The sequence below is a fragment of the Paraburkholderia sp. BR10872 genome (genome assembly GCF_040965835.1).
GTDB lineage: Bacteria > Pseudomonadota > Gammaproteobacteria > Burkholderiales > Burkholderiaceae > Paraburkholderia > Paraburkholderia nodosa_A.
Map to the genome: position 1 here is coordinate 1 of NZ_JBFRCN010000028.1, position 57,671 is coordinate 57,671.

The 57,671-nt window shown below is 65.9% G+C and carries 46 protein-coding genes and 1 pseudogene (1 of these 47 running past the window's edge); 29 read left to right on the plus strand and 18 right to left on the minus strand.

Translation table 11 applies throughout. The annotated features are described in order from the left end of the window. On the minus strand, positions 1 to 842 hold an 842-nt coding region (gene ilvA, locus AB4Y43_RS21540; protein WP_368728733.1), incomplete at its 3' end, for a threonine ammonia-lyase, biosynthetic. 549 nt (positions 843 to 1,391) lie between these two features. On the opposite strand from ilvA, the gene AB4Y43_RS21545 reads away from it, so the two are divergent. From AB4Y43_RS21545 to AB4Y43_RS21630, 18 genes and pseudogenes are all read left to right on the plus strand, one after another. Next, positions 1,392 to 5,438 (plus strand): FAD/FMN-binding oxidoreductase, encoded by a 4,047-nt coding sequence (locus AB4Y43_RS21545; RefSeq protein WP_342948404.1) that lies wholly within the window; start codon positions 1,392 to 1,394, stop codon positions 5,436 to 5,438. Between the two features lie 41 nt (positions 5,439 to 5,479). Continuing rightward, entirely contained in the window at positions 5,480 to 5,905 is a 426-nt protein-coding gene (locus tag AB4Y43_RS21550) for an HIT family protein (RefSeq protein ID WP_342948405.1), read from the plus strand. 78 nt (positions 5,906 to 5,983) lie between these two features. Continuing rightward, positions 5,984 to 6,397: a gamma-butyrobetaine hydroxylase-like domain-containing protein gene (locus AB4Y43_RS21555; RefSeq protein WP_368728734.1), complete on the plus strand. Its 414-nt coding sequence runs from the start codon at positions 5,984 to 5,986 to the stop codon at positions 6,395 to 6,397. Positions 6,398 to 6,487: 90 nt separating this feature from the next. After that, positions 6,488 to 7,219 carry a bifunctional demethylmenaquinone methyltransferase/2-methoxy-6-polyprenyl-1,4-benzoquinol methylase UbiE gene (gene ubiE / locus AB4Y43_RS21560; protein ID WP_158758634.1) on the plus strand — a complete coding sequence of 244 codons (732 nt, stop codon included), beginning with the start codon at positions 6,488 to 6,490 and terminating at the stop codon, positions 7,217 to 7,219. Positions 7,220 to 7,255: 36 nt separating this feature from the next. Next, the gene (locus AB4Y43_RS21565; protein WP_069262910.1) at positions 7,256 to 8,272 is read left to right on the plus strand and encodes a Tim44 domain-containing protein; all 1,017 of its coding nucleotides are present in this window, start codon (positions 7,256 to 7,258) and stop codon (positions 8,270 to 8,272) included. Positions 8,273 to 8,443: 171 nt separating this feature from the next. Next, complete coding sequence (locus AB4Y43_RS21570) at positions 8,444 to 9,079, plus strand: SCP2 domain-containing protein (RefSeq protein WP_069262909.1); 636 nt, start codon at positions 8,444 to 8,446, stop codon at positions 9,077 to 9,079. Positions 9,080 to 9,097: 18 nt separating this feature from the next. Continuing rightward, entirely contained in the window at positions 9,098 to 10,675 is a 1,578-nt protein-coding gene (ubiB, locus tag AB4Y43_RS21575; RefSeq protein WP_368728735.1) for a ubiquinone biosynthesis regulatory protein kinase UbiB, read from the plus strand. A 27-nt stretch (positions 10,676 to 10,702) separates the two neighbouring features. Continuing rightward, on the plus strand, positions 10,703 to 11,353 hold the full coding sequence (locus AB4Y43_RS21580) for a methyltransferase domain-containing protein (RefSeq protein WP_368728736.1): 651 nt from the start codon (positions 10,703 to 10,705) through the stop codon (positions 11,351 to 11,353). Between the two features lie 229 nt (positions 11,354 to 11,582). Continuing rightward, a complete protein-coding gene (locus tag AB4Y43_RS21585; protein ID WP_368605548.1) occupies positions 11,583 to 11,942 on the plus strand; it encodes an FmdB family zinc ribbon protein in 360 nt (119 codons plus the stop codon). Between the two features lie 97 nt (positions 11,943 to 12,039). After that, positions 12,040 to 12,681 (plus strand): DUF502 domain-containing protein, encoded by a 642-nt coding sequence (locus AB4Y43_RS21590; RefSeq protein WP_042266455.1) that lies wholly within the window; start codon positions 12,040 to 12,042, stop codon positions 12,679 to 12,681. Positions 12,682 to 12,744: 63 nt separating this feature from the next. After that, positions 12,745 to 14,550 carry an aspartate--tRNA ligase gene (gene aspS / locus AB4Y43_RS21595; protein ID WP_069262905.1) on the plus strand — a complete coding sequence of 602 codons (1,806 nt, stop codon included), beginning with the start codon at positions 12,745 to 12,747 and terminating at the stop codon, positions 14,548 to 14,550. A 147-nt stretch (positions 14,551 to 14,697) separates the two neighbouring features. Continuing rightward, complete coding sequence (gene nudB, locus AB4Y43_RS21600; protein ID WP_368728737.1) at positions 14,698 to 15,174, plus strand: dihydroneopterin triphosphate diphosphatase; 477 nt, start codon at positions 14,698 to 14,700, stop codon at positions 15,172 to 15,174. 103 nt (positions 15,175 to 15,277) lie between these two features. Then, positions 15,278 to 16,570, plus strand: a pseudogene (locus AB4Y43_RS21605) (phosphatidylserine/phosphatidylglycerophosphate/cardiolipin synthase family protein); the annotation flags it as partial. Between the two features lie 242 nt (positions 16,571 to 16,812). Then, positions 16,813 to 17,412, plus strand: a complete 600-nt coding sequence (locus AB4Y43_RS21610; protein WP_028206015.1) for a TetR/AcrR family transcriptional regulator — start codon at positions 16,813 to 16,815, stop codon at positions 17,410 to 17,412. A 69-nt stretch (positions 17,413 to 17,481) separates the two neighbouring features. After that, positions 17,482 to 19,269: an acyl-CoA dehydrogenase C-terminal domain-containing protein gene (locus AB4Y43_RS21615; protein ID WP_342948411.1), complete on the plus strand. Its 1,788-nt coding sequence runs from the start codon at positions 17,482 to 17,484 to the stop codon at positions 19,267 to 19,269. Positions 19,270 to 19,398: 129 nt separating this feature from the next. Next, entirely contained in the window at positions 19,399 to 21,840 is a 2,442-nt protein-coding gene (locus AB4Y43_RS21620) for a 3-hydroxyacyl-CoA dehydrogenase/enoyl-CoA hydratase family protein (RefSeq protein WP_368728738.1), read from the plus strand. A 34-nt stretch (positions 21,841 to 21,874) separates the two neighbouring features. Continuing rightward, a complete protein-coding gene (locus AB4Y43_RS21625; protein WP_069262901.1) occupies positions 21,875 to 23,074 on the plus strand; it encodes an acetyl-CoA C-acyltransferase in 1,200 nt (399 codons plus the stop codon). A gap of 103 nt (positions 23,075 to 23,177) precedes the next feature. Beyond that, positions 23,178 to 23,948, plus strand: coding sequence for an enoyl-CoA hydratase (locus tag AB4Y43_RS21630; RefSeq protein WP_368728739.1), 771 nt, complete (start codon positions 23,178 to 23,180; stop codon positions 23,946 to 23,948). 14 nt (positions 23,949 to 23,962) lie between these two features. On the opposite strand, the gene fdhD is transcribed toward AB4Y43_RS21630, so the two are convergent. Then, a complete protein-coding gene (gene fdhD, locus AB4Y43_RS21635; RefSeq protein ID WP_368728740.1) occupies positions 23,963 to 24,820 on the minus strand; it encodes a formate dehydrogenase accessory sulfurtransferase FdhD in 858 nt (285 codons plus the stop codon). Positions 24,821 to 24,995: 175 nt separating this feature from the next. On the opposite strand from fdhD, the gene AB4Y43_RS21640 reads away from it, so the two are divergent. Further along, a complete protein-coding gene (locus tag AB4Y43_RS21640) occupies positions 24,996 to 25,478 on the plus strand; it encodes a nitrate reductase associated protein (protein ID WP_342948415.1) in 483 nt (160 codons plus the stop codon). A gap of 248 nt (positions 25,479 to 25,726) precedes the next feature. After that, positions 25,727 to 29,242, plus strand: coding sequence for an EAL domain-containing protein (locus AB4Y43_RS21645; protein ID WP_368728741.1), 3,516 nt, complete (start codon positions 25,727 to 25,729; stop codon positions 29,240 to 29,242). Between the two features lie 46 nt (positions 29,243 to 29,288). Here AB4Y43_RS21645 and AB4Y43_RS21650 read toward each other — a convergent pair whose 3' ends face one another. Next, on the minus strand, positions 29,289 to 29,684 hold the full coding sequence (locus tag AB4Y43_RS21650; RefSeq protein ID WP_028206008.1) for an acyl-CoA thioesterase: 396 nt from the start codon (positions 29,682 to 29,684) through the stop codon (positions 29,289 to 29,291). 280 nt (positions 29,685 to 29,964) lie between these two features. On the opposite strand from AB4Y43_RS21650, the gene AB4Y43_RS21655 reads away from it, so the two are divergent. After that, complete coding sequence (locus AB4Y43_RS21655) at positions 29,965 to 31,893, plus strand: ABC transporter ATP-binding protein/permease (RefSeq protein ID WP_368728742.1); 1,929 nt, start codon at positions 29,965 to 29,967, stop codon at positions 31,891 to 31,893. 47 nt (positions 31,894 to 31,940) lie between these two features. Here AB4Y43_RS21655 and murU read toward each other — a convergent pair whose 3' ends face one another. Beyond that, positions 31,941 to 32,651 (minus strand): N-acetylmuramate alpha-1-phosphate uridylyltransferase MurU, encoded by a 711-nt coding sequence (murU, locus tag AB4Y43_RS21660; protein WP_069262972.1) that lies wholly within the window; start codon positions 32,649 to 32,651, stop codon positions 31,941 to 31,943. 62 nt (positions 32,652 to 32,713) lie between these two features. Next, positions 32,714 to 33,787 carry an aminoglycoside phosphotransferase family protein gene (locus AB4Y43_RS21665; protein ID WP_368728743.1) on the minus strand — a complete coding sequence of 358 codons (1,074 nt, stop codon included), beginning with the start codon at positions 33,785 to 33,787 and terminating at the stop codon, positions 32,714 to 32,716. A gap of 248 nt (positions 33,788 to 34,035) precedes the next feature. Here AB4Y43_RS21665 and AB4Y43_RS21670 point away from each other — a divergent pair, with 248 nt between their 5' ends. From AB4Y43_RS21670 to rsmA, 4 genes are all read left to right on the plus strand, one after another. Continuing rightward, on the plus strand, positions 34,036 to 36,420 hold the full coding sequence (locus AB4Y43_RS21670; protein WP_069262895.1) for an LPS-assembly protein LptD: 2,385 nt from the start codon (positions 34,036 to 34,038) through the stop codon (positions 36,418 to 36,420). 94 nt (positions 36,421 to 36,514) lie between these two features. Continuing rightward, positions 36,515 to 37,882 (plus strand): peptidylprolyl isomerase, encoded by a 1,368-nt coding sequence (locus tag AB4Y43_RS21675; RefSeq protein ID WP_176732847.1) that lies wholly within the window; start codon positions 36,515 to 36,517, stop codon positions 37,880 to 37,882. A 21-nt stretch (positions 37,883 to 37,903) separates the two neighbouring features. Then, entirely contained in the window at positions 37,904 to 38,926 is a 1,023-nt protein-coding gene (gene pdxA, locus AB4Y43_RS21680; protein WP_368728744.1) for a 4-hydroxythreonine-4-phosphate dehydrogenase PdxA, read from the plus strand. A 15-nt stretch (positions 38,927 to 38,941) separates the two neighbouring features. Further along, positions 38,942 to 39,769 carry a 16S rRNA (adenine(1518)-N(6)/adenine(1519)-N(6))-dimethyltransferase RsmA gene (gene rsmA, locus AB4Y43_RS21685; RefSeq protein ID WP_368728745.1) on the plus strand — a complete coding sequence of 276 codons (828 nt, stop codon included), beginning with the start codon at positions 38,942 to 38,944 and terminating at the stop codon, positions 39,767 to 39,769. A gap of 48 nt (positions 39,770 to 39,817) precedes the next feature. On the opposite strand, the gene panE is transcribed toward rsmA, so the two are convergent. Continuing rightward, positions 39,818 to 40,768, minus strand: a complete 951-nt coding sequence (panE, locus tag AB4Y43_RS21690; protein WP_368728746.1) for a 2-dehydropantoate 2-reductase — start codon at positions 40,766 to 40,768, stop codon at positions 39,818 to 39,820. 184 nt (positions 40,769 to 40,952) lie between these two features. Here panE and gloA point away from each other — a divergent pair, with 184 nt between their 5' ends. Further along, positions 40,953 to 41,339 carry a lactoylglutathione lyase gene (gene gloA / locus AB4Y43_RS21695; RefSeq protein WP_342948422.1) on the plus strand — a complete coding sequence of 129 codons (387 nt, stop codon included), beginning with the start codon at positions 40,953 to 40,955 and terminating at the stop codon, positions 41,337 to 41,339. A 108-nt stretch (positions 41,340 to 41,447) separates the two neighbouring features. Here the strand turns inward: gloA and AB4Y43_RS21700 are convergent, their stop codons facing one another. The 12 genes from AB4Y43_RS21700 to AB4Y43_RS21755 all read right to left on the minus strand — a co-directional run bounded on the left by AB4Y43_RS21700 (position 41,448) and on the right by AB4Y43_RS21755 (position 55,302). Then, positions 41,448 to 42,347 carry a M48 family metallopeptidase gene (locus tag AB4Y43_RS21700; protein ID WP_368728747.1) on the minus strand — a complete coding sequence of 300 codons (900 nt, stop codon included), beginning with the start codon at positions 42,345 to 42,347 and terminating at the stop codon, positions 41,448 to 41,450. A 169-nt stretch (positions 42,348 to 42,516) separates the two neighbouring features. Continuing rightward, complete coding sequence (locus AB4Y43_RS21705) at positions 42,517 to 43,278, minus strand: 1-acyl-sn-glycerol-3-phosphate acyltransferase (protein WP_069262889.1); 762 nt, start codon at positions 43,276 to 43,278, stop codon at positions 42,517 to 42,519. 41 nt (positions 43,279 to 43,319) lie between these two features. Beyond that, positions 43,320 to 43,883, minus strand: a complete 564-nt coding sequence (gmhB, locus tag AB4Y43_RS21710; protein WP_368728748.1) for a D-glycero-beta-D-manno-heptose 1,7-bisphosphate 7-phosphatase — start codon at positions 43,881 to 43,883, stop codon at positions 43,320 to 43,322. 50 nt (positions 43,884 to 43,933) lie between these two features. Beyond that, the gene (gene glyS, locus AB4Y43_RS21715) at positions 43,934 to 46,033 is read right to left on the minus strand and encodes a glycine--tRNA ligase subunit beta (protein WP_368728749.1); all 2,100 of its coding nucleotides are present in this window, start codon (positions 46,031 to 46,033) and stop codon (positions 43,934 to 43,936) included. A 16-nt stretch (positions 46,034 to 46,049) separates the two neighbouring features. Further along, positions 46,050 to 47,057 (minus strand): glycine--tRNA ligase subunit alpha, encoded by a 1,008-nt coding sequence (gene glyQ / locus AB4Y43_RS21720; RefSeq protein ID WP_083245137.1) that lies wholly within the window; start codon positions 47,055 to 47,057, stop codon positions 46,050 to 46,052. Between the two features lie 248 nt (positions 47,058 to 47,305). Next, positions 47,306 to 48,997, minus strand: coding sequence for an apolipoprotein N-acyltransferase (gene lnt / locus AB4Y43_RS21725; protein ID WP_342948424.1), 1,692 nt, complete (start codon positions 48,995 to 48,997; stop codon positions 47,306 to 47,308). Between the two features lie 196 nt (positions 48,998 to 49,193). Next, entirely contained in the window at positions 49,194 to 50,087 is an 894-nt protein-coding gene (locus tag AB4Y43_RS21730) for an HlyC/CorC family transporter (protein WP_342948425.1), read from the minus strand. 191 nt (positions 50,088 to 50,278) lie between these two features. Beyond that, entirely contained in the window at positions 50,279 to 50,968 is a 690-nt protein-coding gene (locus AB4Y43_RS21735) for a gamma-glutamylcyclotransferase (RefSeq protein ID WP_342948426.1), read from the minus strand. Between the two features lie 9 nt (positions 50,969 to 50,977). Further along, positions 50,978 to 51,439, minus strand: a complete 462-nt coding sequence (ybeY, locus tag AB4Y43_RS21740; protein ID WP_368728750.1) for an rRNA maturation RNase YbeY — start codon at positions 51,437 to 51,439, stop codon at positions 50,978 to 50,980. A 35-nt stretch (positions 51,440 to 51,474) separates the two neighbouring features. Continuing rightward, positions 51,475 to 52,608, minus strand: a complete 1,134-nt coding sequence (locus AB4Y43_RS21745) for a PhoH family protein (RefSeq protein ID WP_368615894.1) — start codon at positions 52,606 to 52,608, stop codon at positions 51,475 to 51,477. Between the two features lie 45 nt (positions 52,609 to 52,653). Continuing rightward, positions 52,654 to 54,027: a tRNA (N6-isopentenyl adenosine(37)-C2)-methylthiotransferase MiaB gene (gene miaB, locus AB4Y43_RS21750; protein WP_342948429.1), complete on the minus strand. Its 1,374-nt coding sequence runs from the start codon at positions 54,025 to 54,027 to the stop codon at positions 52,654 to 52,656. A gap of 291 nt (positions 54,028 to 54,318) precedes the next feature. Beyond that, complete coding sequence (locus AB4Y43_RS21755) at positions 54,319 to 55,302, minus strand: LysR family transcriptional regulator (RefSeq protein ID WP_368605561.1); 984 nt, start codon at positions 55,300 to 55,302, stop codon at positions 54,319 to 54,321. Between the two features lie 113 nt (positions 55,303 to 55,415). Here AB4Y43_RS21755 and AB4Y43_RS21760 point away from each other — a divergent pair, with 113 nt between their 5' ends. The 3 genes from AB4Y43_RS21760 to AB4Y43_RS21770 all read left to right on the plus strand — a co-directional run. Continuing rightward, positions 55,416 to 55,820 carry a VOC family protein gene (locus AB4Y43_RS21760; protein WP_368728751.1) on the plus strand — a complete coding sequence of 135 codons (405 nt, stop codon included), beginning with the start codon at positions 55,416 to 55,418 and terminating at the stop codon, positions 55,818 to 55,820. A gap of 57 nt (positions 55,821 to 55,877) precedes the next feature. Continuing rightward, a complete protein-coding gene (locus tag AB4Y43_RS21765; RefSeq protein WP_069262879.1) occupies positions 55,878 to 57,065 on the plus strand; it encodes an MFS transporter in 1,188 nt (395 codons plus the stop codon). Between the two features lie 202 nt (positions 57,066 to 57,267). Then, positions 57,268 to 57,671 carry the 5' portion of a helix-turn-helix domain-containing protein gene (locus tag AB4Y43_RS21770; protein ID WP_368728752.1) on the plus strand. It continues 262 nt past the right edge of the window, so only the first 404 of its 666 coding nucleotides appear in the window; its start codon is at positions 57,268 to 57,270; its stop codon lies beyond the right edge, outside the window.

The following is a 57,671-nucleotide window of genomic DNA, read 5'->3' on the forward strand; positions in this document are numbered from 1 at the left end:
TCGAGCACGCTGCGCGTGTCCTGGAAGACGTCCTTGATCGCGGCGCAAAGGGCGTCCGTATCGACCGTGAGCACTTCGTCGAGATACTGGTGGCACAGGCGGAAGGTTTCCTCGCCCACGAGCTTGACGGCCGTGCCGTCGGAGAACAGCCCGACTTCGGCGAGTTCCACGCGCTTGCCGGCCTTGATCGACTGCGCCATCGCGCAGGAATCGTCGGTCTGCACGCCGATCACCCTGATCTCGGGGCGCACGGCTTTTACGTACGCCGCCACGCCCGCAGCCAGGCCGCCGCCGCCGATCGGCACGAAGATCGCGTGAATCGGGGCCTGATGCTGGCTCAGCACCTCCATGGCCACGGTGCCCTGGCCGGCGATCACGTGGGGATCGTCGAACGGATGCACGAAGGTCAGGCCGCGTTCTTCCTGCAGGCGCACGGCGTGGGCGTAGGCGTCGCTGTACGACTCGCCGGCCTGCACGACCTCGACGGTGGCGCCGCCGTGGGCGCGCACGGCATCGACCTTCACCTGCGGCGTGGTCACCGGCACGCAGATCACGGCCTTCACGCCGAGCTTCGCCGCCGACAGCGCGACGCCCTGCGCGTGATTGCCCGCCGAGGCGGTGATCACGCCGCGCTCGAGCTGCGCGGGCGAGAGATGCGCCATCTTGTTGTAGGCGCCGCGCAGCTTGAAGGAGAACACCGGCTGGTTGTCCTCGCGCTTGAGGAACACGGCGTTGCGCAGACGTGCCGAGAGGTTCGGGGCGCGCTCGAGTTCGGTTTCGCGGGCGACATCGTACACGCGGGCGGTGAGGATCTTCTTCAGGTATTCGTCGTGGGAGGCCATGCGAGGGCGCGCCGGGCGCGGGTTTAGGGCAGGAAAGCGTAAATGATAGCGCCAACCGCTTCAGCGCTGGCGGCGCGGCCTGGCGGCTGGCGCCGGATGCGGCGGCGCGATTCGCCGACCGTCCGGAAGGCAAATCATCGTCAAAGCGCGCGCAATCGGGCGCGAATCGCCCGTCAACGCAAGTGAATCTTGCGTGTTCACCGGGTTCCCACGCAGCGTCAGCGCGGGTGCGGATCATGCGGTAAAATCCTTTTTCGAAACAAGGATCGGATGATGCACTGGCAACCTCGGACAGCCCACTTGATGCCCGCACGGCGCGTAACCCGCCCGGCGGCGCAGCGGCACGCCCGCCACGCACGATCGTGTCGCTAAATCCGAGCGCCGGGGAACCATCGGCGTGAGCGTTGCCGCCATGTGCCTCCCCACCCTTTTCGTCCGCAGCCTGCCACAGGCGGACACGATTTCAGAATAGCGCCCCACGCGCCCCGTCAGTATCCGTCGCAGCGGCCGCGAGCCGTGCACGGGACTGGCCCAAAGAGTCGTCCAACCATGAACGCACCTCAAGTTTTCGATCCTCACGGCGCCGCCGCCGCCGTGGCCGCCGACATCGAACCGCGCCTGCGCGAGATTCCCTATAACTACACGTCGTTTTCGGACCGCGAAATCGTCATCCGCCTGCTCGGCGAAGACGCATGGAACGCGCTCGCCGAGCTGCGCGCGGAGCGCCGCACCGGCCGCTCGGCGCGCATGCTGTACGAGGTGCTGGGCGACATCTGGGTCGTGCGCCGCAACCCGTATCTGCAGGATGATCTGCTCGACAATCCGAAGCGCCGCGCGCTCCTGATCGAGGCGTTGAACCACCGCCTCGCCGAAATCGAGAAGCGCCGCCGCGCCGATCTGCAGGAGCACACGGACAAGGAAGGCGTGGATCGCGCCGCGCGCGTCGAAAAACTGGTCGGCGCCACGCGCCGCGCCATCGACGCCTTCGCGGGCGAGTTCGAGAAGATGGCCGACCTGCGCCGCCGCGCGACGAAGGTGCTCGGCAAGCGCACGGCCAAGGACAACATCCGTTTCGACGGCCTCTCGCGCGTCTCGCACGTGACCGACGCGACCGACTGGCGCGTGGAATATCCGTTCGTCGTCCTCACGCCCGATACCGAAGCCGAAATCGCGGGCCTCATCAAGGCCTGTTTCGAACTCGGCCTCACCGTGATTCCGCGCGGAGGCGGCACGGGCTACACGGGCGGCGCGGTGCCGCTCACGCCGTTCTCGGCCGTCATCAATACCGAAAAGCTCGAGCAGCTCGGCCCCGTCGAGATGACCGACCTGCCGGGCGTGAACCGCAAGGTCGCGACGATTTTCTCGGGCGCGGGCGTGGTCACGCGCCGCGTAACCGAGGCCGCCGACGCGGCGGGCTTCGTCTTCGCCGTCGATCCGACTTCGCTCGATGCGTCCTGCATCGGCGGCAACGTTGCGATGAACGCGGGCGGCAAGAAGGCGGTGCTGTGGGGCACGGCGCTCGACAATCTCGCCTGGTGGCGCATGGTCGACCCGCAGGGCAACTGGCTCGAGGTCACGCGTCTTGACCACAACATGGGCAAGATCCACGACATTCCCGTGGCGCGCTTCGAGCTGAAGTGGTTCGACGGCGAATACGCGCCGGGCGAAAAGCTGCTGCGCGCTGAATCGCTCGATATCGAAGGCAAGCGCTTCCGCAAGGAAGGCCTCGGCAAGGACGTCACCGACAAATTCCTCGCGGGCCTGCCGGGCGTGCAGAAGGAAGGCTGCGACGGGCTCATCACGTCCGCGCGCTGGGTGCTGCACAAGATGCCCGCGCATACGCGCACGGTGTGCCTCGAGTTCTTCGGCCAGGCGCGCGAGGCGATTCCGAGCATCGTCGAGATCAAGGACTACCTGTTCGAGACGTCGAAGCAGGGCGGCGCGATTCTCGCGGGCCTCGAGCACCTCGACGAGCGCTATCTGCGCGCCGTGGGCTATGCGACCAAGAGCAAACGCAACGCGTTTCCGAAGATGGTGCTGATCGGCGACATCGTCGGCGACGACGCCGATGCCGTGGCCGCCGCGACCTCGGAAGTCATTCGCATGGCCAACGGCAAGAGCGGCGAAGGCTTCGTCGCGGTGTCCGCCGAGGCGCGCAAGCGCTTCTGGCTCGACCGCAGCCGCACGGCCGCGATTGCCAAGCACACCAACGCGTTCAAGATCAACGAAGACGTCGTGATCCCGCTCAACCGCATGGGCGAGTACACGGACGGCATCGAGCGCATCAACATCGAGCTGTCGATCAAGAACAAGCTGCAACTGGTCGACGCGCTCGAAGCGTTCTTCAAGGCGGGCAAGCTGCCGCTCGGCAAGACCGACGACGCGAACGAGATTCCCTCCGCGGAACTGCTCGAAGACCGCGTGCAGCAGGCGCTCGACCTGCTCAAGCGCGTGCGCGAACGCTGGACCTTCGTGGGCGAGAAGCTCGATCTGTCGCTGCGCGAGGCGCAGCACTATCTCGTGCAGCTGGGCTACGAGGCGCTGGCGGAGAAGTTCGCCGACCGCGTGGACGTGCAGCCCGACGCCAACGTCTTCCACGTGACTCAGGACCGCACGGTGCGGATTTCGTGGAAGCAGGAGATCCGCGCGGAACTGCGCAAGATCTTCAACGGCGGCGAATTCAAGCCGATCCTCGACGAGACGCAGGCGATCCACAAGAAGGTGCTGCGCGGGCGCGTATTCGTGGCGCTGCACATGCACGCCGGCGACGGCAACGTGCACACGAACCTGCCGGTCAACTCCGACAACTACGAGATGCTGCAGGACGCGCACCATGCGGTCGCGCGCATCATGAAGCTCGCGCGTTCGCTCGACGGCGTGATCTCGGGCGAGCACGGCATCGGCATCACGAAGCTCGAATTCCTCACGGACGAAGAGATCGCCGAGTTCCGCGCTTACAAGCAACGCGTCGATCCGCAAGGCCGCTTCAACGCGGGCAAGCTGCTCGAAGGCGCCGACCTGCGCAACGCCTACACGCCGTCGTTCGGCCTGATGGGCTACGAGTCGCTCATCATGCAGCAGTCCGACATTGGCGCGATTGCCGATTCGGTGAAGGACTGCCTGCGCTGCGGCAAGTGCAAGCCCGTGTGCGCGACGCACGTGCCGCGCGCGAACCTGCTCTACAGCCCGCGCAACAAGATTCTCGCGACTTCCTTGCTGGTCGAGGCGTTCCTGTACGAAGAGCAGACGCGCCGCGGCGTGTCGATCAAGCACTGGGACGAGTTCAACGACGTGGCCGACCACTGCACGGTCTGCCACAAATGCGTGACGCCGTGCCCGGTCAAGATCGACTTCGGCGATGTGACCATGAACATGCGCAATCTGCTGCGCAAGATGGGCAAGAAGAAGTTCAACGCGGGCAACGCGGCGGGCATGTTCTTCCTGAACGCCACCAACCCGCAGACCATCAACCTCGCGCGCACCGCGATGATGGGCGTGGGCTACAAGGCGCAGCGCCTTGGCAACGACGTGCTGAAGAAGTTCGTCAAGAAGCAGACGGCGCTGCCGCCCGCCACCACGGGCAAGCCGCCCGTGGTCGAGCAGGTGATCCACTTCGTCAACAAGAAGATGCCGGGCAACCTGCCGAAGAAGACGGCGCGCGCGTTGCTCGACATCGAAGACAACAAGATCGTGCCGATCATCCGCAACCCGAAGACGACGAACGTCGATTCGGAAGCGGTGTTCTACTTCCCCGGCTGCGGCTCGGAGCGTCTGTTCTCGCAAGTGGGCCTCGCCACCCAGGCGATGCTCTGGGAAGCGGGCGTGCAGACGGTGCTGCCGCCGGGCTACCTGTGCTGCGGCTATCCGCAGCGCGGCTCGGGCCAGTACGACAAGGCCGAGAAGATCGTCACCGACAACCGCGTGCTGTTCCATCGCGTCGCGAACACGCTGAACTACCTCGACATCAAGACCGTCGTGGTGTCGTGCGGTACGTGCTACGACCAGCTCGCGGGTTATGAATTCGACAAGATCTTCCCGGGATGCCGCATCATCGACATCCACGAGTTCCTGCTCGAGAAGGACATCAAGCTCGACGGCGTGACGGGCACGCGCTACATGTATCACGACCCGTGCCACACGCCGATCAAGACGATGGATCCGGTCAAGCTCGTCAATGAGCTGATGGGTGCTGAACACGACGGCTACAAGATCGAGAAGAACGATCGCTGCTGCGGCGAATCGGGCACGCTGGCCGTGACGCGCCCGGACGTTTCGACGCAGGTGCGTTTCCGCAAGGAAGAGGAAATCCGCAAGGGCGCGGCGAAGCTGCGCGGCATTCCGATCGTCGGCAACGGCGCGAACGGGGTGCAGCCGGCGACGCAGCAGGAAGCGGGCGGGCAGGGTACGACGCAGGACGTCAAGATTCTCACCTCTTGCCCGTCGTGCCTCCAGGGTCTGTCGCGGTACAACGAGGACGCCAACATCGAAGCCGATTACATCGTGGTGGAAATCGCCCGCCACATACTTGGCGAAAACTGGATGGCGGACTACGTTCAGAACGCGAACAATGGCGGAATCGAGCGCGTGCTGGTCTAATGGCTGCGCTCAATTTTCCGTGAACGGGTTCGAGGACGACGATGACATGCGTATTCTGCAGTGAGGAAGGCGGCGACGTGCTGTGGCAGGACGAGTGCATGCGCGTCGTGCTCGCGACTGCCGAGGCCGACTATCCCGGCTTCTGCCGGGTCATCTGGAATGCGCACGTCGCCGAATTCTCGGACCTGGGCGCGGCCGACCGGGAACATCTGATGCGCGCGGTGTACGCCGTCGAGCGTGCGCTGCGCCGCGTCATGCAGCCTTCGAAAGTGAATCTGGCGAGCCTCGGCAACCAGGTGCCGCACGTGCACTGGCACGTCATTCCGCGCTTCACGAACGATGCCCATTTCCCGCTGCCCGTCTGGGCACCGCGCCAGCGCACAGTGTCCGAGGCAATGCTGGGCCAGCGCCGCGCGCAGGCCACGCTGCTGCGCGACGCGGTGCGCCACGAAATGGAGCAGGCTTAAGGCCTGAGCGGGCGGGGGCGGTGAGCGTCCAATTGCGTCCAATACGCGTCCAACACGCATCCAACAGCGGGAACGATCATGAGTGGACTGAAATCCGATACGCCGGTGCCAAGCGGCGTCGTGGTGCACGCCGTCTCGCGCGTGCTGGAACTCCAGTATGCGAACGGGGAGAGCTACCGCGTGCCCTTCGAGCTGATGCGCGTGTATTCGCCCTCGGCGGAGGTGCGCGGGCACGGCGCCGGCCAGGAAACGCTGCAGACGGGCAAGCGCGAGGTGACGATTACGGCGCTGGAAGGTATCGGCAACTACGCGCTGCAGCCCACGTTCTCCGACGGCCACAACACCGGCATCTACTCGTGGGACCAGCTCTATGAGCTCGCCACACGCCAGGACGAGCTCTGGGCGGAATATTTCGCCAGACTGAAGGCAGCGGGCGTCGAGCGCGACGCTCCGATGGCGGCGCCTCCTGCCGCGCATGGCCACTGCCACTGACGCTTCCTGTTACGATCCAGCCCCGCTGCATCTCTGACAGACGCGGCGCAGCACACCAATAGAACACCCTTCCGCGAAAGGACGAGCGCGATGAGCAAAACCCACTTCGGCTATCAGACAGTCGACGAACAGGACAAGGCGAAGAAAGTGGCCGGCGTGTTTCACTCGGTCGCCTCGAACTACGACCTGATGAACGATCTGATGTCGGGCGGGCTGCACCGCGCGTGGAAGGCGTTCACGATCGCGCAGGCGAACATCCGGCCCGGTGCGAAGGTGCTCGACATCGCGGGCGGCACCGGCGACCTTTCCATGGCGTTCGCGAAGAAAGCGGGCCCGACGGGCGAGGTCTGGCACACCGACATCAACGAGTCGATGCTGCGCGTGGGCCGCGACCGCCTCATCGACAACGGCGTGATCACGCCGGCGCTCCTTTGCGACGCCGAGAAAATCCCCTTTCCGGACAACTATTTCGATGTGGTGACCGTGGCTTTCGGGCTGCGCAACATGACGCACAAGGACGCTGCGCTCGCCGAGATGCGCCGTGTGCTCAAGCCGGGCGGTCGCGTGCTCGTGCTCGAATTCTCGAAGGTCTGGGAGCCGCTCAAGAAGGCGTACGACGTCTATTCGTTCAAGGTGCTGCCGTGGCTTGGCCGGCGCTTCGCCCAGGACGCGGACAGCTACCAGTACCTCGCGGAATCGATCCGCATGCATCCGGACCAGGAAACACTCAAGACGATGATGGAACAAGTCGGCCTCGACGCCGTCAAATATTACAATTTGTCAGCTGGCGTGGTAGCCTTACACGTCGGCACAAAGTATTAGTGTTCCCAACTCACTGTCTTTAAAGGAATTTTCGCCATGTCTGAGCCCTGCAACGTTGCTTCCAAAAAGCTTTCATCGTCATGGGCCAGACGAATCGGCGTCCTGGCCCTTGCCGGCGTGATGGTTGCCGGCAGCCTCGCATCGTTCGACGCAGAGGCTCGCCGCATGGGTGGCGGCCGCAGTTTCGGCAAGCAGTCGTCCACGGCTACGCAGCGCAGCACCACGCCGCCGCCGGCCCAGCCCACCCCCGCGAATCCCGCGCAGCAGGCCGGCGCCCAGCGCGCTCCCGGCACGCCGGCTCCCACGCCCGCGCCCGCACCGGCGCGCAATCGCTGGCTTGGGCCGATCGCGGGCCTCGCAGCGGGTCTCGGCATCGCCGCGCTGCTTTCTCACTTCGGTCTTGGCGAGGCGTTTGCCGGCATGATGGCCAACATGATCGTCATTGCGATCATCGCCTTTATCGCCGTCTGGCTGATCCGCAAGTTCATGAGCCGCCGCCGTGCCGCGGAACCCGCGTACCAGGGCGGGTATGCGTCGAACAGCATGAACCCGTCGTCGGGCGGGTATCAGCCGCAGGAGCCGCGCTACACCGCGCCGCCCACGGGGCAGTACCTCGCGCCTGAAGCCAATCCGCTGAGCACGCCGCAAATCGATACGCCGGCAGCGGCGTCGATTCCGGCCGGCTTCGACACGGAAGCCTTCGTACGCAATGCCAAGGTTTACTTCGTGCGCCTGCAGGCCGCATGGGACGCGGGCAACATGGACGACATCCGCGAATTCACGACGCCCGAGATGTTCGCCGAAATCCGCGTCGATCTCGCGGGCCGCGGCGCGCAGCCCAACCAGACCGACGTCGTGCAGCTCAACGCGGACCTGCTCGGCGTGGAAGACCGCGGCAGCGAATACCTTGCGAGCGTGCGCTTCTCCGGCCTGATTCGCGAAGCCATGGGTGAGCCGGCCGCGCCGTTCGTCGAGGTATGGAATCTCTCGAAGTCGCGCACGTCGGGCGAAGGCTGGCTGCTCGCGGGCATCCAGCAGGTCGAATCTCACTGAGCCGGTAGCCGGGCCGAGCGTCTCGTGACTTGATCCAGATCGCAGTGCGGTGCCTTCCAGGCGCCCCGCCGCATTCGACAGGGCAGGGCGGCGGCGCGATCCTGTGGCTCGAACGTTACAATAGGAACCCGCCCGGGCTTGTGCCCGTGCGGGTTTTCTTATTCCAAGCCGATGACTCTTGCCGCCAAGCCCTTCGCTGCCGCCGTCAATCACCTGCTCGCCCGCGAAACGTGGGCACGCGAGCGTCTCGCCCCCTATGCCGGCAAGACGGCCCGTCTCACCTGTGCGCCCATCGTGCTCACGCTGCTCGTGCAGCCGGACGGCTATCTGGGCGCGGTCGAGGACCACGATGCGGGCGACGTCGATGTGACGCTCTCGCTGCCCGCAGGCGCGCTCTCGTCGTTCATGCAGGGCGGCCAGGCGGCCGTGATGAAGCACGTGAAGATCGAGGGCGATGCCGAGTTTGCGCAGGTCATCGGCAAGCTCGCCGAGCATCTGCGCTGGGAGCCCGAAGAGGACCTCGCGAAGCTGATCGGCGACGCCCCGGCTTCACGCATCGCCACGCTCGCGCGCGCCGCGAGCGAGCAGGCCCTGCGCACCGGGCGCAACGTGCTCGGCTCGGTCACGGAATATCTGCTCGATGAAAATCCGCAGCTCGTGCGGCGCGCCGAGCTCGACGGCTTCAATGAAGAGCTGTCGCGCGCACGCGACGCGCTGGCGCGCGTGGAAAAGCGCATCGAGCGGCTCGAACAAAAATCACAGGCCGGCGGCGGGAGCCAAAGCGCTGCGCCGCGCGGCTCGCGCTAGTCAACAGGCCCCCCAGACATGCGTTTTCTGCGTTTCCTCAAGATTTTCTTCACCGTCATCCGCTTCGGCCTGGACGAGATGATGTTGAGCCGGATCAACGACCGGCGTGTCGCGCTGCTTCTGCGCATCACCACGATCGGCCGTCGCTTCGACGATCCGCCCGGTTTGCGTCTGCGTCTCGCGCTGGAAAGCCTCGGCCCGATCTTCGTGAAATTCGGCCAGGTGCTGTCCACGCGCCGCGATCTGCTGCCGCCCGATATCGCAAACGAACTGGCGAAGCTGCAGGACCAGGTGCCGCCGTTCGATTCGAACGTGGCGATCGGCCTGATCGAGAAGTCGCTGGGCGCACCGGTCGACACGATCTTCGACGAGTTCGAGCGCGTGCCGGTGGCGAGCGCATCGATTGCCCAGGTGCACTTCGCCAAGGTGAAGTCGGGCCAGCACGCGGGCAAGCCGGTGGCGGTGAAGGTGCTGCGCCCGAACATGCGTCCGGTGATCGACTCCGACCTCGCGTTGCTGCGCGACATCGCCGTGTGGGCCGAGCGCCTGTGGGCCGACGGCAAGCGTCTGAAGCCGCGCGAAGTGGTGGCCGAATTCGACAAGTACCTGCACGACGAGCTCGACCTCATGCGCGAGGCCGCGAACGGCAGCCAGTTGCGCCGCAATTTCGCGGGCCTCGACCTGCTGCTCGTGCCGGAAATGTACTGGGAATTCAGCACGGCCAACGTGCTGGTGATGGAGCGCATGGTCGGCGTGCCGATCAGCCAGGTGGACAAGCTGCGGGCGGCAGGCGTGGACATTCCGAAGCTCGCGCGCGAGGGCGTCGAGATCTTCTTCACGCAGGTGTTCCGCGACGGCTTCTTTCACGCCGACATGCACCCCGGCAACATTCAGGTGAGTCTCGATCCCGCGCATTTCGGCCGCTATATTGCGCTCGATTTCGGCATCGTCGGCGCGTTGTCCGACTTCGACAAGAATTATCTCGCGCAGAACTTTCTCGCGTTCTTCAAGCGCGACTATCATCGCGTGGCGACGCTGCATATCGAATCGGGGTGGGTACCGCCCAACACGCGCGTGGAGGAGCTCGAAAGCGCGATTCGCGCCGTGTGCGAACCGTATTTCGACCGGGCGTTGAAGGACATCTCGCTCGGCCAGGTGCTGCTGCGCCTCTTCCAGACCTCGCGGCGCTTCAACGTGGAAATCCAGCCGCAGCTCGTGCTGCTGCAAAAGACCATGCTCAACGTCGAAGGTCTCGGGCGCTCGCTCGATCCGGAGCTCGATCTCTGGAAAACAGCGAAGCCGTATCTCGAGCGCTGGATGACCGAGCAGATCGGCCTGCGCGGCTGGTACGAGCGCTTCAAGATCGAAGCGCCGCAATGGAGCAAGACGCTGCCGCAATTGCCGCGCCTCGTGCACCAGGCGCTCCTGCATCGCCAGGAACCGGGCGGTTTCGCGAACGACGAGACGATCCGCGCGATGCTCGCCGAGCAACGCCGCACGAACCGCCTGCTGCAGGGCCTGCTCCTGTTCGGCGTTGCCGTGGGCGTGGGCATGGTGGCCGCGCGCGTGTGGCTCGTGTTTGCCTACGGCGGCTGACGGACCACGTGAACAAGGAGTGAGACGATGAGCGACCCGACCCTGCCGCCGCAACCGGGCGAAGTGCCCGAGTTCGAAACCCGCGACCCGGCGTCGCCCTCGTTCTGGAATGAGCGCTTTGCGCGCGGCTTCACGCCGTGGGATCAGGCGGGCGTGCAGCGCCAGTTCGAAGCCTTCGCCACGGCGCACCCTGGCGCCGCGGTGCTGATTCCGGGCTGTGGTAACGCCTGGGAAGCACGTTGGCTCGCCGAGCGCGGCCGTACGGTGCGTGCCATCGACTTCGCGCCGGCCGCGGTCGCGAGCGCGCGCACGGCGCTGGGGCAGTACGCCGGTGTCGTCGAAGAGGCGGACTTCTACGCCTACACGCCGCCGTTCATGCCGGCCTGGGTGTTCGAGCGCGCGTTCCTGTGCGCGCTGCCCAAAACGCAGCGCGCGAGCTACGCCACCCGCATGGCCCAGCTGTTGCAGCCCGGCGCATTGCTCGCGGGCTATTTCTTCATCGGCGAGACGCCCAAGGGCCCGCCGTTCGCCATCGCGCGCGACGAACTCGACGCCTTGCTCACGCCATACTTCACGTTGGCCGACGAGCAGCCCGTGGCCGACTCGCTGCCCGTGTTCGTCGGGCGCGAGCGCTGGCTCGTGTGGCGCCGCAACGACGTCGCGCCGGCGCCCGTTTGAGCGGGGTTGGAGCTGTCTCGGGCCGGCGCGCCGTGCGCTTGCCGCCTTGCATGGCCGCGCACGCTCTTGATGTGCGCGCAACCTGCCCTCATCTAAGCCGAGGCGGCCGCAACCCTCCGACTTTCCCCGCTGGACACCCAACCCCGGTAAATGCCAGGGGCGATCCCGGTTTGCGGCTATAATTCAAGGCTTTGCAAGCAATTATCAGATTTTCATCAGGATAGAGATCATGCCGATCTACGCTTATCGCTGCGAGTCGTGCGGCTTCGACAAGGACGTGCTCCAAAAGATGAGCGATGCGCCCCTGACGCAGTGCCCGAGCTGCGGTGCGGACACGTTTCGCAAGCAGGTGACCGCAGCGGGCTTTCAGCTGAAGGGTTCGGGCTGGTACGTCACCGATTTCCGCGGCGGCAACGGCAGCAAGAGCGCGGCGGCGACCGGCGCGAAGGAGGCTGGCGAAAACGCGCCGTCGTCGGAAGCCGGCAAGCCGGCCGGCGAGGGCGCCGCGAGTGCTTCCAGCGATTCGGGCGCAGCCGCGCCCGCCGCGAGCACCCCAGCGAGTACGCCCAGCCCGGCAGCCTCGACCTGACAACCTGCGGCGCGATTCCTCTATTTCCGGGGACACGCGCCGCGCCGTAGCCGCGCCGGCAGCCCGTTTGCTGCGCACGGCCCGCATGGCGGTGTACATGACGATCAAGAAAGCGACGTTCAAATCGGTATTCCTGACCGGCCTGCTGGTGCTGGTGCCGTTGGCCATCACGCTGTGGGTGCTGAACCTCGTCATCGGTACGATGGATCAGACGCTGCTGCTGCTGCCCGAATCGTGGCGGCCGGAGCGCATGTTCGGCGTGCGCCTGCCGGGACTCGGCGCGGTGCTCACGCTCGCGTTCATCTTCGGGGTCGGTTTGCTCACCCACAACTTCATCGGGCAGAAGCTGGTGGAGTGGTGGAACGCGCTGGTGCGCCGCATTCCGATCATCGGACCGCTGTACGGCAGCATCCAGCAGGTTTCCGATACACTGCTTTCGAGCAACGGCAATGCATTTCGCAAAGCGCTCCTGATCGAATACCCGCGCAAGGGTTCGTGGACGATCGCGTTTCTCACCGGCATTCCCGGCGGCGACGTGGTCAACCACCTGCAGGAAGATCACGTGAGTGTCTATGTCCCGACTACGCCGAATCCGACGTCGGGCTTTTTCCTGATGGTGCCAAAGAGCGAGGTGGTCGAGCTGGACATGACCGTCGACGCCGCGCTCAAGTATATTGTTTCGATGGGCGTGGTCGCGCCGGCAACCTCACCACGCCGCCCCATCGATCCTCCGCTTTAATACCGGACGACGCGCTGCTGCGCGCCGCTCCCGTTCATTCATGCATAACGAAAGACGAACATCATGTCGATGAGATCTGAATACTGCGGTCTGGTGACCGAACAGCTGCTGGGCCAAACTGTTTCGCTGTGCGGATGGGTGCAGCGCCGCCGCGACCATGGCGGCGTCATCTTCATCGACCTGCGCGACCGCGAGGGCCTCGTTCAGGTCGTGTGCGACCCGGACCGCGCGGAGATGTTCAAGATCGCCGAAGGCGTGCGCAACGAGTTCTGCGTGCAGGTCAAGGGTCTCGTTCGCAATCGTCCGGAAGGCACGGTCAACGCGAACCTCACGAGCGGCAAGATCGAAGTGCTGTGCCACGAAATCGTGGTGCTCAACGCGTCGGTCACGCCGCCGTTCCAGCTCGACGACGACAACCTCTCGGAAACCACGCGCCTCACGCATCGCGTGCTCGACCTGCGCCGTCCGCAGATGCAGCACAACCTGCGTTTGCGCTACCGCGTGACGATGGCCGTGCGCAAGTATCTCGACGCGCTCGGCTTCATCGACATCGAAACGCCGATGCTCACGAAGAGCACGCCGGAAGGCGCGCGCGACTACCTCGTGCCGTCGCGCGTGAACGCAGGCCAGTTCTTCGCACTGCCGCAGTCGCCGCAGCTCTTCAAGCAGCTCCTGATGGTGGCGAACTTCGATCGCTACTACCAGATCGTCAAGTGCTTCCGCGACGAAGACCTGCGCGCCGACCGTCAGCCCGAATTCACGCAGATCGACTGCGAAACGTCCTTCCTCGGCGAGCAGGAAATCCGCGACCTGTTCGAAGACATGGCGCGCCACGTGTTCAAGGAAACGATCGATGTCGAGCTCGACGCGAAGTTCCCGATCATGCCGTATGCGGAAGCCATGAGCCGCTTCGGTTCGGACAAGCCGGACCTGCGCGTGAAGCTCGAATTCACCGAACTGACCGACGCCATGAAGGACGTCGACTTCAAGGTATTCAGCGCACCGGCCAACACGAAGGACGGCCGCGTCGCGGCGCTGCGCGTGCCGAAGGGCGGCGAGCTGTCGCGTGGCGACATCGACGGCTACACGGAATTCGTGCGTATCTACGGCGCGAAGGGTCTCGCGTGGATCAAGGTCAACGAAGCCGCGAAGGGCCGTGACGGTCTGCAAAGCCCGATCGTCAAGAACCTGCACGACGCCGCGATCGCCGCGATCCTCGAGCGCACCGGCGCGCAAGACGGCGACATCATTTTCTTCGCGGCAGACCGCGCGAAGGTCGTGAACGACAGCCTCGGTGCACTGCGCCTGAAGATCGGCCACTCGGAGTTCGGCCGTGCCAACGGCCTCGTCGAGAAGGGCTGGAAGCCGCTGTGGGTGATCGACTTCCCGATGTTCGAGTACGACGAGGAAGAAAACCGCTACGTGGCCGCGCACCACCCGTTCACGAGCCCGAAGGACGAGCACCTGGAATACCTCGAAACGGATCCGGGCCGCTGCCTCGCCAAGGCTTACGACATGGTGCTCAACGGCTGGGAAATCGGCGGCGGCTCGGTGCGTATCTATCAGGAAGACGTGCAGAGCAAGGTGTTCCGCGCGCTCAAGATCAATGCGGAAGAAGCGCGCGCGAAGTTCGGCTTCCTCCTCGACGCGCTGCAATACGGCGCGCCGCCGCACGGCGGTATCGCGTTCGGTCTGGACCGCATCGTCACGATGATGGCCGGCGCCGATTCGATTCGCGACGTGATCGCGTTCCCGAAGACGCAACGCGCGCAGGACCTGCTTACGCAGGCCCCGAGCCCGGTGGACGAGCGCCAGCTGCGCGAACTGCACATCCGTCTGCGTCAGCCCGAGCAGAAGACGGCGCAGTAAGCCGCACTCCGGCTGCGAAGGCCCGTCCGGCTTTTGCACCGCAACAACAAAGAAGGCGCATCGTGCGCCTTTTTTGCTTTTTGCGTTAAATTACCTTTAGACGCGCCGCAGGCGCGCAGCGCGCGTTCCTCCCCACGCTCCATCACCATGCAGAAGCCGCCGAAGATTCCGGAATCCGTACTCGTCGTCATCCATACGCCGCAACTGGAGGTCCTGATCATCGAACGCGCCGACCGGCCGGGTTTCTGGCAGTCGGTCACCGGCTCGAAAGATCGCCCAGGCGAGCCGTTCACCGAAACCGCCGTGCGCGAGGTGGGCGAGGAGACGGGTATTGCTGTCGGCGCGGTGGGCGTTCCGCAGGCGGCGTTGCTCGACTGGCACCACGAGATCGAGTACGAAATCTATCCCGTTTGGCGCCATCGCTATGCGCCCGGCGTCACGCGCAACACCGAGCACTGGTTCAGCCTGGAAGTGCCAACGGGCACAGTCGTCACGCTCGCGCCGCGCGAGCATACGGCTTATCTGTGGCTGCCTTACGAGCAGGCGGCGGCGAAGTGCTTCTCGTGGTCGAACCGCGAAGCCATTCTGCAACTGCCCATGCGGCTACGCGAAGGGCGTGGGTGAACGCGACATGAGCGAAACCAGTACCGATCCCGGCATTGAATCGCAGCGCGTGGTGCGGCTACGCGAGGCGCTGCTTGGCCGGCGCTATCGTTCGCGCTATCGCTTCACGAGCGGCAACGACGTGCGCCTGTTCGGCTCGAGCGCCGGTCTGTTCGGCGCGATGATCGAGCGCATCGACGCCGCCGAGCGGGACGTCGCGCTCGAAACCTATATCTTCTGCGACGACGACATTGGCCGCGCGCTCTCCGATGCGCTCATGCGCGCGGCGTCGCGCGGCGTGCGCGTGCGCGTCATCACCGACGGCATCGGCTCGCCGCGCATTGCGCTGTTCGAGACCTGGCCGGGCGCGGGGGTGGAGCACCGCGTCTACAACCCGCATATCTTCGGGCGCTTCGGTTTTTCGCGCACGCACCGCAAGCTCGCCGTGATCGACGACCAGTTCGCCTTCTGCGGCGGCATCAACGTGATCGACGATTTCGAGCAGGACGGCCACAGGCTGCCCTACGCGCGCTGGGATTTCGCCGTCGAGCTGTACGGTCCCGTGGTCGTGGACGTGCGCCTTGCGATCGAGCAGCAGTGGCGGCGTATCCGGCTCGGCTACCGGCCGCCGCTGCCCCAGCAACTCTCGCCAGGCGTGCCCGCGAGCGCGGGGTTCATGTCGCCGCATCCCACCGGCCACACGGTGGGGCGCCCCACGCAGATCGTCGACGACGCGCTGCGCGCGCTTGCACCCACTGTGAGCTCGCCGCGGGCGAAACGCTTCTTCACGCGTCTGCGCGAGCGCCTGCGCGCGAGCGTGCGCGACCCGCGCGCGGCGCAGGTGCCCTGCGTGGCGTTCGTCGCGCGCGACAACGTGGTGAACCGGCGTGCGATCGAAAAAGCTTATCTCGACGCCATCGGCGAGGCGCGCAAGGAAGTGTTGCTCGCCAATCCGTATTTCATGCCGGGCCGGCGGCTGCGTCGCGCGCTCGTGAGCGCCGCGGAGCGCGGCGTGGCGGTCAAGCTTCTGGTCGGACGAAAGGAATTCAAGGTACTCGACTACGGGGTGCCGTTCCTCTATCACCAGCTTCTCAGCGCGGGCGTGCAGATTGCGGAGTACGAGAAAACGATGCTCCACGGCAAGGTGGCCGTCGTCGATTCGAGCTGGGGCACCGTGGGTTCCTCGAACCTCGACGCGCTCAGCCTCGTGCTCAATAACGAGGCCAACGTGCTGCTCGTGCAGCATCCGCAGATCGAACAGCTGCGCTGCGAGATCCTCGCGGCGTTCGGCGACGCCGCACAGATCGACCGTGCGCGCTACGAGGCGCGGCCGTGGCACGTACGCGCCGTGAACTGGCTCGCCTGGGCGTTCTATCGTGCGCTCATGAAGCTCATCACCGTGGGCGGCTACGACTAGAAACAGAAAGCTGCCATACGAATCCCCGCTCGTGCAATCGAGAGAATGTCGGCTTGCGCGCGGCGCACGAACCTCGAAAATTAGAGTACCGGTTAGAAATCGGTTTCTAATAAAGTCCTTGTTTCGCGGACGGCCGTCCCCAACAATAGTACGGCCGTTCGATTTAATTCGGGCCCAGATGTAAGCAGTTAATGAGCAGTTGACAGCGACATCGAGGCCACATCGTTACGGTAAAGAAAGCTATGCGAAAAGGCGAACAGACACGAGCCGCCATTCTGGATGCAGCACTCGACCTCGCAGGTCGCGATGGCCTTGAAGGCTTGACCATCGGCCTGCTCGCCGAGCGCATGCAGATGAGCAAGAGTGGCGTCTTCGCTCACTTCGGGTCTCGGGAAGACCTGCAGGTCGAGGTGGTGCGCGAGTACCACCGTCGATTCGAGGAAGAAGTCTTCTTTCCGAGTTTGCGTGAGCCACGCGGTTTGCCGCGTCTGCGTGCGATGCTGTCGCGATGGTTCGAGAAGCGCATTCACGAAGTCACGACCGGCTGCATCTACATCAGCGGCGCCGTCGAGTACGACGACCGCGCGGACAGCCAGGTGCGCGAGACGCTGGTCGCGAGCGTGTCGATGTGGCGCGCGGCGCTCCTGAGGGCCATTTCGCAGGCAATCGAAGAAGGCCATTTGCGCAAGGAGACCGATCCCGCGCTGATGCTCTTCGAACTGTATAGCGTGACGCTCGGCCTGCATCATGACGGCCGCTTCCTGCATCTGCCGGACGCGGTCGAGCATACGTGGGCTGCGTTCGAGAAGCTGATTGTTTCGTATCAGAGCGAGACCCAGTAGCGGCCGGCCGCAACATCGAAGTCGCGGCGGCGCGCGAGGGACCCGAAGCTCAAATTTTGGAGAGAAGACATGGGACAGTACACCGCGCCGCTGCGCGACATGCAGTTCGTTCTGCACGAACTGCTGAACGTGGAAGGCGAAGTGAAGCAGATGCCGAAGCACGCCGACCTCGACGCCGACACCATCAACCAGGTGCTCGAAGAAGCCGGAAAATTCTGCTCCGAGGTGCTGTTTCCGCTGAACCAGGTCGGCGACCGTGAAGGCTGCACGTACGCCGGCGACGGCGTCGTCACCACGCCTGCTGGTTTCAAGGAAGCGTACAAGCAATACGTCGAAGCGGGCTGGCCCGCGCTCGGCTGCGATCCCGAATACGGCGGCCAGGGCCTGCCCGCGTTCGTGAACAACGCGCTCTACGAAATGCTGAACTCGGCGAACCAGGCGTGGACCATGTATCCGGGTCTCTCGCATGGCGCCTACGAGTGTCTGCATGCACACGGCACGCCCGAGCTCCAGAAGGCTTATCTGCCGAAGCTCGTCCAAGGCGTATGGACCGGCACGATGTGCCTGACCGAGCCGCACTGCGGCACCGACCTCGGCATCCTGCGCACGAAGGCCGAGCCGAACGGCGACGGCTCGTACGCGATCACCGGCACGAAGATTTTCATCTCGAGCGGTGAGCACGACATGGCCGAGAACATCATCCACCTCGTGCTCGCTCGACTGCCCGATGCGCCGCCGGGAACCAAGGGCATCTCGCTGTTCGTCGTGCCGAAGTTCATCCCCACGGCAGCGGGCGAAGTGGGCGAGCGCAACGGCATCAAATGCGGCTCGATCGAGCACAAGATGGGCATTCACGGCAACGCGACCTGCGTGATGAACCTCGACGGCGCGAAGGGCTGGCTCGTCGGCGAACCGAACAAGGGCTTGAACGCCATGTTCGTGATGATGAACGCGGCGCGTCTGGGCGTCGGCATGCAAGGTCTCGGCCTCACCGAAGTCGCGTACCAGAACTCGCTCGTCTATGCGAAGGAGCGCCTGCAGATGCGCTCGCTGACGGGCCCGAAGGCGCCCGAAAAGGCCGCTGACCCGATCATCGTGCATCCGGACGTGCGCCGCATGCTGCTCACGCAGAAGGCCTGGGCCGAAGGCGCGCGCGCCTTCACGTACTGGTCCGCGCTGCAGATCGACAAGGAGCTCTCGCACGGCGACGAAGGCGAGCGCAAGGAAGCGGCCGACCTCGTCGCGCTGCTCACGCCGATCATCAAGGCCTTCCTCACCGACAACGCGTTCGAGAGCACCAACCTCGGCATGCAGGTGTTCGGCGGCCACGGCTTCATCTCCGAGTGGGGCATGGAGCAGTACGTGCGCGACGCGCGTATCAACCAGATCTACGAAGGCACGAACACGATCCAGTCGCTCGACCTGCTGGGCCGCAAGGTGCTGGGCGATATGGGCGCGAAGCTCAAGAAGTTCGGCAAGCTCGTGACGGATTTCGTCGAAGCCGAAGGCGTCAAGCCGGAAATGCAGGAGTTCGTGAATCCGCTCGCCGACATCGGCGACAAGATGCAGAAGCTCACGATGGAAATCGGCATGAAGGCGATGCAGAACCCGGACGAAGTGGGCGCGGCCGCGGTGCCGTATCTGCGCACGGCGGGCCACCTCGTGTTCGCCTACTTCTGGGCACGCATGGCGCGCATCGCGCTCGACAAGGAAAGCTCGGGCGATCCGTTCTACAAGTCGAAGCTGGCCACGGCGCGTTTCTATTTCGCGAAGCTGTTGCCCGAAACGGCCACGTCGATCCGCCAGGCGCGCGCGGGTTCGAAGACGCTGATGGAAGTCGACGAAGCGCTGTTCTAAAAGCCAACGGGCGCGCGCTTTTCAAAGGCGCGCGCGCCGTCAACACGATGTCCGGAGGCGGCCCACGTTGAAACGCGCCGCCCTCACACCTCAATCCGCTCGACATTGCATACCCGCTGGAGGAACAACGTGAGCAACCTCAATATTCGCAAGGTGGCCGTGCTCGGCGCCGGCGTGATGGGCGCGCAGATCGCCGCGCACCTGATCAACGCCCGCGTGCCCGTGCTGCTGTTCGATTTGCCCGCGAAAGAAGGCCCGAAGAACGCCATCGCGCTGAAGGCGATCGAGACGCTCAAGAAGCTCTCGCCCGCGCCCTTCGGCGTGAAGGACGACGCGCAATACATCACGCCCGCGAACTACGAAGACGACATCGCAAAGCTCGCGGAATGCGACGTGGTGATCGAGGCGATCGCCGAGCGCATGGACTGGAAGCACGACCTCTACAAGAAGGTCGCGCCGCACCTCGGCCCGAACGCGATTTTCGCGACCAACACCTCGGGCCTGTCGATCACCGAACTCTCGCATGGCTTCGACGATGCGTTGAAGGCGCGCTTCTGCGGCGTGCACTTCTTCAACCCGCCACGCTACATGCACCTCGTCGAGCTGATCCCGACGACGCAGACGAAGCCCGAAATCCTCGACCAGCTCGAATCGTTCCTCACGAGCGTGGTAGGCAAGGGCGTGGTGCGCGCGAAGGACACGCCCAACTTCATCGCGAACCGCGTGGGTGTGTTCTCGATCCTCGCGGTGATCGCCGAGGCGAAGAAGTTCGGTCTGCGTTTCGACGAAGTCGATGACCTCACGGGCGCGCGCCTTGGCCGCGCGAAGTCGGCGACGTTCCGCACGGCCGACGTCGTGGGTCTCGACACGATGGCGCACGTCATCAAGACGATGCAGGACAACCTGAAGGACGACCCGTTCTTCCCGGTCTACGAGACGCCGGCTGTGCTCGCAGGTCTCGTGGCGAAGGGCGCGCTCGGCCAGAAGACGGGCGGCGGTTTCTATCGCAAGGAAGGCAAGGCGATCAAGGTGCTCGACGCCAACACCGGCGAGTACGTCGACGGCGGCGGCAAGGCCGACGAGCTGGTGGGCCGCATCCTCAAGCGTCCGCCCGCCGAACGTCTGAAGCTGCTGCGCGAAACGCAGCATCCGCAGGCGCAGTTCCTGTGGTCGATCTTCCGCGACGTGTTCCACTACATCGGCGTGCATCTGCAGTCGATTGCGGACAACGCGCGCGACGTCGATCTCGCGATCCGCTGGGGCTTCGGCTGGAACGAAGGTCCGTTCGAAGGCTGGCAGGCCGCGGGCTGGAAACAGGTCGCAGAGTGGGTAAAGGAAGACATCGATGCAGGCAAGGCGCTGTCGAATGCACCGCTGCCCGCCTGGGTGTTCGAAGGCGCGGTCGCCGCGAACGGCGGCGTGCACGGCGCGGAAGGTTCGTGGTCGCCCGCCGAAGCGCGCTTCGTGCCGCGCTCGACGCTGCCGGTGTACGAGCGCCAGGTGTTCCGTGCGGCGCTGTTCGGTGAAACGAGCGCACGCGATCCGAAGACCTACGGCAAGACGCTGTTCGAGAACGACAACCTGCGCGCCTGGGTGGACGACCGCGCGGGCGAGGACGACGTCGTCATCGTCTCGTACAAGAGCAAGATGAACACGATGGGCCCGGGCCTGCTCGACTCGCTCGTGAAGGCCATCGACATCGCGGAAGACGGCTACAAGGGCCTCGTGATCTGGCAACCGACGTCGCTCAAGCTCGGCGCGCCGGGCGGCCCGTTCTCGGCAGGCGCGAACCTCGAAGAGGCGATGCCCGCGTTCATGATGGGCGGGGCGAAGGGCATCGAGCCGTTCGTGAAGAAGTTCCAGGACACGATGCTGCGCGTGAAGTATGCGAACGTGCCGGTGATCACGGCGGTGTCGGGCATCGCGCTCGGCGGCGGCTGCGAAATCATGCTGCAAAGCGCGAAGCGCGTGGCGCACGTCGAGAGCTACGTCGGCCTCGTGGAAGTGGGCGTGGGTCTCGTGCCTGCCGGCGGCGGCCTGAAGGAAGCGGCGATTCGCGCGGCCGAAGGCGCGGCGGCGATCGGCGCGGCCCCGAGCGATCTGCTCCGGTTCCTGCAGAAGTCGTTCGAAAACGCAGCGATGGCGAAGGTTTCGGCCTCGGCGCACGAAGCCCGCGCAATGGGCTATCTGAAGCCGTCGGACACGATCGTCTTCAACGTGTTCGAACTGCTCGACACGGCGAAGAAGGAAGCGCGCGCACTCTCCGCTGCGGGCTACCGCCCGCCGCTGCGCGCCACGCAGATTCCGGTGGCGGGCCGCTCGGCGATCTCGACCATCAAGGCATCGCTCGTGAACATGCGCGACGGCCGCTTCATCAGCGATCACGACTTCCTGATCGCGAGCCGCATCGCGGAAGCGGTATGCGGCGGCGACGTCGAGGCGGGCAGCCTCGTCGACGAAGAATGGCTGCTCAAGCTCGAGCGCCGCGCCTTCGTCGATCTGCTCGGCACGCAGAAGACGCAGGAACGCATCATGGGCATGCTGCAAACCGGCAAGCCGGTGCGCAACTAAGCGGCACGACGCACACCAGATACTGGAGTAAGAGATGAGCAAACAGTTGCAGGACGCATACATCGTCGCCGCGAGCCGCACGCCCATCGGCAAGGCGCCGCGCGGCGTGTTCAGGAATACCCGCCCGGACGAGCTGCTGGTTCACGCGATCAGGTCGGCCGTGGCGCAGGTGCCCGGCCTCGACACGAGCGTGATCGAAGACGCCATCGTCGGCTGCGCGATTCCCGAAGCCGAGCAGGGCCTGAACGTGGCGCGTATCGGCGCGCTGCTCGCGGGTCTGCCGCAAAGCGTAGGCGGCGTGACCGTCAACCGCTTCTGCGCATCGGGCCTCACGGCGCTCGCCATGGCCGCGGACCGCATCCGCGTGGGCGAGTCCGACGCGATGATCGCGGGCGGCTGCGAGTCGATGAGCATGGTGCCGATGATGGGCAACAAGCCGTCGCTTTCGCCGCATATCTTCGATCGCAATGAAGACGTCGGCATCGCCTACGGCATGGGCCTCACGGCCGAGAAAGTGGCGGAGCGCTGGAAGGTGAGCCGCGAGGCGCAGGACGCATTCTCGGTCGAATCGCATCGCCGCGCGCTCGCCGCGCAGCAGGCCGGCGAGTTCAAGGACGAAATCGCGCCGTACACGATCGTCGAGCGTTCCCCCGATCTCGCTTCGGGCGAAGTGAAGGTGAAGGAGCGCCTGATCGAGCTGGACGAAGGCCCGCGTGCGGATACCACGCTCGAAGGCCTGGCGAAGCTGCGCGCGGTGTTCGCCAACAAGGGCTCGGTCACGGCCGGCAACAGCTCGCAGACGTCGGACGGCGCGGGCGCGTTGATCGTCGTCTCCGAGAAGATCCTCAAGCAGTTCAACCTCACGCCGCTCGCGCGTTTCGTGAGCTTCGCGGTGCGCGGCGTGCCGCCGGAGATCATGGGCATCGGTCCGAAGGAAGCGATTCCGGCGGCGCTGAAGGCTGCGGGCCTGAAGCAGGACGATCTCGACTGGATCGAGCTGAACGAGGCGTTCGCCGCACAGTCGCTGGCGGTGATCCAGGACCTCGGCCTCGATCCTGCGAAGATCAACCCGCTTGGCGGCGCGATTGCGCTGGGCCACCCGCTCGGCGCGACGGGCGCGATCCGCGCCTCGACGGTCGTGCACGGCCTGCGCCGCCGCAACTACAAGTACGGCATGGTGACGATGTGTGTCGGCACCGGCATGGGCGCGGCGGGCATCATCGAGCGGCTGTAAGCGTTCATCCGACTGACGCATTGGCGTTATCGACACGGTTCGCAGACTTCGCGGTCTGCGAACCGTTTTTCGTATCACGATTGGGATGCGAGGAGACAGGTTTATGAGCAACGAAATCTTGGTAGCGCACGAAAACGGCGTGCTCACGATCACCATCGACCGGCCCGCGCGCAAGAACGCGCTGACGCCCGCGATGTATCAGGCGATGGCCGACGCGCTCACCGGCGCGAACAGAGACACCTCGGTGCGCGCGGCGCTGCTGCGCGGCCACGCCGAGATCTTCACGGCCGGCAACGACATCGAAGACTTTCTGAAGGGGCCGCCCGCGGGCGCCGATTCGCCCGTGATCCGCTTTCTCGATGCCATCGCGGCGTTCGAAAAACCGCTCGTCGCCGCGGTGAAGGGGCTGGCGATCGGCGTGGGCACGACGCTGCTCCTGCATTGCGACATGGTCTATGCCGCCGACAACGCGCGTTTCGCTGTGCCGTTCTCGCAACTCGGGCTGTGCCCCGAAGCGGCTTCGTCGCTGCTGCTGCCGCGCATTGCGGGCCACCAGGGCGCGGCGGAAAAGCTGCTGCTCGGCGAGACCTTCGACGCGGCGGAAGCGCACCGCATGGGCTTCGTGAACCGCGTGCTGCCGGTGGCCGAACTCGACGCGTTCGTTAGCGCGCAACTGGCGAAGCTCGTGGCGCTGCCCGCGTCGTCGCTGCGCGTGACGAAGTCGCTCATGAAGCGCGCGGACACGCACGAGGTCAAGACGCGCATGAGCGAAGAGTTCGTGCACTTCGGCAAGATGCTGCTCGCGCCCGAAGCGCGCGAGGCGTTCACGGCGTTCCTCGAAAAGCGCAAGCCGGATTTCCGGCAGTTCGATTAAGCGCTAACGGTGCTTCAGGCCGTTTCGTAATCGACGTACCCGGACTCGCGGCAAAAGCTCACGAGCCGCAGTCCGGCGCGCCTGGCGATGGCGATGGCAAGCGAGGAGGGCGCCGAGATCGTCGCGACCATCGGAATGCCCACGCGCGCGGCCTTGCGCACCAGTTCGTAGCTCGCGCGGCTCGAGAGGAAGACGAAGCCCTGCTGCGTGTCGGCGCGCTCCATCACGAGCTGGCCGATGAGCTTGTCGAGCGCGTTGTGGCGTCCCACGTCTTCGAAGGCGCGCAGGATCGCGCCGTTTTCGTCGCACCACGCGGCCGCGTGCAGGCCTCCGGTGAGCTTCGTGAGCGCCTGATGCTGCGGCAGTTCGCGTGCGGCGCGCGCGATGGCGTCGGGAGCCAGGCGCGCAACGAAGCCCGTATCGGGCACCCGTTCGGGCTCGAGATCGAGCAGGTCGATGCTCTCGATGCCGCACACGCCGCAGCCGCTGCGCCCGGCGAGCGCGCGGCGCTTTTCCTTGAGCTCGACGAACGCCTGTTGCACCACGGTCAAGTGGACTTCGGCGTGCGGCAGGTCCGCATCCTCGTGCCAGTACACCTCGATGTCCTGAATGTCGGCATTGCGCCCGACGATGCCTTCGGAGATCGCAAAGCCCACGGCGAACGCTTCGAGGTCGCGCGGCGTGCACATCATGACGGCGTGCGAAATACCGTTGAAGACGAGCGCGACGGGCCATTCCTGGCCCACGTGGTCCTCACGCATTTGCACGGCGCCGCCGCGGTGCCGATGCACGCGCAATTCGATGGCGCCGGGCTGGCCTTCGGTTTCGAGGGGATGCGTCGTCGCGATCTGCGGCCGGTCTGCGGTGCTCATTGGCGTGCGGGTAGGGGTGCGAGTTGAGGGGGACAAGCGAAAAACTCCATCGGTCCTTGTGCGGCGCGGTACCGCAGCGCCGCCGGGGGACAGCGGGGCCGCGCCGCGCGCGGAAGGTTCTAAAATACCTCAAGCGGGCCGCCCGCGCTTATGCCCGCCTCGCGAGGACACCGTCATGGCATTGAACGAAGCTCCGCTGCTTTTCCGGTTCGAGGTCGACTCGTCGGAAAACCTCACCTTTATCCCGATGTGCGTGCGCTTCAACCTGGATCGCTTTGGTCTGCGCATTTCGCTCGCGCAATGGCAACTGCTGCCCTACGAGGACCGCCGGCTGCTGGCGTGTTTCCCCGTGGACGAAGACACGCAAATCGAGCCCAATTTCGACCACGCGCTCTTCGAGATGATGCGCACGCACGCGAACGTCGAACCCGAATGGTTCGCGCCCGAAGAAGCGCCGGCCTGGCGCGACGTGAACGCGGTGCCCGGCGGCGTTGCGCTGCAGTCCGAGCTTGCCAGTCTGCAGGCGCCCGACCTCGAAGACTGGGCGCAGCTCGACCCGTTCCAGCGCTACGTGCTGGCAAAGCTCGCGCGCAAGCCCGAGAGCAACCACGACTTCGCGCCGGCGATGCACGAGTTCGGGCTGGCGGTGCCGCGGTGATTTTGACCCGCTGTTTCCCGCCGCGCCTGCCCGCCACGATTCATCGCCGATCCCTACCCGATTCCCGCTGACCGCGGCAGCCTCGCGCCGCCGCGGGCCGTTTTCCGCTTCTTTCTCCACATTGACCCTCAAGACCCGGCCGGCCCTGCCGTTATTTCGGGTTGGCGCGTCAGGCGCCGACCGGTCGCGCGCAGTCGTGACCCATCATCCCGCGCTCACGGCGCGGGCGCGAACGACGCTCGGCATTCATGAACCTTCTTTTTTCGAAGCGCCAACTCATCAATCTGGCCGTCGTCGCGGCGGCCGTTGGCGCGAACGCTTTTGTCGCGTGGACGCAGATCGACGGTCAGCGCGAGATCGACCAGCGCGCGAGCCAGGCGGCGACGATCCGTCACGACCTCGACCGCTATCGCGATGCGCTTGGCAGCGGCGTGAGCGCGCTGGGCCGTTTCGCCGTGCAGGGCCAGCCGGAGTCGGCCGCCGCGCACGACGCGCGCGCCGCGATGCTCGACGAAACCACCCGCGCCCTGCGCGCTGAGCTGGCCGGCAACGCCGACCTCGCAGCCCGTTTCGACGCGCTGGCGCGGCAGGCGAGTGTCATTGTGGGCGAGATCGACGTGACGCTTGCGCGTGCCGAGCAGCGCGTTGCCGACGAGCGCGGGCAGGCTGCCGTGGCGGCGGGGGCAAGCGGGACCGTGGCAACGCAGGCTGTGCCGGCCGACGGTGCGGCCAGCCAGGAATTCGGCACCGCAACGCCCGCAAATGCCGCGCGTTCGCCCGCAGCGCCGTGGGGCGACCGCGTGGCGCTCGCCCGCAACGTCGCGGCAGCGAAGACGATGCAACCCGGGAACCCCGCCGACGCGCGCATGGCCGGTCATGTCGTGACCGGCACCATCTTGCCGCTGCACGCCGCGGCGGACGAGGCGGCGAGCGCCGTGACGCTGGATCCGCTAACAGTCGCACCGGCTGTCACGAACGGCGCCCAGAACCCCATCACGCCGACCGCTGCGCTGCCTGACACGGCAATGCCGTCGCCCGCCACTGCCGCGTGGCTCGCCGGCGAATACATCCGCATCGACAACCTCGTGGACCAGCTCGACGGGCAGCTCGCGGCGCTGCAACGCGCCCAGGATCTGGCGCTCGCCGCCGCGCTCGCCGACTCGGCGCGCTCGGGCGGCCGCGCGCTGTTGCTGCTGATCGTGACGATGCTCGCGGGCGGGACGCTCCTCATCTACACGTTCGGCGCGCGCGAGAGCGCGGCCCGCGAGAAGCTGCGCGCCGTGAGCGGCATGCGCCTGCGCAGCGAGCGCTTTCAGGGTCTGTTCGACGCGCATCCGGTGCCGATGTACGTGTTCGACCGCGAGACGCTGCGTTTTCTCGCCGTGAACGCCGCCGCGATCCAGCAGTACGGCTACAGCGAGGAGGAATTCCTCACGATGACGATCCGCGAAATCCGTCCCGCCGAGGACGTCTCGCGGCTCGAGCAGCACCTCACGCGCTCGGACATGGTCACGCAGAACGTGCGCATGATGGCCGGCATCTGGCACCATCGCCGCCGCGACGGCTCGATCATCAGCGCCGATATCTCGCATCACTCGCTCACCTTCCTCGGCCGCGACGCCGTGTTCGTGCTCGCCGACGACGTGACCGAGCAGATCAAGGCCGAAGCGGAGGCGCAGCGCTCGAACCAGATGCTCGAGTCGGTGATCGACAACATCCCGCAGCGCATCTTCTGGAAAGACGCGCAGTCGCGCTATCTGGGCTGCAACATGACCTTCGCGCGCGACGCGGGCCTCGCGTATCCCGAGCAGATCATCGGCAAGTCCGACGACGACCTGCCGTGGCGCGCCTACGCCGACGGCATGCGCGAGCAGGACCGCGAAGTCATCGAGTCGGGGCTGCCGCGCATCAACTACGAGGACAACCACACGATCGACGGCCTGCACCGCACGACGCTCACGAGCAAGCTGCCGCTGCTCGACGGCGACGGCCGCGTGATCGGCGTGCTCGGCTCGTACTCGGACACCACCGAAAGCAAGCGCGCCGACCTCGCGCTGCGCCTGCAAAGCCGCGCGCTCGACGCGTGCGTGAACGCCATCCTGATCACCGCGCCGGGCCCGGGCGGCAGCAATCTGATCGAGTACGCGAACCCGGCGTTTCGCCGCATCACGGGCTTCGATCCGGCCGAGGTGATCGGCCAGGACTGCCGCCTCCTGCAGCGCGACGACCGCGATCAGGACGGACTCATCGCGGTGCGCAAGGCGCTGCTTTCCAATCGCGAAGTGAGCGCCGTGCTGCGCAACTACCGCAAGGACGGCGCGCTCTTCTGGAACCAGCTGCTGATCGCGCCGGTGCCCGATCTCGATGGGCGCATCACGCATCACATCGGCATCATCAACGACGTGACCGAGCTGATCCGCTATCAGGAGCAGCTCGAATACCAGGCGAACTACGACAGCCTCACGCTGCTGCCCAACCGCAACCTGCTGCGCGACCGTCTCCAGCACGCGCTGCTCGCGGCGCAGCGGCACGACACGGGCGTGGCCGTGGTCTTCATCGACCTCGACGGCTTCAAGAACGTGAACGACAGTCTCGGCCACAGCGTGGGCGACCGGCTGCTGGGCGTGGTGGCCGAGCGGCTCCAGCGCTGCACGCGCACGACCGATACGGTCGCGCGCCACGGCGGCGACGAGTTCGTGATCGTGCTTACCGACACCATCGACGAGAAGTCGCTGATCGGCTGGATGGAGCGGGCGCGTTCGCTGATCTCGGAGCCCGTGTGGATCGACGGCACCGAGCTGTATGTGGGTTGCAGCATGGGCGCGAGCGTCTACCCGCAGGACGGCAACGACGCCGAAACGCTCATGAAGAAGGCCGACGTCGCGATGTACCGCGCGAAGGACATGGGCCGCAACACGTTCCAGTTCTTCGAGCCCGAAATGAACGCCAATGTGGGCGCGCGCCTGAATCTCGAGCGGCGCCTGCGCCGTGCGCTGCGCGACAGCGAGTTCCTGCTGCACTACCAGCCGCAGGTGGAGATCGAGGGCGGGCGCATCATCGGCATGGAGGCGCTCGTGCGCTGGCGCGATCCGGAGGTGGGGCTCGTCTCGCCCGCGCAGTTCATTCCCGTGGCCGAGGAGAGCGGCCTGATCGGCCCGCTTTCCGACTGGGTGCTACGCGAGGCCTGCCGGCAGAATCGCGCGTGGCAGCTCGCGGGGCTGCCGCCCGTGCGCGTGTCCGTGAACTTCTCGGCGAAGACGTTCCACCAGCGCGACATTGCCCAGCTCGTGAAGGACGTGCTGCAGGAAACCGGCCTGGAAGCCTGCTGGCTCGAAATCGAGCTGACCGAGAGCACGCTCATGCGCAACGCCGAAGAAGCCGTGTCGATGTTGAATGAGCTGCACGCGCTGGGCATCGGCATTGCCATCGACGACTTCGGCACCGGCTATTCGAGCCTGAGCTACCTGAAGCGTCTGCCTGTGGACCGGCTCAAGATCGACCGCTCGTTCGTGGCCGACATCGGCACGAGCGGCGACGACGAAACGATCACGGCAGCCATCATCGCGCTTGCGCACGAGCTGCAGTTGCAGGTGATCGCGGAAGGGGTGGAGACCTCGGCGCAGTTCGCCTTCCTGCGCGAGCGCGCGTGCGACGAGCTGCAAGGCTACTTTTTCGCGCCGCCGCTGCCTGGCGACGAGGCGGCGGCGCTGTTGCGCGCGAGCGCGACCTACGAGGAAACGCCCGGTCTCGCGTGGACGGATTGAGCCCGGCGCCACGACCGGGCGTTCGTGCTTGCGCTGGTTGTTGCCGTTATTCGATCGGCGGCAGCTGACGCGGGCGTCGGTCAGCGCCGGTGGCGACATAGGTGAGCGTGGCTTCCGTCACCTTGACGACTTCCTCCTGGAGGCGCATGCGCTGCGCGTACACCTCGACCTCGACGGTCACCGAGGTGTTGCCGGTCTTGACGATGTCGGCGTAGAAGCTCAGCAGATCGCCTACGAACACCGGTTGCTTGAACACGAACGAGTTCACCGCGACGGTCGCGACGCGTCCGTTGGCGCGGCGGCTCGCCGGAATCGAGCCGGCGATGTCGACCTGCGCCATGATCCAGCCGCCGAAGACGTCGCCGTGAACGTTGGCGTCCGAGGGCTGCGGCACGACGCGCAGCGCAGGCGATTTTTGGGGGAGCGGGAAGGAGTCGGTCATCGGGCTTCCATGAAAAGGGATCGAACGGCGCAAGGCGTTGCGGCGCGGGGCGCCCAGCGGCGCGTGCCGCCTTCTGCGACAATACGTTGATCAGGAATTGTACGGGAAAGCCTGAGGCGCGGCGGGCGGTCGATTAGAGCCCTCCACCTTCGCGAAACCCGTCGCCAGGAACCTCACATTCGCCCCACATGACTCGCCGGGCCGTTTGCGCCGCGCCAGCTTCCGGTCCCCGAACCGGCCTTGGCGCGCCGCACGGCGCTGGCATCTCGCCGCTCGCCCCATGCGCCGCTTTCCCGCTTCCAACGAACCCGCGCTGCCCGCCACCGGGCCGCGCAACGACTGGCAGACGATCGTTTCGCTGCTGCCTTACCTCACGGCCTACAAATGGCGCGTGGCGTTCGCGCTCACCTGCCTGATCGGCGCGAAGGTGGCCAACCTCGGCGTGCCGATCGTGATGAAGCACATCGTCGACGGTCTCGCCTCGGTGCGTCATCTCACGGCGCTCGGGCGTGCGGAGCACGCACCCGGCATCGTGCTCGCGGGCGGCATCGGACTGCTCGTGGTGGCGTACGCCATCGTGCGTCTGTCGACGTCGCTGTTCACCGAACTGCGCGAAATCCTCTTTTCGAAGGTGACCGAGAGCGCCGTGCGCCAGCTCGCGCTCAAGGTGTTCCGCCATCTGCATGCACTCTCGCTGCGCTTTCACCTCGAGCGGCAGACGGGCGGCATGTCGCGCGACATCGAGCGCGGCACGCGCGGCATCACGCAGCTCATTTCATACTCGCTCTACAGCATCCTGCCGACGCTCGTGGAAGTGGGCCTCGTGCTCGGCTTCTTCGTGGTGAAGTACGAGGCGTACTACGCGATCGTCACGCTCATCGCGCTCGTCGCGTACATCGTGTTCACGGTGAAGGTAACCGAGTGGCGCACGCATTTTCGCCGCACGATGAACGAGCTCGATTCGCGCGCCAATGCACGCGCGATCGATTCGCTCATCAACTACGAGACCGTGAAGTACTTCGGCAACGAAGAGTGGGAGACGAAGCGTTACGACGAAAACCTGCACCGCTACCGCCAGGCCGCGATCAAGTCGCAGCACTCGCTTTCGGCGCTCAACTTCGGACAGCAGGCGATCATCGGCACCGGGCTCGTGTTCATCCTCTGGCGCGCCACCCAGGGCGTGATGGCGGGGCGGCTCACGCTCGGCGACCTCGTGCTCATCAATACCTTCATGCTGCAGCTCTACATTCCGCTGAATTTTCTCGGCGTGGTGTATCGGGAGCTCAAGCAAAGCCTCACCGACATGGACCGCATGTTCACGCTGCTCACCGTCGAGCGCGAAGTGGCCGACGTGCCCGGCGCGCAGGCGCTTGCGGTGCGCGGCGGCGAGGTGCGCTTTTCTCACGTGAACTTCGCGTATGAACCGTCGCGCCAGATTCTGCACGACCTGAGCTTCACGATTGCTGCGGGCACGACGACGGCCGTGGTGGGGCATAGCGGCTCGGGCAAGTCCACGCTCGCACGGCTCCTGTTCCGCTTCTACGATCTCGACCGCTCCGATCCTGGCAAAAGCGGCGGTGCGATCACCATCGACGGCCAGGATATCCGCGACGTCACGCAGGATTCGTTGCGCGCCTCGATCGGCATCGTGCCGCAGGACACGGTGCTGTTCAACGACTCGATCTACTACAACATCGCCTATGGACGGCCCACGGCAAGCCGCGAGGAAGTAATCGCCGCGGCGCGCGCGGCACACATTCACGCGTTCATCGAGAGCCTGCCCAAGGGCTACGACACGTCCGTGGGCGAGCGCGGCCTCAAGCTTTCGGGCGGTGAGAAGCAGCGCGTGGCGATCGCGCGTACGCTGCTCAAGAATCCGCCGATCCTGCTGTTCGACGAGGCGACGTCAGCGCTCGATTCGCGCTCGGAGCGCGCCATCCAGCACGAGCTCGACCAGATCGCGCGCGAGCGCACCACACTCGTGATCGCGCACCGGCTGTCGACCGTCGTGCGCGCGCAGCAGATCATCGTGATGGATCATGGGCGCATCGTCGAGCGCGGCACGCATGCGCAATTGCTGCAAGCGGGCGGACACTATGCGCAGATGTGGGCGCTTCAGCAGCAGAAGGCGGGTGAAGCGCCCCAGTCGCAGTCACAGTCCCAGGCACAACAGGGGCAGGTGGAGTTGCCGGCGGCGGGAGAAAACTGAAGAAGCGCGCCGCGCCGGCGTTGCCGCGGCGCTTTGCGTTGCCGGTCTCAGCCGTGGTGCGCGCTCGTCGAATCTCGCAGCGCGGCGTCGAGCGCCTCGAGCTGCGCGGGCGTGCCGACGTTTTCCCAGACGCCTTCGTATAGCTCGGCGCTCACGCGTCCTTGCGCGATCGCCTCGCGATAGTACGGCGTGAGCGCGCGCTTCGTGCCGGGCGCGAGATCGCGGAACATACGCGTGTCATAGAGGCCGATATTGCCGAACGTGTAGCGCGGCGCGCCGTCGAGCGCGAGCCGGCCGTCGGCGCCCAGCGCGAAGTCGCCCTTCGGGTGGAACGGCGGATTCGGCACCATCACGAGATGCATGCCCGGCTGTTCTTGCGCCGCAAGCGCTTGCGCGTGCGTGTTCAGGCGCGCGAAATCGTAGGCGCTGTAGACGTCGCCGCTCACCGCGAGGAACACCTCGGGCGCGCCCGTCGACTCGATGAGCGGCAGCGCCTGGGCAATGCCGCCCGCCGTTTCGAGCGCGTCGTGCTCGGGCGAATAGTGGAGCGTGACGCCGAAGCGCGCGCCGTCGCCGAGCGCGGCTTCGATCTGCGCGCCAAGCCATGCGTGATTGATGACGATGCGCGTGTAGCCCGCCGCGGCGAGCCGCTCGATCTGCCACACGACGAGCGGTTTGCCGCCCACGGCGAGGAGCGGCTTCGGGCAGGTGTCGGTGAGCGGACGCATGCGTTCGCCGCGTCCGGCGGCGAAGATCATGGCGGTGCGGCCGTGGCTCGCCCTGGCCGGCGTGTGATTCGATTGGGTCATGACGGCCCGTTTCAGAAGGTGTAAGCGACTTCGACGGCGCTGCCCTGCAGCTCGTCGATGAGCCGCGCGAACGGCGCGAGCGGGCGGTAGCGGTGCGCGACCTTGCTCGCGTAGGCGAGAAAGCGCGGCAGGTCGGCCATGTAATGCGGTTTGGCGTCGCGATAGTTGATGCGGCAGAACAGGCCAAGCACCTTGATGTGGCGCTGCAGGCCCATCCACTCGAGCTGGCGGTAGAACTCGCCGAAGTCGGCATCGACGGGCAGCCCCGCCTTCTTGGCGCGCTCCCAGTAGTGCGCGAAGCAGTCGAGCTCGAACGCCTCGTCCCAGCTCAGGAACGCGTCGCGCAGCAGCGAGACGACGTCGTACGTGATCGGGCCGTACACGGCGTCCTGGAAGTCGAGCACGCCGGGGTTGGGCGTGGCGATCATCAGGTTGCGGGGCATGAAGTCGCGCAGCATGAAGCTTTGCGGCTGCGCGCGCGCGCTCGCCACGAGCAGGGCGAAGGTGCGATCGAGCACGCCGCGCGTGGCTTCGTCGACCTTGCGGCCCAGATGGCGCTCCAGATACCACTCGGGCATCAGCTCCATCTCGCGGCGCATGAAGGCTTCGTCGAAGTCCGGCAGCACGCCCGGCCGCGAGCTGAGTTGCCAGCGGATCAGCGCGTCGATGGCGTCGCGCATCAGCTCGCGCGAGCGCGTGCCGGGGCCGGCTTCCTGCAGCGCATTCAGGTAGGGCGCGGTGCCGAGATCGGTCACGAGCATGAAGCCCGCGTCGAAATCGGCCTCGAGCACGCGCGGCACATGCACGCCGGCCGCCTCGAGCAACTGCGCGATCTGGGCGAATTCGCGGCTCTTTTCGGGCGGCGGGGCGTCGACGGCGATCAGCGACGCGCCGTGCGCGCCCGCGCTCGCGAGGCGGAAATAGCGCCGAAAGCTCGCGTCGGCCGAGGCCGGGGCGAGCGTCGCGAGGTCGAGGGCGTACTGGCCGGCGTGGCTGCCGAGCCAGGCGGCGAGCAGGTCGCGGCGATTGTCGGTCGGAGCGGCGCCAGGGGAAGCGGCGGGAGAATGCGCGGCAGAAAAGGTCATGAAAGCCAGAGGCAAAATCAGTGGATCAACGTCTTGCCATATAATACCCCACGACTTTTTTGACGCGACTCGCGCCAAAGCCCGCATGACGGTTCGCTCGCCGCATTCATCGTCGCTCCAGGGGGGCGATGAATTGTAATTATTTGTTTGCAGCCCGGCCTCGATCCGGTTCATCGGGAGGCGGGTGCCCAGGCGGGCCACCATCATGGAGAGGGCAGGCGGCCCGGGCCGATTCGCCAAAACCATACATGCCGCCCAGACAGTTTTTCCAGACGATCTCCCCTAGTGACGACGGCGTGCCGGGCAAGCGGCGGCTCATCGCGGCACTCCTGGCCGTACCGGGTCTGGTGCCCGCGCTCGCGCACGCCCAGCTCTCGGGCGCGGCCGCGCAGCCCGAGCAGCTCGACGGCCCGTGGAGCCTGCGGCTCGCGCCGCAACTCGAGGATCACCCCAATGCGTCGGGCCAGCACCCGGCAACGTTCGTGCTCGGCGATTCGACGACCGGCACGGTGGATACCGACCTCGCCGTGAAAGGGGCGGGGGAGTTGCGTCAGGGTTCGAACGTGGTGAAGGGCGACGCCCTGCATTACGACCAGGACACCGACATGGCCAATGCCTACGGCAATGTCACGGTCGTGCAGAACGGCACGACGTTCTCGGGGCCCGAGGCGCATTTGAAGGTCGAGGCGAACGAGGGCTTCATGCCCGCGCCGAAGTACCATTTCACGCTCACGGGCGGCTCGGGCAGCGCCGCGCGCGCCGACCTGCTGGACAGCGAGCGCTCGGTGCTCACGACCGGCACCTACACCGCGTGCCACTGCTCGACCAATCCGGCGTGGTACATCAAGGGCAGCGAGTTCGATTTCGACACCGGCAGCGACGAAGGTGTCGCGCACAACGCCGTGCTGTTCTTCCAGGACGTGCCGATCTTCGCGAGCCCGTGGCTGTCGTTCCCGCTTTCGGGTGACCGTCGCAGCGGCCTGTTGCCGCCGACGTTCTCGGTCAGTTCGACGAACGGCTACGAAATCTCGCTGCCGTACTACTTCAACATCGCGCCGAACCGCGACTTCACGTTCACGCCCGAGATCATCTCGAAGCGGGGCGTGTTCCTGCAGGGCAACTACCGGTATCTCTCGACGAATTACTCGGGTTCGATCACCGGAACGTTCCTGCCGGACGACGCGATCACGAAGACGAACCGCTACGCGCTGTTCATCCAGCACAACCAGAACTTCGGCAACGGCTTCGGCGGTTACGTCTACTACAACAAGGTCTCGGACAACACCTATCCGTCGGACCTGTCGTCGCCGGCCAACCAGTTCCTGAACGGCACGCAGACGCTGTACCAGCAGGAAGCCGGCCTCACGTACAACAACGGGCCGTGGTCCGTGCTGGGCCGCTACCAGCACTGGCAGACGGTCGAGTCGTCGACGCCGCCGTATGGCCGCGAGCCGCAGTTGAACGTGAAGTACGCGAAGTACAACGTCGGCGGCTTCGACTACGGCATGGAAGCCGACTACTCGCGCTTCCGCATCACGGAAGACAATGCGACCGAAGGCGACCGCGTCGTCTTCAATCCGTACGTGTCGTACTCCCTGATGGGGCCGGGTTACTTCGTCACGCCGAAGGTTCAGTGGCACTTCGCGTCGTACAACCTGAGCAACATCGGCCCGGCGGGCACGACCTTCGGCTCGCCTGTGGGCACGCCGAAGAGCTTCACCGAATCGATCCCGACCTTCAGCTTCGACACGGGCCTCGTGTTCGACCGCTCGGTCCGTCTGTTCGGTCAGGACTACATCCAGACGCTGGAACCGCGCCTGTACTACGTGTACACGCCATATCGCAACCAGCAGTTCGCGCCCCTGTTCGATACCGCCGAGTCGGACTTCGGCCTCGCGGAAATCTTCACGCCGAACACCTTCGTCGGCAACGACCGCATTGCCGATGCGAACCGCCTGACGGCCGCGCTCACCACGCGCTTCATCGACCCGGCTTCGGGCGACGAACGCGCGCGCTTCGTGATCGCGCAGCAGTACTACTTCCAGGATCAGCGCGTCACGCTCAACTCGGGCGAAAGCACGAGTCAGGCGACGCATTCGGACCTGATTGCGGGCGCTGCACTGAAAATCGGGGCCGGTTTCGCTTCGGAAACGGCGTTCCAATATAATGCCGACAGCAACCAGCTCACCAAGGCGAGCATCGGTTTCGGGTACAGCCCGGGAACGAGCCGCGTGCTGAACGTGGCTTACCGCTACACGCGCGCGAACACGACGCTCGACTTCCAGCCGATCAATCAGGTCCTGATCTCGGCTCAATGGCCGTTCTCGCACCGGGTGTACGCCGTGGGCCGCTTCAACTACGATCTGAACGGTCATCGGATCGTCGACGGCCTGGTCGGCATGCAGTACGACGCCGACTGCTGGGTGCTCGGGGTCGGCCTGCAGCGTTACGCGAACGGGCTCAATACGTCGGGCACGCCGAATTCGTCAACGCGGTTTCTCGCGCAGCTTACGCTCAAGGGACTGTCGAACGTCGACAACGGGCTGGTGGCGGCGTTCCGCACGGCAGTGCCGGGGTACACGCAGCTGCCGGCTCAGTCGCCGCCGGACTCGCGCTTCACTGATTATCAATAACGCGTGATCCGGAGCGCATTGCTTGCGCATCGGGGCAACGCGGTGTCGGTTGCATAGAGACGGGCGAAGCGTGCCCGCCAACATTGGAGTATCTGTGGGAATCATGAAAAAGCTTCGCCTGGCAGCGTACGCTGCGAGTCTCTTCGCCGTTGCAGGCGTGTTGCCGGCCGCGCCGGCGCAAGCTCAAGGTCTCCCGGCCGGCAACGGCCAGACGGTCGATACGATCGCCGCAGTCGTCAATGACGGCGTGATCACGCAGCGCGAGCTCGACAGCCGCGCCGAAATGATCGCTCACCGGCTGCAGCAGCAAAACGCGCCGGTTCCGCCCGATGAGCAGTTGCGCGCGCAGGTACTCAACCAGATGGTGCTCGAGCGCATTCAGCTGCAGAAGGCCAAGGAAGACGGCATCACCGTAGACGACGCCGCCGTGCAACGCACGCTGGAGCGCCTCGCCCAGGCCAACGGCATGGATCTCGCGACCTATCGCGCGCGCATCGAGGCGGCTGGGGTGCCCTGGACCACGTTCCAACGCGACGCGCGCACCGAACTCACGCTCTCGAAGCTGCGCGAGAAGGAAGTGGACAGCAAGGTCACGGTGACGGACGCCGAAGTCGCGAACTACATCGCGAGCCAGCGCGGACCGAACGCGGGCCAGTCGAACGACCTGCATTTCCAGCACATCTTCATCAAGGCGCCGCTGAACGCTTCGGAAACCGACATCGAAGCGGCGCAGGCGAAGGCCAATGCGCTGCTCAAGGAAGCCCAGTCGGGTAGCAAGTTCGAGAGCCTCGCGAAGTCGAACTCGCAGGCGAGCGACGCGGGCAAGGGCGGCGACATGGGCTTCCTGCCGCAGTCGAAGCTGCCGCCCGAATTCGTGACCGCCGCTGCCACGCTGCGTCCGGGCGAGGTGAACCCCTCGGTGATCCGCACCAACGACGGCTTCGAGATCGTGCGCCTCGTCGAGCGCCGCCAGGGCCAGGGCACGGCCGCCGACGCGCCCAAGCTCGTGCAAACGCACGTGCGCCACATCCTGCTGCGCGTGGGCGACGGCATGTCCGAGCCCCAGGCGCGCCAGAAGCTGCTCGAGATCCGCCAGGAAATCGCAGCGGGCGGCGACTTCGCCAAGTTCGCGCGCACGTACTCGCAAGACGGCTCGGCTTCGCAGGGCGGCGACCTCGGCTGGATCAGCCCGGGTGAAACCGTGCCTGAATTCGAGCGCGCCATGAATACGCTGCAGGACGGCCAGCTGAGCGAGCCGGTACGCACCGAGTACGGCTACCACCTGATCCAGGTGCTGGGCCGCCGCGACGCCGAAGGCTCGATCGCGCAGCAAATGGAACTGGCGCGCCAGGCCATCGGCCAGCGCAAGGCGGAGCAGGCCTACGCCGACTGGCTGCGTCAGCTGCGCGACAGTGCCTACGTCGATTACAAGATCGCGGGCATGACGCCGCCGCACAACTAAGCGTCACCAGGGGATCGAGCCATGAACGCCTCCGCATCGTCGTCGCCGGCTCCGCGGAGGGCGGGGCCGATCCGCATTGCCATCACCACGGGTGAGCCGGCCGGCGTCGGCCCCGAGCTGACCGCCGCTGCACTGGCGGGTGCCTCGGCGCACTGGCCCGACGCGCAGTTCGTCGTGCTCGGCGACAGTGCGCTACTCGAAGCGCGCGCGCAGGCCGCGAGCGTCGACTGGGCCGCCGTGCTGGCGAACCAGCCCGTGCAGGTCGAGCATGTGGCGCTGGCTACGCCCGCGAAGCCAGGCAAACTCGACGCCGCCAACGGTCGCTATGTGCTGGCGCTGCTCGACCGTGCCATCGACGGCGCACTGGCAGGCGAATTCGACGCCATCGTCACTGCGCCGCTGCAAAAGAGCACGATCAACGACGCCGGCGTCCCCTTCACCGGCCACACCGAATACCTCGCCGAACGCACGCACACGCCGCGCGTGGTCATGATGCTGGCGGGCACGGGCGCTCGCCCGCTGCGCGTGGCGCTCGCCACGACGCATTTGCCGCTCAAGGACGTGTCGGCGGCGCTCACGGTCGAGGGGCTCGTCGAAACCCTGAGCATCATCGACCATGACCTGCGCCATCATTTCGGCGTGCCCCTGCCGCGCATCCTCGTGACCGGCCTCAACCCGCATGCGGGCGAGAACGGCTACCTGGGGCGCGAGGAAATCGACACGATTTCGCCGGCACTGGCCGCCGCCGCCGCGCAAGGCATCGACGCGCGCGGCCCGCACCCCGCCGACACGCTGTTCCAGCCGCGCTACCTCAAGGACGCCGACTGCGTGCTGGCGATGTTCCACGACCAGGGCCTGCCGGTCCTGAAATACGCGACGTTCGGCGAAGGCATCAACGTCACGCTCGGCTTGCCGATCGTGCGCACCTCGGTCGATCATGGCACCGCGCTCGACCTCGCCGGCACTGGCCGCGCGGACGCGGGCAGCCTGATCGCCGCCCTCGACACCGCCGTTTCGATGGCGCGCCACCGGCGCGCCATCTGATTGATTCCAGAGAAGATGTCCAACAGCAGCAGACAGCACCAGGGCCACTTCGCGCGCAAGCGCTTCGGCCAGAACTTCCTCGTCGATACGGGCGTGATCGATTCGATCGTCGACGTCATCCGCCCGCAGCGCGGCGAGCGCATGGTCGAGATCGGGCCGGGTCTCGGCGCGCTCACCGAGCCGCTCGTCGAACGGCTCGCCACGCCCGAATCGCCGCTGCACGCGGTCGAGCTGGACCGCGACCTGATCGCGCGCCTCACGAAGAAGTTCGGCCCGCTGCTCGAACTCCACGCGGGCGACGCGCTCGCGTTCGACTTCGGCTCGCTCGCGGCGCCGGGCGAGAATCCCTCGCTGCGCATCGTCGGCAACTTGCCGTACAACATTTCGAGCCCGCTGCTGTTTCACCTCACCACGTTCGCCGAGCGCGTGATCGACCAGCACTTCATGCTGCAGAACGAAGTCGTCGAGCGCATGGTGGCGGAGCCGGGCAGCAAGGCGTTCGGCCGTCTCACGGTGATGCTCCAGTACCGCTATGTGATCGACAAGCTGATCGACGTGCCGCCCGAATCGTTCCAGCCGCCGCCCAAGGTGGATTCGGCGATCGTGCGCATGATTCCCTACGCGCCGCACGAACTGCCGAAGGTCAACGACGCCGTGCTCGGCGAACTCGTGACGGCCGCCTTCTCGCAGCGCCGCAAGATGCTGCGCAATACGCTCGGCGATTACCGCGAGCGCCTCGACTTCGACGCGCTGGGCTTCGATCTGGCGCGCCGCGCCGAGGAAGTGCCCGTCGAGGAGTATGTGAGCCTCGCGCAGGCGCTGGAAGCGGCTGGCGGCGCGTGATATGCGCGTGGCACGCCGCCGCCTTGCCGGTGCACTAAGCGTCGTCGCTCAGGCAGCCTCGGCGCGCTGCGCCTCGTAGGCCTTGAGCTGGCTGTAGACGACGCGCAGCACCGAAAGCTCGGCCGACGCGTGCTGCGCCGCGCCGCCGCGCTGGATGAGGTCGCCGAGCACGTGATCGGCCTCGATGCGCGAACCGTTCTGCACGTCGCGCAACATCGAGGCGGTGAGCGACGATCCCTTGGCGAACAGCATCGCGCGCGAGCGCTCGAGGAAGCTGTCGCGCACGGCATGGCCGTGTGCGGCTGCGATCGCGCGGCATTCGGCGAAGAGTCGCTCGATGATCGTGGCGCCGTCGGGCGTGGCGAGAATCACGCCAATGGGCGCGCGGAAAAGGCACGTGCTGCCCGCGAGCGACGCGAGGAACACCCACTTCTCCCACATCTCCTGAAGGATGTGATCGCTCGCCTTCACGTGAAAGCCGGCATTGCCGAACTGATCCGCCACGGCTTGCACGCGCGCCGAGACGCCGCCGCCGAGTTCGCCGAACGTGATGGCCTGCACGTCGTTCAGATGGACGATTTCGCGCTTGTCGTTGAGCGTGGACGCGATCAGGCAGACACCGCCCAGCACCGCCTGCGTACCGAAGCGCGCCTGCAGGACTTCGAGATGATGCATGCCGTTGAGCAGCGGCAGGATCAACGTGTTGGGACCGACGGCCGCGGCGAACGAATCGATGGCATTGTCGAGGTCGTAGGCCTTGCAGCTCAGCAGGACGAGATCGAACGGCTGGCCGCCTTGTGATTCGAGCGCTTCGCGCGTGACGGTCTTGACGTCGCGCAGCGTGAGATCGCCCGCCGGACTGCGGATGACGAGGCCCGCTTCGCGCAGTTGCGCGGCGCGCGCCTCGCGTACCAGAAACGTCACGTCACGTCCCGCAGCGGCGAGCCTGCCGCCGAAATAGCCGCCCGTCGCACCCGCACCGACTACCAGAATTCGCATGTCTACTCCTCGGTTCTCTCGTTCATTGCTCGCACGCTGTGCTTGCGCGTGGCTGGGGAAATTGCCGCGGCAATTTCGCGATGGCGTCCATGCTAGAGCAAATCGGCGTATCTTGCCGGCGCCGGCAGGGCTGGCCCGTTTTTGGTACAGTCCGTTTTTTGACGACGGCAAAACGGAGTACACCATGCGCCTGCTGCACACGATGATCCGGGTCGGCGACCTCGATCGCTCGATCAAGTTCTATACCGAACTGCTCGGCATGAAACTGCTGCGCCGCGAAGACTACCCCGATGGCAAGTTCACGCTGGCCTTCGTCGGGTACACGGACGAGCGCGACGGCACCGTGATCGAACTGACGCATAACTGGGATACGGCTTCCTACGATCCTGGAACGGGCTTCGGCCATCTGGCGGTCGAGGTGGAGGATGCCTACGCCGCCTGCGCGAAGATCAAGGAACAGGGCGGGACGGTGGTGCGCGAAGCCGGCCCGATGAAGCACGGGAGCACGGTGATCGCGTTCGTGACCGATCCGGACGGATACAAGATCGAGTTCATTCAGCGCAAGAAGTAAGGGCGTTGGTAGTACAGGCTGGCAATCCAGCCTGTTTCTTCGGTGAATTGTTTCGAACTGCGAATGGATTGAAATTCGACTTCAATTCGCGAACTTGCAACGGGGATATCACATCCCCGGCACCATCTCCGGCGGATGCTGCTTAAGCTGCTTTCTCGCCTCGCGAAACTCCGGAAAAATCGACTCCACCGTCTGCCAGAACCTTGGGCTGTGATTCATCTCGCGCAAATGCGCGAGCTCATGCGCCACCACATAGTCCACGACGGAGAGCGGAAAATGAATCAGCCGCCAGTTCAGGCGAATTCTCCCTTCGCTTGAACAGCTGCCCCATCGCGTCGCTGCCGAAGAAAGCGCATAAGACCGGAACGAGACGCCGAGCTTCTCGGCATACACCTCGAGCCGCTCGCCGAAAATCCGCGTCGCTTCGCCCTGCAGCCACCCCGTCACGCGGTCCTTGATCTGCTGCGCGTCGGCATGCGGCGGCAGCGGCAACGCAAGCACGCGCGTCTCCTGATCGAACGCGAGCAAGGAAGCCCCCAGCTTCACCGTGATCGGCTTGCCAAGATAAGGCAGCTCGGCCCCATCGCTCCATTCCACGCGCGGCAAGGCGCGCTGCTCCGTGCGCGTCTGCCATTCGGCGAGCTTGGCGAAGATCCACCGCTGCTTCTCGGCGATAGCGGTCTCGATATCGGCGATCGCGACCCACCTGGGCGCCGTGATGCTGAGCCCGGTGCCGTCGATCACGAACCCGATCGATTTGCGCGACGAGCGCTTGAGCCGGTAATGCAGCGTACGCGCGCCAAGCGCGACAGAACGCAGCCGCGTGCCATCGGGTGCAAGCGGCGCCTTGCCGGGCTTTTCAGGCGAGGGCGGAGTCCCGCGCTGCGGTGTGAGGGAGGGAGAGGATGCATCGGGCGCCACGACAGGCGCCGGTTCAGCAAAGAGCGGCAAGTCGAGTTGCCGGTTGTCGAGTGCCGCGGCTGGGCGCGGCGCGGGGGACTTCTGCATCGTCAGGCCTGGTGCGGATGGGCGTGCGCGGCGTGGACGTGTGCCGTTCGCGGGGCGTTTGCGCGGAGCTTCTGGCGCAGTGTTGCGCGGCGCGCCCAGCCGTGCAGCGAGCAGCGCCCACATCCGCGCCACCACGCTTCGCGCGGCGTGAGCGAGCCCGCTCTGTGCCTCAAATCCGTGCCGCCTTCGCCGCTGCGCCATCCGTTCCGCGATAAGCCTCAGGATCGATCCGCCGCATTTCCGTTTCGATCCACGTTTGCACGCGCGTGTTCACTTCGTCGGGCGTGAGTCCGGTCGTCTCGATCGGCTTGCCGATCGACACCGTGACTATACCCGGATATTTGATGAACGAGTTTCGGGGCCAGACGTGGCCCGCGTTGTGCGCGATCGGCACCACGGGCGCGCCCGTTTCGATGGCGAAGCGCGGGCCGCCGGTCTTGTACTTGCCTGTCTTGCCCACCGGTATGCGCGTGCCTTCGGGGAACATGATCACCCAAGCGCCTTCGGCCATGCGCTGCTTGCCCTGGCGGATCACCGAGGTGAATGCGTTCTTGCCTTCCTTGCGGTTGATGTGAACCATCTTCAGCATGCCCAGCGCCCAGCCGAAGAACGGCACGAACAGCAGCTCGCGCTTGAACACGTAGCACATGGGCCGCGGCATGAGCGCGGGGAACGCCAGCGTCTCCCATGCGGACTGGTGCTTCGAAAGCAGCACAGCCGGCCCGTCGGGCAGGTTCTCCATGCCCTCGATGCGGTAGCGAATGCCACAGAGGTGGCGCGCAACGAAGAGCGTGGAGCGGCACCAGCCCACGGCCATCCAGTAGCGCCGCGTCGCGTTCAAGAATGGGAACGCGATAAAGCACGCCGTGGCGTACGGCATCGTGTAGACGATGAAATAGATGAACAGCAGCAGGGAGCGGAGAAAGCGCATCGGTCGAGCCGGTTTAAAGTTCGCGTAAGCCGCCTGCGCCTCTACGCAGTGACGTTCGCGAGAAAGTCGAGCGCGAAAGCGCGCAGGTCGTCGTGGATCAGCGTGCCTTCGGGCAGGCCGCCGGCGGCGAGCGTTTTCTCGCCCTTGCCCGAACGCACGAGGTGCGTGCGAAAGCCGAGCGCCGCGCCTGCCTGCAGGTCACGCAGCGAGTCGCCTACCACCGGGGTGCCGGCCGGATCGATCTCGAAGCGTTCCGCAATCATCTTGAGCAGGCCCGGTTGCGGCTTGCGGCACTCGCAGTGGTCCTGCGCCGTGTGCGGGCAGAAGAACACGGCGTCGATGCGGCCGCCCACGGCTGCCGCCTGGCGGTGCATCTTCGCGTGCATGGCGTTGAGCGCGGCCATGTCGAACAGTCCGCGCCCGATGCCCGACTGGTTCGACGCCACCGCGACGCGATAGCCCGCCTGGTTCAGGCGTGCGATCGCTTCGAGGCTGCCGGGTATCGCGACCCATTCGTCCGGCGACTTGATGAACGCGTCGGAGTCGACGTTGATCACGCCGTCGCGGTCGAGGATCACGAGTCTTCTGGTGGTGCTGGTCGGCATGGCGTTTCGCTCAGTTCCCCTTGTTTCCGCTTGTTTCCGCTTCTTTGCGCTTATGCAGCGAGTCGCGAGATGTCCGCGACGCTGTTCATCTGGCGATGCAGCGCCTTGAGCAGCGCGAGACGGTTCGCACGCAGCGCCGGGTCTTCGGCGTTGACCATCACGTCGTTGAAGAACGTGTCCACGGTTTCGCGCAGCGCCGCGAGCGCGGTGAGCGCGCCCGTGTACTCGCGTGCGGCGAGTTGCGTTTCCACGCGCGGCGCGACCTGTTCGAGCTGCGCGAACAGCGCCTTCTCGGCGGATTCGACGAAAAGGGCGATCTGCACGTCGGCGTCTTGCGCACCCTCGGACTTCTTGAGGATGTTCGAGATGCGCTTGTTGGCCGCCGCGAGCGAGGCCGCTTCCGCGAGCGCAGCGAATTCGCGCACCGCGTCCAGACGCGAGACGATGTCGTCGAAGCGCGTGGGGTTCAGTGCGAGTACCGCGTCCACTTCGGTGGCCGCGAAGCCGCGTTCGCGCAGCATGCCGCGCAGGCGGTCCATGCAGAACTCGTAGATGGCCTGGGTCGACTCCGTCACGGCCTCGATGCCGGCAAATTGCGCGGAGGTAGCGCGCAGCAGCTCGACGAGGTCGAGCGGCAGCTGCTTCTCGACGAGAATACGCAGCACACCCAGCGCGTGACGGCGCAGCGCGAACGGATCCTTTTCGCCCGTGGGCGCGAGGCCGATGCCCCAGATGCCGACGAGCGTTTCCAGCTTGTCCGCGAGCGCGACGATCGTGCCCGTCGTGGTGGCGGGCAGGGCGTCGCCGGAGAAGCGCGGCTGGTAGTGCTCGGAGCAGGCGATCGCCACGTCTTCGGGCTCGCCGTCGTGGCGCGCGTAGTAGGTGCCCATCGTGCCTTGCAGCTCGGGGAATTCGCCCACCATGTCGGTCAGCAGGTCGGCCTTCGCGAGGCGCGCGCCGCGTTCCGCGAGCGCGATATCGGCGCTGCACATCAGGGCGATTCGACCGGCGAGCGCTTCGAGGCGCTCCACGCGTTGCAGCTGCGAGCCGAGCTTGTTGTGATACACCACGTTCGCGAGCAGCGGCACACGGTCGGCCAGCGGCTTCTTCTTGTCCTGCTCGAAGAAGAACTTCGCGTCGGCCAGACGCGGGCGCACCACGCGCTCGTTGCCCTCGACGATCTCGTCGGGCGCTTGTGTCGCGATGTTCGAGACGATCAGGAAGCGCGAGCGCAGCCGGCCCTGGTCGTCGGTGAGCGCGAAGTACTTCTGGTTCGTCTGCATCGTGAGGATCAGGCATTCCTGCGGCACTTGCAGGAATTCGTCCTCGAACTTGCATGCGTACACGACCGGCCATTCGACGAGCGAATTCACTTCGTCGAGCAGCGACTCGGGCATGACGACCCTGTCGCTGCCAGCCTGTTCGATCAGTTGCGCGCGGATCGACTCGCGGCGGTCGGCGTAGCTCGCGATCACGAAGCCCTTGTGCTGGAGCGTGTGCGCGTACTCGTCGGCGTGCTGGATGGCGATCAGGCCTTCCGAGAGGAAGCGGTGGCCGCGCGTGGTGTCGTCGGCGTCGACGCCGAATGCCGTGACCGGCACGATCTGGTCGCCGTGCAGCACCGTAAGGCGATGCACCGGGCGCACGAACTGCACGTTGCTGCCGTCCGGGCGCTGGTAGGTCATGACCTTCGGGATCGGCAGCTTGCCGAGCGCTTCGTCGAGCACGGCCTGAAGCCCGTCGGCGAGCATGGCGCCCGGCGCCGAGTAGCGCAGGAAGAACGCTTCGTTCTTGCCGTCGCTCGCGCGTTCGAGGTCGCTCACGGGGAAATCGGGGAAGCCAAGCGCCGCGAGCTTCTTCGCGAGCGGCGCAGTGGGCTGGCCGTTGGCGTCGAGGGCGACCGAAACGGGCAGCACTTTTTCGCGCACCTGCTTTTCGGGCGCGACGCTGCGCACGTTCCTGATCGCGACGGCGAGGCGGCGCGGCGTCGCGTAACGTTCGAACGAGAGATCGCCTTCGATCAGGTCGCGCGCGGCGAGGCGCTGCGCGATGCCTTCGGCGAACGCGTCGCCCAGGCGCGCGAGGGCCTTCGGCGGCAGTTCCTCGGTCAGCAGTTCGACGAGGAGAGTGGCGTGATGAGCTTGCGTCATTGTTCTTGAGATCCGGTCATGCCTCGTCGAACTTGCGTTCGACCTTCAGCGGCGGCGCCCAGGCGGGCATCGCGGCGTCCTGTTCGTCGGTGGTCAGGCCCGGCACGCCGTGCACGGGGTTGCCGAGCATCGGGAAGCCGAGCTTCTCGCGCGACTCGTAGTACGACTGCGCCACGCTGCGCGACAGCGCGCGAATGCGGCCGATGTACGCTGCGCGCTCCGTCACGGAGATCGCGCCGCGCGCGTCGAGCAGGTTGAACGTGTGGCCGGCCTTGAGCACGAGTTCGTACGCGGGCAGCGCGAGCTGCAGATCGATCATGCGCTTCGCTTCGCTTTCGTACGCGTTGAAGAACGTGAACAGCAGGTCGACGTTCGCGTGCTCGAAGTTGTAGGTCGATTGCTCGACTTCGTTCTGGTGGTAGACGTCGCCATACGTGAGGCGGCGCATTTCCGGGCCGTTCGGGCCCGGCTCTTCCCACTCGGTCCAGACGAGGTCGTAGACGTTCTCGACCTTCTGCAGATACATCGCGAGACGCTCGAGACCGTAGGTGATTTCGCCGAGCACCGGCTTGCAGTCGATGCCGCCCACCTGCTGGAAGTAGGTGAACTGCGTGACTTCCATGCCGTTGAGCCACACTTCCCAGCCGAGGCCCCAGGCGCCGAGCGTGGGATTCTCCCAGTCGTCTTCGACGAAGCGCACGTCGTTCTGCTTCAGGTCGAAGCCGAGCGCCTCGAGCGAGCCGAGGTACAGGTCGAGAATGTTCTCCGGCGCGGGCTTGAGCACCACCTGGTACTGGTAGTAGTGCTGCAGACGGTTCGGGTTCTCGCCGTAGCGGCCGTCCTTCGGGCGGCGCGAGGGCTGCACATAGGCCGCGCGCCACGGCTCGGGGCCGATTGCGCGCAGGAAGGTGTGGACGTGCGAGGTGCCGGCGCCGACTTCCATGTCGATCGGCTGGAGCAGTGCGCAGCCCTGCTTGTCCCAGTAAGACTGGAGCGTCAGGATGATTTGCTGAAACGTGAGCATGTGTGCCTGCAGTGTCTTTCGGGCTTTCGGGGGCGGAATGCGGCGGCCGGAGCCAGGCGAGCGCGCCGGCGGGGCGGCGATGCTCCGCTTTGCCCCTTCCCCTTGCGTGGCCCGGGCCGGGAGGCGGCCAGGTGCTAAAACGTTGAATTTTACCGGATTGCCGGAGCCTTGAGACCTGGACGGGGTTCGGGCGGCCGGCAGCGGTATGGTTGCGTCTTCAGCGCGAGGTTTCGTGTGCTTTGCGCGGCTTATTTTCCGTTGGTCGGCTTGCGTTCCTTCGCGCTCTTGAAAGCCGGTCCGAACGCAAAGCCGAGCGCCAGCAGCAGCAACGAAATGGCGATCACCGTGTTGTTGCCGCTCGTCACGTAAGGCGTGAAGCCGCTCGTGCCTTCAACCTTCACGTCGAGCGAACCGACCGTGAACGTCGGCAGGCGTGCGATCACGCGGCCTTTTGCGTCGATGGCGGCGGTGGCGCCCGTGTTGGTCGCGCGCAGCATCGGGCGGCCGGTTTCGAGCGAACGCATGCGCGCGATCTGCAGGTGCTGGTCGAGCGCGATGGTGTCGCCGAACCACGCCAGGTTCGTCGAATTGATCAGGATGCCCGGCGAGGTCGGGCTCTCGCGCACGGTGCGCGCGATCTCCTCGCCGAAGATGTCCTCGTAGCAGATGTTCACGGCCACGAGCTCACCGTGCACATGGAAGGGCGGCTGCACGGGCGCCCCGCGCGCGAAGTCGCCGAGCGGGATGTTCATGAGATTGACGAACCAGCGGAAGCCCCAGGGCACGAATTCGCCGAAGGGCACGAGGTGATGTTTGTCGTAGCGATAGAGGCCGTTCTGGCCCGGCGTGATGCCGAAGAGGCTGTTGGTGTAGTCGATCACGCGCCCGTCGGACGTGATCGTGCCGCCCACGGCGCCGAACAGGATGGCCGTGTTGGTGCCGTCGGCGAAGGCGCGAACATCGCGGCCGAACTTCTGGGGAATTTCCTGCACGAGTACCGGCACCGCGGTTTCGGGCGTGACGACGAGATCGGCGGCCTTTTCGGTAATCAACTTCTGGAATTCGTTGAGGGCGTCGATCGTGCCCTGCTCGGAGAACTTCATGTCCTGCTTGACGTTGCCTTGCAGCAGCCGCACGTTGAGCGGCGTGCCGGAGGGTTGCGTCCACGAAACGAGCGAGAGCAGCAGGCCGGCGGCGATCACGGCGAGTGCAAGCAGCGCCGGCGTCGCCACCGCGCCGCGCCGGGGCGCCGTGCCGCCTTGGCCTTTTACGTCGCTCGCACGCAAAACCGCCTGCGCGATGAGCGCCGCGACGAGCGCGAGCACCCAGCCCACGCCAAACACGCCCACGATCGGCGCAAAACCGGCAAGCGGACCGTCCACTTGCGCGTAGCCGCTCGAAAGCCAGGGAAAACCGGTGAACACATAGCCGCGCGCCCATTCGCCGAGCGCCCATGCACTCGCGAACGCGAACGCGCCGTGCCAGGTGGGCGAGAACGGCAACTCGCCGCTGCGGCCGTTCTTCGCATGCCCCGCGCAAAACGACCAGACGAGCGAGGCGAGCGCCGGATATAGACCGAGGTAAAGCGAGAACAGCACGAGCGCGGCGCCCGCGAGCACCGCGGGCATGCCGCCGTAGAAGTGCATGCTCACGTAGAGCCACCACACGCCGCTCACGAAGTTGCCGAAGCCGAACGCCCAGCCCGTGAAGAGCGCGCTTTTCCAGCCGGTGGTGCGCGTGAGCCAGAAGTAGAACAGCGCAAAGATCGCAATGGCGAGCCAGCCGCCGTGCGGCGTGGGCGCGAACGACAGCGTGTTGAGCGCGCCCAGCGCGGCGGCGGCGAGATAGTGCCAGAAGGGCAGCGCGCGGCGCGCGGCGCCGTTGGTGGTTTCGCTCGCGCGCGTCTCGGTGTGCGTGCGGGTATCGATCGGTTCGGCCATGCGGTGCGTGGAATGCGATGGAAAGCGCGCTGAAAAGCGCGAGCGCGGATTGCGCGACGAGCGCAACGATAGCACTTTCGTGCGACGGTACCGGGACGGCCTCCAGGGGACGGATCGGAGCGTCGGCGCGGCTGAAGCAAAAACGCCAGCCGCAAGGCTGGCGTCGTCTAAGCGTAGGCCGCGCGCTCGCGCTTCCTCAGGTACCCGGCGGCTGCAGCGCGGCTTCGCGCTGTCCTGCCATTGGGTCGCGCCGCACCAGCAGCATGTGAACCTGACGTGCGTCGGCGCGCAGCACCTCGAAGATCAGGTCGTCGATGCGCACCTTCTCCCCGCGATGCGGCACGTGCCCGAAGTGATTCGTGACGAAGCCGCCGATCGTATCGACTTCTTCATCCGGGTAATGGGTGCCGAACGCCTCGTTGAACTGCTCGATTTCGGTGAGCGCGCGCACGCGGAACCGCCCGTCGGGCGAGGCGATGATGTTGCCGCTTTCCTCGTCGAAGTCGTACTCGTCCTCGATGTCGCCCACGATCTGCTCCAGCACGTCCTCGATCGTGATGAGACCGGCCACGCCGCCGTATTCGTCCACGACGATGGCGATGTGATTGCGGTTCTGGCGAAAGTCGTGCAGCAGCACGTTCAGGCGCTTGGACTCGGGGATGAACACGGCCGGGCGCAGCATGCCGCGCACGTCGAATTCCTCTTCGGCGTAATAGCGCAGCAGGTCTTTCGCGAGCAGCACGCCGATCACGTTGTCGCGGTTGCCGTCGTACACGGGGTAGCGCGAGTGCGCTTTCTCCAGCACGTACGGAATGAATTCGTCAGGACTGTCGGCGATGTTGATCGCGTCCATCTGGGCGCGCGGGATCATGATGTCGCGCGCGCAAAGCTCGGACACCTGGAACACGCCTTCGATCATCGAAAGCGAATCGGCGTCGATCAGGTTGCGCGCGTGCGCGTCCTGGAGGATTTCGAGAAGCTCGCTGCGAGAGTCGGGCTCGGGCGAGATGAAGTCGGTCAGCCGCTCGAGTAGCGAGCGCTTTTCCTGCGGTTTGTCGGTCTGGCGTCGACTGGGATAAGAGTCGTTCATGGTGGTGCGCCCTTTGCCGCGGGGGGCAGGGCGCGCTGTTGCGGAGGGTTAAGGATACAACATGCCTATGGCGCGACCGTGTAATGCCACACATTGGACACACACCGGCAGATCCATCCTAACGCAGATGCGGCGTGGCCGCCCGGTGGACGAAAAAGCGGCGCGCCGTGACGTCACCCGTGACGCCGACCTCAAGCGCAGCGCGCGAGCAGCCGCTCCAGGGCGCGGTCGCGCATGCCGCTCTCGCGCAGCGCATCGACGGTGCGGCGCACGTAGTCGAGTGTTGTGCCATAGCGCCCCGACGCGCAGCCGAACACGGTGCGCACCGTGGCTTCGGAAAGCTTGCCGGTGTAAGTCGCCACATCACGGCGCATGACGAAGGCGAGCGCGTCGACGCGGCGGCCGTCTGCGAGCACACAGGGCAGCCAGGCGGGGCGGTACGAGCCCATCGGCATCTCGCGGCGCCAGAGCGCTTCGAGGTGCGGCATCACGCCCTCGGCGGCGAGGCGGAACGCGACGCCCGCGCACGAGCCGCCGCGGTCGAGCGCGAGGACGAGGCCGGGCTGCTCGGGCGTGCCGCGGTTCACGCGCGACCACAGGTACAGCCCGCGATGGTAGCCGTGCACGCGCGAACGCACGTTCTCGACGGTGGGCAGCCCTGGGTTCCAGATCAGCGAGCCATAGCCGAACAGCCAGATGTCGCTCGCGCCGTCCCAGCCTTGCGCCTTTAGCGTGCAGTCGAGCGAGGCGCTCAACTCGTCTTCGCTCAGGAGCCGTGACTCGCCGAGCGCCGGCGGGTAGCCGGGGCAGGGCACGCTCGCATCGCCCGCCTCGGGCAGTGCTGAGGGTTCGGCGAAATCGGGCGTGCGTTTGTCGTTCATGGCGGGGGCTTACTTGTACGGATCAGGAAAGCCTAGCGAGTTGAGCACCTCGGTCTCGATGCCTTCCATCTCTTCGGCTTCGGTCTCGACTTCGTGATCGTAACCCTGCGCGTGCAGCGCGCCATGCACGAGCAGATGCGCGTAGTGCGCGGCGAGCGGCTTGCCCTGCTCGGCGGCTTCCTTTTCCACCACGGGGCAGCACAGGATCAGATCGCCCGTGACCGGGTCGTCCTCGCTCTCCGCGTACGCGAAGGTGAGCACGTTGGTCGCGTAGTCCTTGCCGCGATACGTGCGGTTCAGCGTGCGGCCTTCCTCGGCGTCGACGAAGCGCACGGCCAGTTCCGCGTCCGCGAAGAGCGCGGCCTTGAGCCACGCCGCCACGGTGGCGCGCGGCAGCGCGGCCTTGTGCTCGGGGAACGCCTTCGCGGCGGGGAACTGCACGGTCAGTTTGAGTTTTGGTGCGCGGGGCATGGGGCTCGAGCTATGAAGCGACGCAGGCGGCGGCGTTAGCGCGCGTCGCCAACGCCTTCGTCCTTTTTCGAATGCGCGTCATACGCCTCGACGATACGCGCGACGAGCGGATGGCGCACGACGTCCGCACTCGTGAAGTGCGTGACGGCGATGCCGCGCACGTCCTTGAGCACATGCTGCGCTTCGATCAGGCCGCTCTTGTGGCCGCGCGGCAAGTCGATCTGCGTGGTGTCGCCGGTCACGACCGCCTTCGAGCCGAAGCCGATACGCGTGAGGAACATCTTCATCTGCTCGGGCGTGGTGTTCTGCGCCTCGTCGAGAATGATGAACGCGTGATTGAGCGTGCGCCCGCGCATGTAGGCGAGCGGCGCGATTTCGATCATCTGGCGCTCGAACATCTTCGCGGTCTTGTCGAAGCCGAGCAGATCGTAAAGCGCGTCGTAGAGCGGACGCAGATACGGATCGACCTTCTGCGACAGATCGCCGGGCAGGAAGCCGAGACGCTCGCCCGCTTCCACGGCCGGACGCGTGAGCACGATGCGCTTGACCTGGTCGCGCTCGAGCGCGTCCACGGCGCAGGCCACGGCGAGATAGGTCTTGCCGGTGCCCGCGGGCCCGATGCCGAACGTCACGTCGTGCGAGATGATCTGCTTCAGATATTCGCGCTGCGCAGGCGTGCGGCCGCGCAGGTCGGCACGGCGCGTGTAGAGCTTCGGGCCCAGTTCCTCGACGTCGACGCCTTCGCTCGCGGGCTCGTCGAACGGATGATCGGGGTCGCCGCGAAAACGCGGGTCGATCTCGGAAGCGTCGTTGCCGCCGCTATTGCCGCCATTCACATTGCCGCGCATGCCGCCGCTGCCGTTGCCGCGCGGATCGTTCGCCGAGTTGCTGCCGAAGTTCGCAGGGTGCCGGGCTTCGACGAGCGCGAGCTGAATGTCGTCGACGGAGAGCGGATCGCGCGCCTGGTTGTAGAAGTTTTCGAGCGCCGCGAGCGCCAGCTTGGCGCCACGCCCGCGAATCGTGATGCGATGGCCGCGCCGCGCGAGCGTCACGTCGAGCGCTTGCTCGATCTGCCGCAGGTTTTCGTCGAGCGGGCCGCAGAGGTTGGCGAGCCGCGCGTTGTCGTCGCGCGGCGCGGTGAATTCCAGATGCTGCTGATTGGGCTTCAAGGTGTCTCTGAACTCCTGAATTCCTGGCTGGGTGCGCCGAGCCGATTAGTGCGCGAGCGTCGAAGCGTCTTCGTGCGCGAGCACGAGTTCGCCGCGCAGCGAGTGGGGGTAGGCGTGGTTGATCTTCACGTCGATCATCTGGCCGATCAGGCGCGCGTGCGAAGCGAGCGGCGCCGGGAAGTTCACCACGCGGTTGTTCTGCGTGCGGCCCGAGAGTTCGCTCGGGTCCTTGCGCGAAGGGCCTTCCACGAGAATGCGTTCGACATTGCCGACCATCGACTGGCTGATGCGCGCCACGTTCTCTTCGATCGTGGCCTGCAGGTGCTGCAGGCGCTTGAGCTTCACCTCGCGCGGCGTGTCGTCTTCGAGATTCGCGGCGGGCGTGCCCGGGCGCGGGCTGTAGATGAACGAGAAGCTCGTGTCGTAGCTCATCTCCTCGACGAGCGCCATCATCTTCTGGAAGTCCTCTTCGGTCTCGCCGGGGAAGCCGACGATGAAGTCCGTGGAGAGCGACAGGTCCGGGCGGATCGCGCGCAGCTTGCGGATGATCGACTTGTACTCGAGCACGGTGTAGCCGCGCTTCATCGCCATGAGCACGCGGTCCGAGCCGTGCTGAACCGGCAGATGCAGGTGGCTCACGAGCTTGGGCACCTTCGCGTAGGTGTCGATCAGGCGCTGCGTGAATTCCTTCGGGTGCGAAGTCGTGTAGCGGATGCGCTCGATGCCGGGGATTTCGGCGACGTATTCGATGAGCGTCGCGAAGTCGGCGACGTCGTGCGCGCCATTCGTGAGCGCGCCACGATAGGCGTTGACGTTCTGGCCGAGCAGCGTGACTTCACGCACGCCCTGGTCGGCGAGGCCCGCGATTTCGGTGAGCACGTCGTCGAGCGGGCGCGAGACTTCCTCGCCGCGCGTGTAGGGCACGACGCAGTAGCTGCAGTATTTCGAGCAGCCTTCCATGATCGAGACGAACGCGCTCGGGCCTTCCACGCGCGCGGGCGGCAGATGGTCGAACTTCTCGATTTCGGGGAAGCTGATGTCCACCTGCGCGCGGCCCGAGGCGCGGCGCGCGTCGATCATCTGCGGCAGGCGGTGCAGCGTTTGCGGGCCGAACACGAGGTCCACATACGGAGCGCGCGCGACGATCGCCGCGCCTTCCTGGCTCGCCACACAGCCGCCTACGCCGATCAGCAGGTTCGGGTTCGCTTCCTTGAGCTCGCGCACGCGGCCCAGGTCGGAGAAGACCTTCTCCTGCGCCTTTTCGCGCACCGAACAGGTGTTGAAGAGGATGACGTCCGCGTCTTCGGGGGTGTCGGTCTTCACGAGACCTTCGGCGGCGCCGAGTACGTCGACCATCTTGTCGGAGTCGTACTCGTTCATCTGGCAGCCAAAGGTCTTTACATAAACTTTCTTGGTCATCGGGTTTCGCCGTTCGCAGTGGTTGACCTGGGGGCGTCGTCCGCTTGATGCACGCGCGTGATGCACGGTCTGCACGTCAGGACTACGGTGTTTTATGAGGGCCGAATCGGGATGCGAGGAGACCGGCTAGGTGGCCGGCGTTGGCATCCTGCTTCTGGCAATGCGTTGGGGACGATCCGCGTTGCTTTTCACTTCTTTTTCGCTTTTTTGCCGGCACCGCCGCATTGGCCAATATTTGCAATATGGGTCAATGCGTATGCGGCTGCGGATCGCTTTCTGCGCAATCCAACATTATATCCGTTTGCGTCTGCGGCTTTGCGTCGCTTCGGCCGGATCCGTGCAGGGGACGAGCGCCTCCAGTTCGCCCGAAGTCTGCGCGAAACGCTCGGTGAGGAAATCGAGCAGCGCCCGCACGCGCGGCGCGAGAAAGCGGTTGCGGTGATAGAGCGCGTGCAGCGGCGCGTCGGGGTAGCGCCACTCGGGCATCACGGTCTTGAGCCGCCCGGCGCGCAGATCGTCCGCGACGTCCCAGATCGACTTCACCGCGAGGCCGTAGCCGCACAGCGCCCACTGGCGCGCCACTTCGCCATCCGTCGATTCGAGCGCGGCGTCGAGCGGCACGGTGTAGGTTTGCGTTTCCGTCTGCGATCCGCTGCCGCGCGTGAAGCGCCATTCGTTCACCGGCCCCGCCGCCGAGCCGATCACGATGCAGTCGAAACGGGCCAGATCGTTCGGCTCCCGCGGTTCGCCGCAGCGCGCGAGGTACTCGGGCGAGGCGCACAGCACACGGCGGTTCGGCGCGAGCCAGCGCGCCACGAGCGAGCTGTCCTGCGGCGTGCCGAAGCGGATCGCGAGATCGATGTCTTCGAGCACGAGATTCGAGAGCGAGTCGGTCAGCATCAGCGCGAAACGCACGTCGGGATAAAGAGCGCGGAACTCGTCGAGCCAGGTCATCAGCAGATTGCGGCCAAAATCCGAGGTCGCCGATATGCGCACCTTGCCGCGCACCGCGTTCTGGCCCTCCTGCAAGGCCGCTTTGGCGTCGTCGAGCGAGCGCAGCGCGTGCTCGCTGCAGGTGAGATAGACGCGGCCTTCGTCGGTGAGGCGCAGCTGGCGGGTGGTGCGGTCGAACAGACGCGCACGCAACTCCGCTTCGAGCCGCGCGAGCCGGGCACTGGCCGCCGCGGGCGTGAGGCCGAGCTTGCGGCCCGCCGCGGAAAGGCTGCCGAGGCGTGCCGCCTCCACGAACAGGCGCACGTCGCCGAGGTTGTCCATCGCGATTATTAGAAATGAATTGAAAATGATTCAAATGCTACGCCAATTATCAAATTCGAGTGTAGCCGCGACAATGCGCGTGTTTTCAGGACAACGGCCTCGGCTCGCACGCCATGCAACTCGATCACGTCACCCTCGTCACGCCCGACCTCGAAGGCACATGCCGCTTCTTTCGCGACATCGTCGGCCTCGAAGACGGCACCCGTCCGCCGTTTCGCGTGGGCGGCCACTGGCTCTACGCGAACGGCCGCCCGGTCACCCATCTGGTCGAGGCGACCGAGGCCGCCCGGTTGCCAGGCGGATCGTCTGCGCTCGTGGCGCCGCGCATCGACCACGTGGCGTTTCGCGTGGCCCCCGGTGTTGAATGGCGCGCACTCGTCGAACGGCTGGCCGCGCGCCGCGTGCAGTACCAGCTGGCGGAGGTGCCCGCGAGTGCGGAAGTGCAGCTGTTCGTTGCGCTCGCGCCCGGTGTCGTCGTCGAGTTCGTGACGTCGCTGGCGGCTGGCGCGGCGGCTTGATGGCCGCGCGTTGCCGCTGAAGCCCATTTGAATCCAGGCTGATTTTCGGAGATTTCGATGCCTATCCCCTTGCTCGCACTGGCCATCAGCGCCTTTGCCATCGGTACCACCGAGTTCCTCATCATGGGCCTGTTGCCGGATGTGGCGCGCGATCTGCACGTGACGATTCCCGCCGCGGGTCTGCTCGTGACCGGCTATGCGCTCGGCGTGGCGGCCGGCGCGCCGCTGCTCGCCGCGCTGACGAGCCGCATGCCGCGCAAGCTCGCGCTGCAACTGCTGATGGGCGTGTTCATCGTCGGCAACGTGATGTGCGCGGTCGCGTCGAACTATTCGCTCTTGATGGTCGCGCGCGTCGTCGCTTCGTTCGCGCACGGCTCGTTCTTCGGCATCGGCGCCGTGGTGGCCGCCTCGCTCGTGCCGCAGGAAAAGCGCGCGAGCGCCATCGCGCTGATGTTCACGGGGCTCACACTCGCCACCGTGCTGGGCGTGCCGTTCGGCACCGCCATTGGCCAGCAGTTCGGCTGGCGCGTGGCGTTCTGGATCGTGAGCGGTTTTGGCGTGATTTCGCTCGCCGGCGTGACGGCTCTGGTGCCCAACCATCACGACAGCGGCCCGGCCGGGCTCGGCCACGAAGTGCGCGTGCTGCGCGACCCGCAGGTGTGGCTCGCCCTCGGCATGACGGTGCTCGGCTTTGGCGGCGTGTTCGTCGTGTTCACGTATATCGCGCCGATCCTCGAACAGGTGGGCGGTTTCTCGCCGCGCGGCGTGACGCTGATGCTCGTGCTGTTCGGCGTGGGCCTCACGCTTGGCAACACACTGGGCGGCAAGCTTGCGGACCGCGCGCTGATGCCTTCGCTCATGGGCATTCTCGTGGTGCTCGCCGTGGTCATGGCCATCTTCACGAAGACGAGCCACGCCATGTGGCCGGCCGCGATCACCGTCTTCGTGTGGGGCATCGCCGCGTTCGCGACCGTGCCGCCGTTGCAGATGCGCGTGGTCGCGAAGGCCGCGGCGGCGCCGAATCTCGCCTCGACGCTGAACATCGGCGCGTTCAACGTGGGTAACGCAATGGGCGCGTGGATGGGCGGGCTCGCCATTGCGCACGGCGTGGCGCTCGACTCGCTGCCGTGGGTGGCTGCGGCCGTCTCGGTGGCGGCGCTCGTGCTCACATGGGCGGCGGCGCGGCTCGATACGCGTGCCGTAACGCTGCGCGACGCGCACGTGGCGGCGCGGCAGAATACGTGAGCGCCTGACGAGGGCAAGGCGCAACGCCGTGCAGATGGCAATGCGCCTTATGCGCAGGGCGCGAAAGCAATCCACGATTTGCGCTCTGCAATGCTGATAACAGTGTGAAGATAACTTCGTTGGGCGCGGCAAATCGCGATGCTAGTCTTGCCTCCATTCATGCTCTTGCGCCGCAATGACGCGGCGCTGCCTGGAGGCAGCCATGCATTCACCCCTCGCGCTCGTACGCGATGCACAACCCGATATTGCGCACACCGAAGGATCTTACGAGACGCTTGAACATCTCGTGGGCATCAACCTCGCCCGGCTGCGCGCCGAACGCCAGCTTTCGCTCGATGCGCTCGCACGCGCCTCCGGTGTCTCGCGCGCTATGCTCGCTCAAGTCGAGTCGGCGCGCAGCGTGCCGTCGATCAAGGTGCTGTGCAAGGTGGCGGCGGCGCTCAAGGTCTCGGTTTCGGCGTTCCTGCGGCGGCATGCCGTGAACGGTTTCGAGCATTTGCCCGCCGAGCGGGCATCGCGCCTCGTTTCCGCCGACGGCCGTTATTCGGCGCGCGCGCTCTATCCGGAAGGCGAGCCCGCCGCCGCCGAATTCCACGAACTGCGCAT

What these genes read in the sequence shown, in the direction of transcription:
- AB4Y43_RS21545 (WP_342948404.1), top strand. Translation starts at nt 1,392, where the DNA reads ATGAACGCACCTCAAGTTTTCGATCCTCACGGCGCCGCCGCCGCCGTG.
- AB4Y43_RS21550 (WP_342948405.1), top strand. Translation starts at nt 5,480, where the DNA reads ATGACATGCGTATTCTGCAGTGAGGAAGGCGGCGACGTGCTGTGGCAG.
- AB4Y43_RS21555 (WP_368728734.1), top strand. Translation starts at nt 5,984, where the DNA reads ATGAGTGGACTGAAATCCGATACGCCGGTGCCAAGCGGCGTCGTGGTG.
- ubiE (WP_158758634.1), top strand. Translation starts at nt 6,488, where the DNA reads ATGAGCAAAACCCACTTCGGCTATCAGACAGTCGACGAACAGGACAAG.
- AB4Y43_RS21565 (WP_069262910.1), top strand. Translation starts at nt 7,256, where the DNA reads ATGTCTGAGCCCTGCAACGTTGCTTCCAAAAAGCTTTCATCGTCATGG.
- AB4Y43_RS21570 (WP_069262909.1), top strand. Translation starts at nt 8,444, where the DNA reads ATGACTCTTGCCGCCAAGCCCTTCGCTGCCGCCGTCAATCACCTGCTC.
- ubiB (WP_368728735.1), top strand. Translation starts at nt 9,098, where the DNA reads ATGCGTTTTCTGCGTTTCCTCAAGATTTTCTTCACCGTCATCCGCTTC.
- AB4Y43_RS21580 (WP_368728736.1), top strand. Translation starts at nt 10,703, where the DNA reads ATGAGCGACCCGACCCTGCCGCCGCAACCGGGCGAAGTGCCCGAGTTC.
- AB4Y43_RS21585 (WP_368605548.1), top strand. Translation starts at nt 11,583, where the DNA reads ATGCCGATCTACGCTTATCGCTGCGAGTCGTGCGGCTTCGACAAGGAC.
- AB4Y43_RS21590 (WP_042266455.1), top strand. Translation starts at nt 12,040, where the DNA reads ATGACGATCAAGAAAGCGACGTTCAAATCGGTATTCCTGACCGGCCTG.
- aspS (WP_069262905.1), top strand. Translation starts at nt 12,745, where the DNA reads ATGTCGATGAGATCTGAATACTGCGGTCTGGTGACCGAACAGCTGCTG.
- nudB (WP_368728737.1), top strand. Translation starts at nt 14,698, where the DNA reads ATGCAGAAGCCGCCGAAGATTCCGGAATCCGTACTCGTCGTCATCCAT.
- AB4Y43_RS21610 (WP_028206015.1), top strand. Translation starts at nt 16,813, where the DNA reads ATGCGAAAAGGCGAACAGACACGAGCCGCCATTCTGGATGCAGCACTC.
- AB4Y43_RS21615 (WP_342948411.1), top strand. Translation starts at nt 17,482, where the DNA reads ATGGGACAGTACACCGCGCCGCTGCGCGACATGCAGTTCGTTCTGCAC.
- AB4Y43_RS21625 (WP_069262901.1), top strand. Translation starts at nt 21,875, where the DNA reads ATGAGCAAACAGTTGCAGGACGCATACATCGTCGCCGCGAGCCGCACG.
- AB4Y43_RS21630 (WP_368728739.1), top strand. Translation starts at nt 23,178, where the DNA reads ATGAGCAACGAAATCTTGGTAGCGCACGAAAACGGCGTGCTCACGATC.
- fdhD (WP_368728740.1), bottom strand. Translation starts at nt 24,820, where the DNA reads ATGAGCACCGCAGACCGGCCGCAGATCGCGACGACGCATCCCCTCGAA.
- AB4Y43_RS21640 (WP_342948415.1), top strand. Translation starts at nt 24,996, where the DNA reads ATGGCATTGAACGAAGCTCCGCTGCTTTTCCGGTTCGAGGTCGACTCG.
- AB4Y43_RS21645 (WP_368728741.1), top strand. Translation starts at nt 25,727, where the DNA reads ATGAACCTTCTTTTTTCGAAGCGCCAACTCATCAATCTGGCCGTCGTC.
- AB4Y43_RS21650 (WP_028206008.1), bottom strand. Translation starts at nt 29,684, where the DNA reads ATGACCGACTCCTTCCCGCTCCCCCAAAAATCGCCTGCGCTGCGCGTC.
- AB4Y43_RS21655 (WP_368728742.1), top strand. Translation starts at nt 29,965, where the DNA reads ATGCGCCGCTTTCCCGCTTCCAACGAACCCGCGCTGCCCGCCACCGGG.
- murU (WP_069262972.1), bottom strand. Translation starts at nt 32,651, where the DNA reads ATGATCTTCGCCGCCGGACGCGGCGAACGCATGCGTCCGCTCACCGAC.
- AB4Y43_RS21665 (WP_368728743.1), bottom strand. Translation starts at nt 33,787, where the DNA reads ATGACCTTTTCTGCCGCGCATTCTCCCGCCGCTTCCCCTGGCGCCGCT.
- AB4Y43_RS21670 (WP_069262895.1), top strand. Translation starts at nt 34,036, where the DNA reads ATGCCGCCCAGACAGTTTTTCCAGACGATCTCCCCTAGTGACGACGGC.
- pdxA (WP_368728744.1), top strand. Translation starts at nt 37,904, where the DNA reads ATGAACGCCTCCGCATCGTCGTCGCCGGCTCCGCGGAGGGCGGGGCCG.
- rsmA (WP_368728745.1), top strand. Translation starts at nt 38,942, where the DNA reads ATGTCCAACAGCAGCAGACAGCACCAGGGCCACTTCGCGCGCAAGCGC.
- panE (WP_368728746.1), bottom strand. Translation starts at nt 40,768, where the DNA reads ATGCGAATTCTGGTAGTCGGTGCGGGTGCGACGGGCGGCTATTTCGGC.
- gloA (WP_342948422.1), top strand. Translation starts at nt 40,953, where the DNA reads ATGCGCCTGCTGCACACGATGATCCGGGTCGGCGACCTCGATCGCTCG.
- AB4Y43_RS21700 (WP_368728747.1), bottom strand. Translation starts at nt 42,347, where the DNA reads ATGCAGAAGTCCCCCGCGCCGCGCCCAGCCGCGGCACTCGACAACCGG.
- AB4Y43_RS21705 (WP_069262889.1), bottom strand. Translation starts at nt 43,278, where the DNA reads ATGCGCTTTCTCCGCTCCCTGCTGCTGTTCATCTATTTCATCGTCTAC.
- gmhB (WP_368728748.1), bottom strand. Translation starts at nt 43,883, where the DNA reads ATGCCGACCAGCACCACCAGAAGACTCGTGATCCTCGACCGCGACGGC.
- glyS (WP_368728749.1), bottom strand. Translation starts at nt 46,033, where the DNA reads ATGACGCAAGCTCATCACGCCACTCTCCTCGTCGAACTGCTGACCGAG.
- glyQ (WP_083245137.1), bottom strand. Translation starts at nt 47,057, where the DNA reads ATGCTCACGTTTCAGCAAATCATCCTGACGCTCCAGTCTTACTGGGAC.
- lnt (WP_342948424.1), bottom strand. Translation starts at nt 48,997, where the DNA reads ATGGCCGAACCGATCGATACCCGCACGCACACCGAGACGCGCGCGAGC.
- AB4Y43_RS21730 (WP_342948425.1), bottom strand. Translation starts at nt 50,087, where the DNA reads ATGAACGACTCTTATCCCAGTCGACGCCAGACCGACAAACCGCAGGAA.
- AB4Y43_RS21735 (WP_342948426.1), bottom strand. Translation starts at nt 50,968, where the DNA reads ATGAACGACAAACGCACGCCCGATTTCGCCGAACCCTCAGCACTGCCC.
- ybeY (WP_368728750.1), bottom strand. Translation starts at nt 51,439, where the DNA reads ATGCCCCGCGCACCAAAACTCAAACTGACCGTGCAGTTCCCCGCCGCG.
- miaB (WP_342948429.1), bottom strand. Translation starts at nt 54,027, where the DNA reads ATGACCAAGAAAGTTTATGTAAAGACCTTTGGCTGCCAGATGAACGAG.
- AB4Y43_RS21755 (WP_368605561.1), bottom strand. Translation starts at nt 55,302, where the DNA reads ATGGACAACCTCGGCGACGTGCGCCTGTTCGTGGAGGCGGCACGCCTC.
- AB4Y43_RS21760 (WP_368728751.1), top strand. Translation starts at nt 55,416, where the DNA reads ATGCAACTCGATCACGTCACCCTCGTCACGCCCGACCTCGAAGGCACA.
- AB4Y43_RS21765 (WP_069262879.1), top strand. Translation starts at nt 55,878, where the DNA reads ATGCCTATCCCCTTGCTCGCACTGGCCATCAGCGCCTTTGCCATCGGT.